The 48385-nt window shown below is 38.7% G+C and carries 44 protein-coding genes, 1 pseudogene and 1 other annotated feature (1 of these 46 running past the window's edge); of the genes and pseudogenes, 21 read left to right on the plus strand and 24 right to left on the minus strand.

Annotated elements, in window-relative coordinates:
- Positions 1 to 132 carry the final stretch of a 6-phospho-beta-glucosidase gene (locus P3R27_RS06450; RefSeq protein ID WP_034689670.1) on the plus strand. It extends 1308 nt beyond the left edge of the window, so only the last 132 of its 1440 coding nucleotides appear in the window; the start codon falls outside the window, past its left edge; the stop codon is at positions 130 to 132.
- A 52-nt stretch (positions 133 to 184) separates the two neighbouring features.
- Here the strand turns inward: P3R27_RS06450 and P3R27_RS06455 are convergent, their stop codons facing one another.
- On the minus strand, positions 185 to 1213 hold the full coding sequence (locus tag P3R27_RS06455; protein WP_034689673.1) for an FUSC family protein: 1029 nt from the start codon (positions 1211 to 1213) through the stop codon (positions 185 to 187).
- Positions 1214 to 1684: 471 nt separating this feature from the next.
- Between P3R27_RS06455 and P3R27_RS06460 the strand changes: the two genes are divergently transcribed.
- Positions 1685 to 2134 (plus strand): hypothetical protein, encoded by a 450-nt coding sequence (locus P3R27_RS06460; protein WP_034689676.1) that lies wholly within the window; start codon positions 1685 to 1687, stop codon positions 2132 to 2134.
- 638 nt (positions 2135 to 2772) lie between these two features.
- Here P3R27_RS06460 and P3R27_RS06465 read toward each other — a convergent pair.
- Entirely contained in the window at positions 2773 to 3351 is a 579-nt protein-coding gene (locus P3R27_RS06465) for a TMEM175 family protein (RefSeq protein ID WP_034689679.1), read from the minus strand.
- Between the two features lie 194 nt (positions 3352 to 3545).
- Here P3R27_RS06465 and P3R27_RS06470 point away from each other — a divergent pair, with 194 nt between their 5' ends.
- Positions 3546 to 3743 (plus strand): hypothetical protein, encoded by a 198-nt coding sequence (locus P3R27_RS06470; protein WP_034689681.1) that lies wholly within the window; start codon positions 3546 to 3548, stop codon positions 3741 to 3743.
- 79 nt (positions 3744 to 3822) lie between these two features.
- On the opposite strand, the gene P3R27_RS06475 is transcribed toward P3R27_RS06470, so the two are convergent.
- Both P3R27_RS06475 and P3R27_RS06480 read right to left on the minus strand, forming a co-directional pair.
- A complete protein-coding gene (locus tag P3R27_RS06475) occupies positions 3823 to 4641 on the minus strand; it encodes a ZIP family metal transporter (RefSeq protein ID WP_034689684.1) in 819 nt (272 codons plus the stop codon).
- A 97-nt stretch (positions 4642 to 4738) separates the two neighbouring features.
- A complete protein-coding gene (locus P3R27_RS06480; RefSeq protein WP_034689687.1) occupies positions 4739 to 5716 on the minus strand; it encodes a Gfo/Idh/MocA family protein in 978 nt (325 codons plus the stop codon).
- A 159-nt stretch (positions 5717 to 5875) separates the two neighbouring features.
- Here P3R27_RS06480 and spxB point away from each other — a divergent pair, with 159 nt between their 5' ends.
- Positions 5876 to 7618: a pyruvate oxidase gene (spxB, locus tag P3R27_RS06485; protein WP_284592275.1), complete on the plus strand. Its 1743-nt coding sequence runs from the start codon at positions 5876 to 5878 to the stop codon at positions 7616 to 7618.
- 169 nt (positions 7619 to 7787) lie between these two features.
- Here the strand turns inward: spxB and P3R27_RS06490 are convergent, their stop codons facing one another.
- The gene (locus P3R27_RS06490; RefSeq protein ID WP_301356794.1) at positions 7788 to 8291 is read right to left on the minus strand and encodes an HdeD family acid-resistance protein; all 504 of its coding nucleotides are present in this window, start codon (positions 8289 to 8291) and stop codon (positions 7788 to 7790) included.
- A gap of 231 nt (positions 8292 to 8522) precedes the next feature.
- Here P3R27_RS06490 and P3R27_RS06495 point away from each other — a divergent pair, with 231 nt between their 5' ends.
- Positions 8523 to 10145, plus strand: a complete 1623-nt coding sequence (locus P3R27_RS06495; protein WP_029594258.1) for an ABC-F family ATP-binding cassette domain-containing protein — start codon at positions 8523 to 8525, stop codon at positions 10143 to 10145.
- A 72-nt stretch (positions 10146 to 10217) separates the two neighbouring features.
- Here the strand turns inward: P3R27_RS06495 and P3R27_RS06500 are convergent, their stop codons facing one another.
- From P3R27_RS06500 to dnaA, 14 genes are all read right to left on the minus strand, one after another.
- The gene (locus P3R27_RS06500) at positions 10218 to 11081 is read right to left on the minus strand and encodes a DegV family protein (RefSeq protein ID WP_034689724.1); all 864 of its coding nucleotides are present in this window, start codon (positions 11079 to 11081) and stop codon (positions 10218 to 10220) included.
- 342 nt (positions 11082 to 11423) lie between these two features.
- A complete protein-coding gene (locus P3R27_RS06505; protein ID WP_034689693.1) occupies positions 11424 to 12716 on the minus strand; it encodes an adenylosuccinate synthase in 1293 nt (430 codons plus the stop codon).
- 376 nt (positions 12717 to 13092) lie between these two features.
- Positions 13093 to 14460 carry a replicative DNA helicase gene (gene dnaB / locus P3R27_RS06510; protein WP_010734552.1) on the minus strand — a complete coding sequence of 456 codons (1368 nt, stop codon included), beginning with the start codon at positions 14458 to 14460 and terminating at the stop codon, positions 13093 to 13095.
- Between the two features lie 189 nt (positions 14461 to 14649).
- Positions 14650 to 15102, minus strand: a complete 453-nt coding sequence (gene rplI / locus P3R27_RS06515; protein WP_010734553.1) for a 50S ribosomal protein L9 — start codon at positions 15100 to 15102, stop codon at positions 14650 to 14652.
- 5 nt (positions 15103 to 15107) lie between these two features.
- On the minus strand, positions 15108 to 17081 hold the full coding sequence (locus tag P3R27_RS06520) for a DHH family phosphoesterase (RefSeq protein WP_034689694.1): 1974 nt from the start codon (positions 17079 to 17081) through the stop codon (positions 15108 to 15110).
- A gap of 166 nt (positions 17082 to 17247) precedes the next feature.
- Entirely contained in the window at positions 17248 to 17484 is a 237-nt protein-coding gene (gene rpsR, locus P3R27_RS06525; RefSeq protein WP_010734555.1) for a 30S ribosomal protein S18, read from the minus strand.
- Positions 17485 to 17509: 25 nt separating this feature from the next.
- Positions 17510 to 18031: a single-stranded DNA-binding protein gene (gene ssb / locus P3R27_RS06530; protein ID WP_010734556.1), complete on the minus strand. Its 522-nt coding sequence runs from the start codon at positions 18029 to 18031 to the stop codon at positions 17510 to 17512.
- Between the two features lie 47 nt (positions 18032 to 18078).
- Positions 18079 to 18378, minus strand: coding sequence for a 30S ribosomal protein S6 (rpsF, locus tag P3R27_RS06535; protein WP_019723039.1), 300 nt, complete (start codon positions 18376 to 18378; stop codon positions 18079 to 18081).
- Between the two features lie 238 nt (positions 18379 to 18616).
- Positions 18617 to 21112: a DNA gyrase subunit A gene (gene gyrA, locus P3R27_RS06540; protein WP_034689696.1), complete on the minus strand. Its 2496-nt coding sequence runs from the start codon at positions 21110 to 21112 to the stop codon at positions 18617 to 18619.
- Positions 21113 to 21131: 19 nt separating this feature from the next.
- The gene (gene gyrB, locus P3R27_RS06545) at positions 21132 to 23078 is read right to left on the minus strand and encodes a DNA topoisomerase (ATP-hydrolyzing) subunit B (protein ID WP_034689697.1); all 1947 of its coding nucleotides are present in this window, start codon (positions 23076 to 23078) and stop codon (positions 21132 to 21134) included.
- 6 nt (positions 23079 to 23084) lie between these two features.
- Positions 23085 to 24200, minus strand: coding sequence for a DNA replication/repair protein RecF (recF, locus tag P3R27_RS06550; protein ID WP_301356791.1), 1116 nt, complete (start codon positions 24198 to 24200; stop codon positions 23085 to 23087).
- On the minus strand, positions 24187 to 24429 hold the full coding sequence (gene yaaA / locus P3R27_RS06555) for a S4 domain-containing protein YaaA (RefSeq protein WP_019723041.1): 243 nt from the start codon (positions 24427 to 24429) through the stop codon (positions 24187 to 24189). The genes recF and yaaA overlap by 14 nt, the downstream gene beginning before the upstream one ends.
- Before the next feature lie 207 nt (positions 24430 to 24636).
- Entirely contained in the window at positions 24637 to 25767 is a 1131-nt protein-coding gene (gene dnaN / locus P3R27_RS06560; protein ID WP_034689702.1) for a DNA polymerase III subunit beta, read from the minus strand.
- Positions 25768 to 25964: 197 nt separating this feature from the next.
- Entirely contained in the window at positions 25965 to 27299 is a 1335-nt protein-coding gene (gene dnaA / locus P3R27_RS06565) for a chromosomal replication initiator protein DnaA (RefSeq protein WP_034689704.1), read from the minus strand.
- 540 nt (positions 27300 to 27839) lie between these two features.
- On the opposite strand from dnaA, the gene rpmH reads away from it, so the two are divergent.
- The 4 genes from rpmH (at position 27840) to jag (ending at position 30026) form a co-directional block, all read left to right on the plus strand.
- Entirely contained in the window at positions 27840 to 27974 is a 135-nt protein-coding gene (gene rpmH, locus P3R27_RS06570; protein WP_002293121.1) for a 50S ribosomal protein L34, read from the plus strand.
- 119 nt (positions 27975 to 28093) lie between these two features.
- A complete protein-coding gene (rnpA, locus tag P3R27_RS06575; protein WP_010734564.1) occupies positions 28094 to 28450 on the plus strand; it encodes a ribonuclease P protein component in 357 nt (118 codons plus the stop codon).
- The gene (locus P3R27_RS06580) at positions 28447 to 29268 is read left to right on the plus strand and encodes a YidC/Oxa1 family membrane protein insertase (RefSeq protein WP_010734565.1); all 822 of its coding nucleotides are present in this window, start codon (positions 28447 to 28449) and stop codon (positions 29266 to 29268) included. Before rnpA ends, P3R27_RS06580 begins: the two co-directional genes overlap by 4 nt.
- A 14-nt stretch (positions 29269 to 29282) precedes the next feature.
- Positions 29283 to 30026 carry an RNA-binding cell elongation regulator Jag/EloR gene (gene jag / locus P3R27_RS06585; protein WP_034689706.1) on the plus strand — a complete coding sequence of 248 codons (744 nt, stop codon included), beginning with the start codon at positions 29283 to 29285 and terminating at the stop codon, positions 30024 to 30026.
- A 160-nt stretch (positions 30027 to 30186) separates the two neighbouring features.
- On the opposite strand, the gene P3R27_RS06590 is transcribed toward jag, so the two are convergent.
- Complete coding sequence (locus tag P3R27_RS06590) at positions 30187 to 30525, minus strand: heavy metal-binding domain-containing protein (RefSeq protein WP_010734567.1); 339 nt, start codon at positions 30523 to 30525, stop codon at positions 30187 to 30189.
- A 340-nt stretch (positions 30526 to 30865) separates the two neighbouring features.
- Between P3R27_RS06590 and mnmE the strand changes: the two genes are divergently transcribed.
- Positions 30866 to 32263, plus strand: coding sequence for a tRNA uridine-5-carboxymethylaminomethyl(34) synthesis GTPase MnmE (gene mnmE, locus P3R27_RS06595; protein ID WP_034689708.1), 1398 nt, complete (start codon positions 30866 to 30868; stop codon positions 32261 to 32263).
- A gap of 14 nt (positions 32264 to 32277) precedes the next feature.
- Complete coding sequence (gene mnmG / locus P3R27_RS06600; protein WP_126134419.1) at positions 32278 to 34179, plus strand: tRNA uridine-5-carboxymethylaminomethyl(34) synthesis enzyme MnmG; 1902 nt, start codon at positions 32278 to 32280, stop codon at positions 34177 to 34179.
- 79 nt (positions 34180 to 34258) lie between these two features.
- Here mnmG and P3R27_RS15190 read toward each other — a convergent pair whose 3' ends face one another.
- Positions 34259 to 34462 carry a VanZ family protein gene (locus P3R27_RS15190; protein ID WP_080693194.1) on the minus strand — a complete coding sequence of 68 codons (204 nt, stop codon included), beginning with the start codon at positions 34460 to 34462 and terminating at the stop codon, positions 34259 to 34261.
- Positions 34463 to 35057: 595 nt separating this feature from the next.
- On the opposite strand from P3R27_RS15190, the gene P3R27_RS06605 reads away from it, so the two are divergent.
- The 10 genes and pseudogenes from P3R27_RS06605 to guaB all read left to right on the plus strand — a co-directional run bounded on the left by P3R27_RS06605 (position 35058) and on the right by guaB (position 44010).
- Complete coding sequence (locus P3R27_RS06605) at positions 35058 to 35576, plus strand: hypothetical protein (RefSeq protein WP_034690705.1); 519 nt, start codon at positions 35058 to 35060, stop codon at positions 35574 to 35576.
- Positions 35576 to 36917 (plus strand): annotated as a pseudogene (locus tag P3R27_RS06610) (lipase family protein). The gene P3R27_RS06605 and the pseudogene P3R27_RS06610 overlap by 1 nt, the downstream one beginning before the upstream one ends.
- A gap of 286 nt (positions 36918 to 37203) precedes the next feature.
- Positions 37204 to 37917, plus strand: coding sequence for a 16S rRNA (guanine(527)-N(7))-methyltransferase RsmG (rsmG, locus tag P3R27_RS06615; protein ID WP_034690708.1), 714 nt, complete (start codon positions 37204 to 37206; stop codon positions 37915 to 37917).
- 11 nt (positions 37918 to 37928) lie between these two features.
- Positions 37929 to 38696 carry a ParA family protein gene (locus P3R27_RS06620; RefSeq protein ID WP_034690711.1) on the plus strand — a complete coding sequence of 256 codons (768 nt, stop codon included), beginning with the start codon at positions 37929 to 37931 and terminating at the stop codon, positions 38694 to 38696.
- On the plus strand, positions 38683 to 39573 hold the full coding sequence (locus P3R27_RS06625; protein WP_010734579.1) for a ParB/RepB/Spo0J family partition protein: 891 nt from the start codon (positions 38683 to 38685) through the stop codon (positions 39571 to 39573). Before P3R27_RS06620 ends, P3R27_RS06625 begins: the two co-directional genes overlap by 14 nt.
- A gap of 18 nt (positions 39574 to 39591) precedes the next feature.
- Positions 39592 to 39783: a DUF951 domain-containing protein gene (locus P3R27_RS06630; RefSeq protein WP_010734580.1), complete on the plus strand. Its 192-nt coding sequence runs from the start codon at positions 39592 to 39594 to the stop codon at positions 39781 to 39783.
- An 8-nt stretch (positions 39784 to 39791) separates the two neighbouring features.
- A complete protein-coding gene (gene ychF, locus P3R27_RS06635; RefSeq protein ID WP_301356793.1) occupies positions 39792 to 40892 on the plus strand; it encodes a redox-regulated ATPase YchF in 1101 nt (366 codons plus the stop codon).
- Between the two features lie 80 nt (positions 40893 to 40972).
- On the plus strand, positions 40973 to 41668 hold the full coding sequence (locus P3R27_RS06640; protein WP_019722878.1) for a DUF1129 domain-containing protein: 696 nt from the start codon (positions 40973 to 40975) through the stop codon (positions 41666 to 41668).
- A 252-nt stretch (positions 41669 to 41920) separates the two neighbouring features.
- The gene (locus P3R27_RS06645) at positions 41921 to 42253 is read left to right on the plus strand and encodes a hypothetical protein (RefSeq protein ID WP_301356790.1); all 333 of its coding nucleotides are present in this window, start codon (positions 41921 to 41923) and stop codon (positions 42251 to 42253) included.
- Positions 42254 to 42525: 272 nt separating this feature from the next.
- Positions 42526 to 44010 carry an IMP dehydrogenase gene (gene guaB, locus P3R27_RS06650; RefSeq protein WP_010734584.1) on the plus strand — a complete coding sequence of 495 codons (1485 nt, stop codon included), beginning with the start codon at positions 42526 to 42528 and terminating at the stop codon, positions 44008 to 44010.
- Between the two features lie 69 nt (positions 44011 to 44079).
- Here the strand turns inward: guaB and serS are convergent, their stop codons facing one another.
- From serS to croR, 3 genes are all read right to left on the minus strand, one after another.
- Positions 44080 to 45351, minus strand: a complete 1272-nt coding sequence (gene serS / locus P3R27_RS06655) for a serine--tRNA ligase (RefSeq protein ID WP_034690720.1) — start codon at positions 45349 to 45351, stop codon at positions 44080 to 44082.
- 49 nt (positions 45352 to 45400) lie between these two features.
- Positions 45401 to 45613: a binding site (T-box leader), on the minus strand.
- A 25-nt stretch (positions 45614 to 45638) separates the two neighbouring features.
- The gene (locus tag P3R27_RS06660; protein WP_200868985.1) at positions 45639 to 46844 is read right to left on the minus strand and encodes a sensor histidine kinase; all 1206 of its coding nucleotides are present in this window, start codon (positions 46842 to 46844) and stop codon (positions 45639 to 45641) included.
- Positions 46831 to 47520 (minus strand): response regulator transcription factor CroR, encoded by a 690-nt coding sequence (gene croR / locus P3R27_RS06665; protein WP_034690727.1) that lies wholly within the window; start codon positions 47518 to 47520, stop codon positions 46831 to 46833. Before croR ends, P3R27_RS06660 begins: the two co-directional genes overlap by 14 nt.
- Positions 47521 to 48385: the final 865 nt, after the last annotated feature.

Genomic DNA, 48385 nt, shown 5'->3' on the forward strand with positions numbered 1-48385 from the left:
GAAATGGAAAAACGCTATGGCATGATCTATGTCGATAAAGATAATACCGGTAAAGGAACCTTACAACGTTTGAAAAAAGATTCCTTTGCTTGGTACCAACAAGTGATTGAAACAAATGGTGAACAGCTTTAGTAACGAACAAAGAAAGGCGATCCGACTTCATTGTCGTGATCGCCTTTCTTTGTTATGTTTCATATTTTTCTTTAACAACTGCTAAGTAATGTTGCAGACCAATATTCATTACCCAGGCTACGCCTAGACCAATGAAACTACCGATGACGATACCAATAAAACGATACTCAATCAATGAGATCAAGTACGTGTTCCTAACCAATGTCGAAAGCATTAATGCCATGGGGTTCAAGAAAATATTCGCCACTGCATAATTTCGGGCAACTAAAAACTGAGAAATACCATAGAGAAACGTAATTAAAAAAATCGTTTCAAGCTGGGAAAAAGGAATCAGTGATAAGACAGCCGATAGACACAACCCTAACATCGAACCAATCAAATATTGCACTTGCCGATGTTTCATCGCATCTAAATTCTCAGCCAATAAAATCGAGGCACAAGACAGTGTCAGCCAATAAGGATTTTTCATGTTCAAGCCATGGCTCACATAAACGGAAAGGAATAATGCAGCGCTGTAAAAAATCGAATCAATGATTACTAAAGGTTCTTGGTGAAAACGCTCCTTCAAGGATACCTTTATCACATCCTGTTCCGGACGTGAATCCATTTTTTTCGTTAGAAATGCAGCAATCAAAGCAAACACAACACCCATAAAGAAAAAAGAAGCTACTGTTGGCAAATGGGAAAATGGAACGGACATACTCGTTCCCATAGCCGCTAACATCGCAAAGAATAAGCCCCCTGGTTTAGAAATATGGAACAAACGCAAAATAAATCGACTGAAAAAAGCAACTGCTCCAACAGCAAATGGTTCAAGCCAGATGACATACGTCGACAATAGTCCTAATGTAAAGGCCAGTAATAGACCGCAACCAATCAAAAATAGGCGCTTTAGTAATTGCTTCATTGGAATGTTCTGGTAGTAAAAGAAGGTAAAGATACCTAGAGAAGAGAAACTTGAAATCAAAAAATTATGATTGATGTAACCGATCCATAAAACGAGAAAGATCAGCACCATCAGATTCATGATACGAAATGGATTTTCTTGAATTTTGTTAAATGTAAAATAAGATTTAACCATAAAAAACCTCCTTATTTTGAAATGTATATAAAAATCGTTTTCGCCTTAAGGATGTCTTGTCTATTTATATGAAGTATCAAAGAAATCAACTATTAGAAGTAAAAGGAGAGTTTTCCAGAGAAAAATTTAAACGAATTTACTTTATCTAGTATAACACCAATTTTCATCACTTAAACAAACAGAAATTCCCATCAAACATTAAATAACTAATTAAATATTATAATTGATTAATAATAACCACCATTATTTGTAATAATATAGATAGTTTTAGCTATCTAAAATTAAAAGCTTTTCATCTAGTCAAAGAATTTATGAAATCTACTTTATTTTTTTGTATTTTAAATTTATACTATGAAAGAAATCATTTTTAATAACAAAAAAAAATAAAAATTTATTGTTAAATAAAGTTTTTTTAATTTTAACATCAGGCATATACGTTGGAGAACACAGAAAGGACAAAAAGTAAGGAAAATGAAGAAAATTATTTTAATGATCAGTAGCTTGTTTGCATGTGTCGGTTTATTTTCTTTTATTCATTTTTTGAATTCTCCTGTTCGAGATGTTACCTCCAAAGCTGAAATGATCCAAACAGACGAAATTAAAATGGAATATGTTCCTACAAAAAATCAATTATTGAAAAGCATTGGTGACTCGGTCGATTTTTTAGGCATTTACGAAGTAACAGAAATCAATTTTAATGATACACCCCATATCGTGCTAACAAAAGAAGATGAAAATGAACTATCGTTTGAAATCAGAGTAACTGATCCAAAAGAGCAATCGTTCTCGATTCCAGCAATAAAATTCTCTCCACAAAATATTCATGTTTCTGATACATTTGGTATTGCGAAAAAAGATGATCGCTACTTTGCCTATAAAAACAATGTATCCATTGAAGGAGAACCTTACAACACACACTGATATACCCCGCAGGGGTAAATATAAATTTATATTTAGACTACAAAAAAGCAAACTGAAACGAAGGAATTCCTCTTCCTTTCAGTTTGCTTTTTTTTTGAGATCCAATGAATATCTGTCCATCCTCTAGTATCAGTTTATCTATGTTATTTAAAATAACAACAACAAGCAAATGCGATTGTTATCTAAATTCTTGATCTAATAATGAGTTATCCACTGTGGATAACTCATTGACTCTTCTATTTGTCCACAAAATCCGTCATCTTTGACCTTGTGACTGATCGAGCTTAGGTTTTTTTACTTCTTTGTATCGTCTATCCTTTAATCGTGACGATGACAGTAAGTAAAACTGACAACAGGAGAACGAGCAAATTACACCTCGATTGCTCTACATAAATAAGTACGGTAATAAAACTTGTAATGATTGCTGGATAAAATTTTTTCGTTTTCTCATATGCATCCCTCTTTAACTATCATTGTGCCTAAAAAATTCGATTGTTTTTTTATTTTTTACTTATGTTTCTGTTAAATTTTTTTATAATCGTTAAACGAGTCGAGAACATACAAGAAAAAACACAGAACAGGAAAGGAATGTTCCCTAACTATTCTGTGTCTTTTGATTGACTATTTTATTCAAGTATTTAGCGATAGTACGCTTCAATTTTACGACTTGGGATCAACCAAGTAACCAAAATCAAGATATTGACAATTAACACGGAGATGGGCGCGATCAAATATCCGAGAATCAATCCCACGACATTCAAACCAACAGATACGTAGGATTTACGATAATTGCCAAACAACTCTTTGATAGATACATTCTCGTCTTCCTCTGAGGCAACTAATGTCCTTGCTAACAAATAATACGTGAGATTAGCTCCTAATATCACTATACCATAGGTCATTTCGGGGACAAAGCTGTTACTGTATTCGCTGATCCATGAGGTAACGAAAGGAAGCAGTGACAGGAAAAAAATAAAAAAGCTATTCACCCAGAGCACTCGCCCATTCACTTTGTGGACGGCTTGAAACAAATGATGATGGTTATTCCAATAAATGCATAGGGTAAAGAAACTAATGATATAAATAAAAAAACGTGGCGCAAGTGCAACTAGCGCTTCTAGGGTATCTGAGTGTGGTTCATGTAGCTCCAAAACTAAAATCGTCATAATAATAGCGATCACGGCGTCTGTAAAGGCTTCTAATCGATTTTTCGGCATGACTTTCCGCTCCTTTCGCTTCATTTTATTCGTAACAAGGGCAAAAAAGCAACCTTTTCACACCAAAGTAGCAAGTAGAAATCGGGCTCTGGGTGGAGGCTAAGTCAAGCAATCCTTGCTATACTTACTATATAGAAAACAGCAAGCGTAACTTCTATTGAGAAGTTTATCAAACGAGAAAAGAGGCGATCATCATGCAAAAAAGAAATACGTTTCAAACAATCATTCTATTAGTGATAGGTTTCGTCGTAGCTAGCTTTGTCCTTAATCTATTCGTTGGCGTGATCAGTGGTTTATTATGGTTAGGTATTAAATTATTGATTCCAGCAGCAATTGCGATTTGGTTAGTCCGTTGGATCACTCGCACCACGCAACAAAGAAAATACTACTAATAGTAAATTCCTATATGAAAAGCAAAAAGAGACAGAAATTTTCTGCCTCTTTTTTTATATCTTTCAAATGATATATCATTTATCCTAATGCAACATCTAAGATCATCATGATAATAAAACCAGTCATAACACCAAAAACTGCATAGTGTCGTTTACTTGAAAGTGTTTGTTGCGCTTCAGGAATCAATTCCTCCACGACGACGTAAATCATTGCACCTGCAGCAAAAGCCAAAGCATAAGGTAGTAAGACTGCAACTTTTGTCACTAAGATTGCCCCGATGACTCCAGCAATCGGTTCGACCACTCCTGAAGCTTGCCCATAGACAAAGGCTTTTGTTCGACTTAATCCTTCTTGTCGAAGAGGAATCGAAACAGCCGCACCTTCTGGAAAGTTTTGAATACCAATCCCTAAAGCAACGGAGATCGCTGCTAGCACCGCAGTCGTTGGATTATCTGCAGTGGCCGCTGCACCAAATGCTACACCTACTGCTAATCCTTCTGGAATATTATGCAAGGTAATGGAAAAGACAAGCAAAATCGTGCGTTTTAAATGTGTCGGTAAGCCTTCTTTTTCGTGTGCTGGACCAAAATGCATGTGTGGTAAGGTTTTGTCGGCAATGTATAAAAATAATCCTCCTAGCCCAAAACCAATACTCACCACAAGCCAAGCAATATCACCATTTTCTTCTGCTTTTGTGATTGCCGGATCTAATAAAGACCAAAAACTGGCGGCGATCATCACTCCCGAAGCGAAACCTAACATCAAATTGAGTACATCTTTTTTGATTTCTTTAAAGAAAAAAACTAAGCCAGCCCCAAGCGCAGTCATAAAATAAGTAAACGCCGTACCCATCAACGCTTGCTGCCAAGGTTCTAGCTTCAGTAACCAATCAACCATACCATTCCCCTTTCACCTTTTTATTCTTACTCTAGCATATTGCCAAAAATGTGACTACTATTCTACTATTAATCTGATGATCCTTTATTCTAAGCGGTTATCCCCTCACGCTTTTCCAATCATCTCCAAACCACTTATAGTAAAGATCATCAACGACTTGAACATTTGTAATAGTCATGTTTGGATCGACCACCGTATCTTGCTTCTTACCTGAGGAAAGTAAATCGGCGACATGACGGATCTCAAAGACAAATTCACTATCCATTGGAAAATCTTTTGTTAACACTTCTCCGTTGTTCATCTGGATCGTATAATGGTCTGTTTTCCAATAGTTAGGGATGATGATCGTGCCTTTTTCTCCAACGATGGTATACGTACTAGTAAAATCCATTTTTGTCGTAAGGAATAAACTGATTAAAAGGTCTTTCTTCTTCAGGTTGACCATACACTCTTCGTCGGTCAGACCTTCTCCATGGTCTACACATAAGCCGTTATATTCATCAAATCCTGTACCAAATAAATATTGACTGACACTTAATGGGTAAGAGGCGTTGGAAATCAATACGCCACCTCCTTGTTCCATCTTCCAAAACCAAGGAATCTTCTCCGATCCTGGTCTTGCATCACGGATCTCCACCAATTGTACTTTACCGATTTTTCCTGATCCAATAGTTTTTTTTACGTCTTCGATCGCAGGTAGAAATAGGGCTTTTTGCGCTTCCATGAGAAAAACCTTGTGTTCCTTAGCCAAGGCATAGAGTTCTTGTGCTTGCTCCGAATGTAGCGTAAAAGGCTTCTCTAAAAGCACATGTTTTTTCGCTTGGATCGCGGCTTTCGCGGCTGAAAAATGCAAGTGATTGATCAATGGAATATAAATCAGTGCTATCTCGTTATCAGAAAGTAACGCTTCGTAACTGCCATACGCTTTTGGAATACCTAACTCTGTGGCTAACTGTTGCGCCTTTTCTAAGCGACGTGTCGCAATTGCGACAGCTTGTGCCACGCCACTTTCATTGATCCCCTCCACAACACGTGGCACGATCGAAGCACCGCTCATAATACCGATTTTCAGCATACTCTTCCTCCTAACATTTTGAATCCACTATAACATAGTTTCACACATTACTGGCAATTCACTCTACTTAGTTGAAAGTCGCTTTAGTTGGGCTTTTGATAAGGAAGATTTATACTTTAGACAATAAATATAATTTGTTTTTTTAAGGAGTGGATCAAAATGTCAACGATAAATGCCGGTATTGCCATGGTAAAAGTGCTTGAAAGCTGGGAAGTTGATCATATTTATGGGATTCCGGGTGGTTCGTTCAATTCCATTATGGATGCGTTGTACCATGAAAAAGACCAAATCGATTATATCCAAGTACGTCACGAAGAAGTGGGCGCGTTAGCTGCCGCAGCGGATGCCAAATTAACAGGAAAAGTCGGAGCTGTCTTTGGCTCAGCTGGTCCTGGAGCCACTCATTTGATCAACGGGCTTTACGATGCCCAAATGGATCACGTCCCAGTTGTCGCCCTTTTAGGACAAGTGGCTTCGACTTCTATGAATTATACTGCCTTTCAAGAATTAAATGAAAATCCAATTTTCGCTGATGTTAGTGTTTATAATCGGACAGTCATGACACCAGAAAGTTTACCTTATGTCGTTGATGAAGCTATCAAGGCAGCTTATGCACATCAAGGAGTCGCTGTTGTGACGATCCCAGTTGATTTTGGTTTTGAAGAAATCGAGTGGCAGGATGTTTCTAATGCTTCCACGTACAAAACAGGGGTGATCCTCCCTGAGATTGAAGACGTGAAAGCAGCCCTTCCTTATCTCGAACAAGCTCAAAAACCTGTCTTGTTCATCGGTCAAGGTGTTCGTCATGGCTATGATCAGATCAAGAAATTTACCGAATATTTCAAAATGCCAGTGGTTGCTTCTGTTTTAGCAAAAGGAATCGTGCCAGATGAAGACAAAAATTTTCTTGGATTTGCAGGTCGGGTAGCGACAAAACCTGCGAATGAAGCATTGGCAGAAGCCGATTTGATTTTATTTGTAGGAAGTGATTTCCCTTTTGGGCGAACCTTTTTCAATCCAGAATCAGCCTTTATCCAAGTCGATATTGATGCCGCTAAATTCGGCCGCCGCCACCACACCGATTTAGCGATCTTAGGTGATGGAAAAACAACGTTAGAAAACCTAGTTGAATTGGGGAAAGAACGCTTAGAAGATGCTTGGTATCTAGCCAATCAAGAAAATCTTCGCAATTGGCGGCGTTGGTTAACGTCGTTTGAAGAACCCACGGAGCCATCGATTCGACCAGAAACGGTCTATAAAGAAATCAACCGAATTGCCGAACGTGATGCTATTTTTGTGACAGATGTTGGAAATACGACTATTCATTCGATTCGTTTACTGAACATGACTGGTGAGCAGTTACACACTACTTCTGGTTGGTTTGCGACGATGGGCAACGGTGTACCAGGAGGAATTGCTGCTAAATTAAGCTTTCCGGAGAAACAAGTCTTTACTTTAAGCGGAGACGGCGGTTTTGCAATGGTGATGCAAGATATCTTGACCCAAGTCAGCTATCAGTTGCCAATCATCAATGTCGTTTTCTCAAATGATTCATTCGGATTTATCGAAGCAGAACAAGAAGACACTGAACAACAAAAATTTGGTGTTTCTCTTGAACAAGCTGATTTTGGGAAAGCCTGCGAAGCCTTAGGTGCCGATGGCTTCACGATCACGCACTACGAGCAATTACGCCCTGCCTTCGATGCTGCGGCGAAATCTGATCGACCAGTAGTGATCGACGTCAAGATCCCCAATAAACGGCCCTTACCTGTCGAAGACTTACACTTAGACCCAAGAAAGTATAGCGAAGACGAAATCGAACGCTTCAAAGAAAAATACGAAGTACATGGTATGCCGGTGCTTCATGAAATATATACGCAACTTTTGTCTAATCAGTTGTAAAAGCCCTTCGAAAGGGCACACCCCAATGAAAAAAGAGCCACTCCCGATTCTATGTATTGATAGAATCGAGAGTGGCTCTTTTTCAAATACCATATACTTACTTTATTACTAATCTGCTAATGTTTTACAAAACCTACCATTAAAAAACGTAGATATTTTCTTTTATCGGTTAGCTAAGTGCATACACGATCTGATTGATCCCAACGACCATAAAGTAAAATCCAACTAAGAAACTTAGCGTCAACGCAGAGGATAAAGGATTGAATAATAACATGATACCTAGTAAGATACCCAATACATTAATGACCACCGTAAACCAATAATGTCCTTCACTTATTCCTCTGAATAAATCAGCAGTAAATAAAGCCAAAACAGAATCAATAATAAACCAAACAGCGAATACATAAGGTAGTGCAACTACCCCAGCACCAATATTGAAAATGAAAAAGATCCCAATCAATAAATCGATAATCCCAATCACCATCGGCATCTTACCTTTATATCCTGTCAGTTCTTTTACTCGACTACGTAGAAATAACTCAAATAATCCTTTTAGGATCGCAAAAATAGCAAATACAATAACGATAGCAACTAAGTTACCTACTGGATCGCGAAAAGAAATCAAGGAAACTAAAACAAATAATATCCCTAAAACGAGTGAACCCCAATCAATTTTTCTACTTTCTTCTAATCTATTTCTATCTTACGCTCCTATTTAAATAACTTCAAAAATTTAGCATTTATGAAAATGCTTTAGTTGTAAAAAAACGGTTTATCCCTTTTATTCTTTTGCTTGTTTCACGTGAAACGTAAAGAATTACTGATTTCCTTGAAACTTTCAACATTCCCCTATATAATTCTAGAAGACTTGGCAAATATTATAAACATAAAGTGAGGAAAAAAATTGATTACTGTAAATGATGTAAGTTTGCACTTTTCAGATCGCAAACTATTTGATGATGTTAATATAAAATTCACTCCCGGCAATTGTTATGGCTTAATTGGAGCAAATGGCGCAGGTAAATCAACATTCCTTAAAGTATTATCAGGTGACTTGCAACCTTCAACAGGCTCTGTCACATTAGGACCAGATGAACGTATGGCTGTTTTGAAACAAAACCACTATGACTATGAAGAATATACTGTGATGGAAACAGTGATCATGGGCCATAAACGTTTATATGAAGTAATGAAAGAAAAAGATGCCATCTATATGAAAGAAGATTTCACAGATGAAGATGGGATTCGCGCCGCAGAACTAGAAGGCGAATTCGCAGAATTAAACGGATGGGAAGCAGAGCCAGAAGCAGCGGTTCTACTTCAAGGATTGAACATTCCTGAAGAATTACATCATCAATTGATGAGCGAACTAACTGGTGGACAAAAAGTAAAAGTGTTGCTTGCGCAAACGCTATTCGGTAAACCAGATGTTTTACTTTTAGATGAGCCGACAAACGGACTAGATATCCAATCGATCAACTGGTTAGAAGAATTTTTGATTGAATTTGAGAATACAGTGATCGTTGTTTCCCATGACCGTCACTTCTTAAATAAAGTATGTACCCACATGGCAGATTTAGACTTTGGAAAAATCAAGCTTTATGTAGGAAACTACGATTTCTGGTTAGAATCAAGCCAATTAGCGACTAAGTTACAAGCGAACGCCAATGCGAAAAAAGAAGAACAAATCAAAGAATTACAAGACTTTATCGCACGTTTCAGTGCAAATGCGTCAAAATCAAAACAAGCAACATCCCGTAAAAAAATGTTAGAAAAAATCACATTGGATGATATCCAACCTTCTTCACGTCGCTATCCCTTCGTTGGATTCAAACCAGAGCGTGAAATTGGAAATGACTTACTACAAGTAGAAAACGTTAGTGTCACAATAGATGGTAAAAAGATTTTAAATGATATATCATTTACATTAAACAAAGAAGACAAGGTAGCATTCGTTGCCGAAAACGATATAACAACCACAACGCTATTTAAAGTCATCATGGGTGATTTAACACCTGATACTGGTACTGTCCGTTGGGGTGTAACAACAAGCAATGCTTATCTACCAAAGGATACAACGAAGGAATTCGATACGGACTTAACGATTCTTGATTGGTTACGTCAATATGCAAGTAAAGAAGAAGACGACAATACGTTCTTACGTAGCTTCTTAGGCCGTATGTTGTTTTCTGGTGAGGAAGTACTAAAACCAGTGAATGTTCTTTCTGGGGGCGAAAAAGTTCGTTGCATGCTTTCTAAATTGATGCTTTCAAAAGCAAACGTCCTTGTCTTAGACGACCCAACGAATCATTTAGATTTAGAATCAATTACTGCATTGAATGATGGTTTGATGGCATTTTCAGGTTCGATCCTGTTTGCTTCTCATGACCACCAATTCATCCAAACGTTAGCAAATCGTATCATTGCTGTTTCTGATAAAGGCGTGATCGATCGTGCAGATACGACATATGATGAATTCTTAGAGAACAAAGACATCCAAAAACAATTAGAACAATTGTGGAACTAAATATTCCAAAAATAACTATAAAAACAGCTGTACAACGTGAGTACTCTTACGTTGTACAGCTGTTTTTCTTTTTTATCGACTCACACCCATTGAAAAGATGGCGATACACCCGTAGCCTGTATGACTGGCGATCGTTGGTCCTAAGGGATAGAGTTTGATTTCTTTTGTTTTGATATTTTCTTCTAATAATTTTTTGGCTTTCTCAGCACTTTCTAGGTCTCCGGCATAAGCGATATACACCGTTTGTTCCAATGGTGCTACGATCGTTTTGACCGTTTCCTCCACGATTTTTTGAATGGATTTGTTTCTGCCACGCACTTTATCGACATTCTTTAAATGACCACTTGGTTCAACGGTAATGATCGGTTTCACGCTTAACAGACTACCAATAGCAGCACTTGCTCTAGAGATGCGTCCTCCTCGTTCTAAATGCTTTAAATCATCAACGGTTACCCAAGAATGAACTTTGAGATAATTATTTTGTAACCAAGCCAATGTTTCTTCCAAAGAATAACCCGATTCTTTCAAACGAACAGCTTCTAATACAAGTAATCCTTCCCCGATACTTGCGGCTTTCGTATCAAACACATGAACTTGTGGGTCTTCATAGGTTTCTTTCAATAATTCGACTGCTTGTAAGGCACTGCTGTAAGAACCACTCATGCCACTCGAAAAAGCAACGTACAAAACTGGGATACCTTTCTCCACATAACTACGGAAGAACTCCAAATAGCGACCCACATTGATTTGTGAGGTCGTAGGCATTGCTCCTTCACGTAACTGTTGGATGTACCCTTCATAATCAAATGTTTTTCCCAGATCATCGATTCGTATTTCCTCACCAATCTGGATCTCCATGGATAAAAAATCAACATTTGCATTTGCTAACACTTGATAGGGCAGATCGCAACATGAATCTGTGACTATTTGATACATTCGTTCCAACTCCTTTTTTTCTCCACTTTTCATCGCAGTCTATTATAGCAAACTCCTTTAATTTTAAATAACTTCAGCTCTTATATTCGTTGTACTTGGTACAAGTAAATCAAGCGAACGCTTAAATGAACACGATAAGTCTAAAACAAAAGTCACATTCATTTTTGTGTGTCACCCTAAAACCGATAAATAGTGGTAACAGGAGTAATCTCTTGGGAAATAAAGCGACAACCACAAAAATTAGAAAAACAATTTTCGTGGTTGTCGCTTTATTTCTCGTGATTTCAGTGGTCCACTCATTCTTAAAAGAATGTTCCTGTTAGCGAATCATCACTGAAAGGCCTAGATTTGCGCCCACACGCTTTCTAGGATATTTGTTTGGTTTCGGTCTGGACCTACTGAAAATGTTGAAATACGCACGCCTACAAGCTCTGAGATACGTCTTACATAGTTACGTGCATTTTCTGGTAATTCAGCTAGTGTACGACAAGCAGTAATGTCTTCTGACCAACCTGGCAATTCTTCGTAGATTGGTTTGCAACGGTTCAATTCTTTCAAACTCGCTGGATAATGATAGATTCGTTCACCGTCTAATTCGTATGCTGTACAGATTTTCACTGTTTCTAAACCGCTCAAGACATCGATCGAATTCAATGATAGATTCGTGATACCTGACACACGTTTTGAGTGACGCATCACGACTGTATCAAACCAGCCGACACGACGTGGACGTCCAGTTGTTGTACCGTATTCGCGACCAACTTCACGAATTTGTTGACCTGTTTCATCAAACAATTCAGTAGGGAATGGGCCATCTCCCACACGTGAAGTGTAAGCTTTACATACACCGACCACTTTATTGATTTTTGAAGGTCCGACACCACTACCGATCGTCACACCACCAGCCACTGGATTCGATGAGGTAACAAACGGATACGTTCCTTGATCGATATCCAACATCACACCTTGTGCGCCTTCAAATAAAACACGTTTTCCTGCATCTAACGCATCATTTAAGATAACTGATGTATCCGTTACGTATTGTTTGATTTGTTGGCCATATTCGTAGTATTCTTCAAAGATTTCTTCAAAGTCGATTGGCTCAGAATCGAACATTTTCACAAATTGACGGTTTTTATCGTCTAGATTCACTCGTAAACGCTCTTCAAAAATTTCTTTATCTAATAAATCGGCTACACGGATACCGATACGAGCGGCTTTATCCATATAAGCAGGTCCGATCCCTTTGATGGTCGTACCGATTTTATTGTCTCCTTTTGCATCTTCTTGCAATTGGTCTAATTTGATATGATACGGTAAAATCACATGCGCACGATCAGAAATACGTAAATTATCTGTCGTCACATTTTTTTCATGTAAATAAGCCAATTCTTTGACTAAAGACTTCGGATTGACTACCACACCATTCCCGATCACGCTGATTTTATCTTTGTAAAAAATCCCCGAAGGAATCAAATGCAGTTTATACGTAACACCATCGAATTTAATTGTGTGTCCCGCATTGTCGCCACCTTGGTACCGTGCGATCACTTCAGCATTTTCACTAAGAAAGTCAGTAATTTTTCCTTTCCCTTCGTCGCCCCATTGTGTACCCACTACTACTACAGATGACATTTGAACACCTCATTTAATATTATTTAATCCTGAATTATTGTAACAATACTTCAAAGTTTATTCAACTAAAATCGAATGATATTTAATATATTTTAGAGAAAACGTTTAAAAGGCGAACATTATGATTTGCTATGTTCCATTAGTTACTAACAAGTAGGAGCCTGACCTGACTGAGTTTGAAAAAAACATGTCCGGAGATTCGTCCTCTCGCACCACCTAAAATCGAATAAACTTTGGGAATAGAAGTAACCTCTTCGAAAAATAAGGTGCCAGCCACAAAAATTTGAAGAACAATTTTCGTGGCTGGCACCTTATTTTTCGAGGCTAAACACTTCTGTCCCGACCTCGATGTTTGATTTATTCAGATTTATTCATTCTAATATTCTTCTCGCGGAGAAAGCGAGGAAAATTTATTGTATTCTTTGATAAAGAGCAATTCGACCGTTCCCCTTGCTCCACTCCGGTTTTTTTCAATGATGACTTCGATCACATTATCGTTTTGTGGTTCTGGCGCATCACCATCTTCGCCACCTTCACGTTCGTAGTAATCATCACGATATAAGAATGCCACGATATCCGCATCCTGCTCGATCGAACCAGACTCACGGATATCACTTAAGACAGGTCGTTTATCTTGGCGTTGTTCCACTCCACGAGAAAGCTGGGAAAGAGCAATGACGGGAACTTTTAATTCTTTCGCTAGTTTTTTCAATTGACGTGAGATATCGGATACTTCTTGTTGACGGTTTTCTTTCCCATTTCCTTCGATCAACTGCAAGTAATCGATGAGTATCAAGCCTAGATTTCCTTTTTCTTGTGCAAGTTTCCGACATTTTGCTCGTATCTCAGAGATTTTGATCCCTGGTGTATCATCAATAAAGATATTTGCTTTAGATAAACTACCCATCGCAACAATCAAATTGGACCATTCTTCTTCGGACAGCTGTCCCGTACGTAAGTGACTCGCTTCAATCGAACCTTCTGCACAAAGCATCCGGTTGACCAGTGATTCTGCCCCCATTTCCAAACTGAAGATCGCTACAGAACGATCCGTTTTTGTGCCAACATTTTGGGCAATATTCAAGGCAAAGGCTGTTTTTCCTACTGCCGGACGTGCAGCCAAAATAATCAGCTCTTCTGCTTGGAAGCCAGCAGTCATTTTATCTAATCCTTGGTAACCAGTTGGCAAACCTGTGATCTCTTCATTGTTTTGCGCGAGTTGGTCAATATTTTCAATCGTAGAATTCAAGACTTCCGCAATGGATAAGAACCCGCTACGGTTACGTTTTTCTGATACTTCAAGAATGCTACGTTCCGCATCATCTAAGATGGATTGGACTTCTTCTCCTTGTTCAAATCCTCTAGTAACGATCCCTGTTGCTGTTTGGATCAAATTACGGAGCAATGATTTTTCTTCCACGATTTTTGCGTAGTAGACAATGTTTGCTGCCGTTGGTACAGCTAAAGCTAAATCAGATAAGTAACTGACTCCACCAGCATCTTCCAAGAGATTTCGTTGCTCCAAACGATCTTTGACGGTCACGACATCAATCGCTTCACTACGGTCATTCAATTCGATCATGATTTCAAAAATGATTTGATGTCCCCGACGATAAAAATCTTTCGGTTCTATGTACTCCATGGCATCGATGATCGTTTCAGCGTCTAGAAAAACAGAACCTAGAACCGCTTGCTCAGCTTCAATATTTTGCGGTGGAATTCGATCCTGCCACACTTCACTCATATTCTATCGCTCCTTGCTTTCAATTGCTTCATTTTACAAGAAAATGGCAGAAAAGTCATCCCTAAAATGAACATCTGTTCCAAAAGCTCTTCCTTCGAAAATAGGCCGCAAAAGTCAAAAATAATCGAAAGCGATTTTTGTCCTCTGCGGCTGATTTATCGAAGTGATTTCGTCACATGTTCTTTTCGTTTATTCAGAGACAACGTGTACCTTGATCGTTGCAGTTACTTCATGGTGTAGTTTCACAGGTACGTTGGTATAACCTAACGTACGAATTGGGTTATTCAACTCGATTTTACGTTTGTCTAATTTTACTTTGTATTGCTTATTCAAGCCTTCAGCGATTTGTTTTGATGGAATCGAGCCAAATAAACGGCTATCTTCTCCCGCTTTGGCTTTTAATTCTACGACTGTTTCTTCTTTTTCAAGAAATTCTTTTAATTTTTTGGCTTCTTCAAGAATTTCTGCTTCTTGTTTTTCTTGGGCTTTTTTCTGTCCTTCTAACTGACTGATGCTACTTTTATTTGCTTCTTTTGCCAGATTGTTTTTGATTAAATAATTTTGCGCATAGCCTGTAGGAACTTCCTTGACATCGCCTTTTTTGCCTTTGCCTTTAACATCTTGTAAGAAAATGACTTTCATCTCATCTACTCCTTTTTATATAATTGATTCATATTTTCTTGGATAGCAGCGAGCAGTTGTTGTTTTGCTTCTTCTACAGTCACATTTTCCAGTTGTGTTGCCGCGTTGGTGAAATGTCCGCCACCGCCTAAGGATTCCATGATCAATTGGACATTGATCGTTCCTGTGCTGCGGGCACTGATACCAACTAAGCCATCCGTCCGTTTCGTAATGACGAAAGCGCCGTTGATATTGACCATTGAGAGCAATGTATCTGCTGTTTTTGCTGCGATAACACTATTATACTCTTTTTCATCCGTCCCTGCTGCCACCACAATATCCTCCGTCACTTGTTCATTGTGGGCGATCAAGTGGCTGATTTCTAAATAAGTGGCTAAATCAGAGCTCAATAAATATTGTACTAAGGATGCGTCCGCACTACAAGTCTTTAAATAGCTTGCAACATCAAACGTACGTGCTGTCGTTCGCACATTGAAGTTATTCGTATCAACGGTCATGCCAGCTAACAACAACGTCGCTTCTAAACGGCTGATCCGATTGGTTCGGCTACTTTGGTATTGGATCAATTCTGTGACTAATTCAGAGGCAGAAGACGCAGAAGATTCAATATACGTTAAGAGCGGTTTGCTTGGAAACTCTTCGCCTCGACGATGATGGTCAATGATCACGATTTTATCAAATTGCTCGTAAAGGCTCTGAGAGATCGATAGCGATGGTTTATGGTAATCGACCATTACAAGTAGATCCTTGGCTTTCTTAAGCTCCATTGCACGTTCTGGCGTAATCAATTGCATCTCCAACTCTGGTTCTTTATGGATTTCTGTTAAACAGCGTTCCACATCTGGAATGATTTCTTTTTCATCGATGACGATATAGGCTTTTTTCTGATTGAAGCGCGCCAGACAACTGACTCCAACGGCTGAACCGATAGCGTCCATATCAGGGAAGCGATGCCCCATAATAAATACATCGCCTGTTTCATCAAAGATTTTGCGTAAAGCAGTACTCATCGCCCGTGAACGAACGCGCGTACGCTTGATTGTTGTCGCTGATTTCCCCCCATAATAAGTGGGTTTTGCACCTTCGCGAACTTCTTTCACCACAACTTGATCCCCCCCACGAACTAAGGCAATATCTAAGTTGTTTTGAGCTTCACTGCCGATTTCTTCTAGCGACTGTTGCCCATAGGCGATCCCCATGCTAAGTGTCAACGGATGATTTTGTCTTTCAGCTTCAGCTCGTAAGCGATCTAAGAGATCAAATTTCTTATCCATCATTTTCTTTAAGTCGCTCATCTGTCCAAAAAAGAAAAAGCGCTCTGAATTGATTCGTTTAAAAAACACATGATATTCATTCATCCAATCAGAAATCAGTGTCGTAATGAAGGAGTTCAAATAAGAAACTTCTTTTTCATCCAATTTATCGACCGTATCTGCATAGTTATCGATTGAAAGAATACCGATGATTGGCTGGCTATTCACTTGATGAATCTTCAGTAATTGGTTCTGGGTCACGTCAATAAAGTAAACGACCCCTTTCACCGTATCCAATTCAAATTGAAACGTTTTGTCAGCTAAATAGACTTGATTTTTCTTTTTTTCTTTTGCTGAAAAAAAAGTTTCTAACAAGTCTGTTTCCAATAAAGAGCTTTGGTCTTTCACATTCAATGCGAAAGGATTCAGCCAATCAATGGTTTGTGTCGCTGGTTGGTAAGAAATGATTCCGACAGGCATGATCTCAGAAACATAATTCAAATTGGATTCCGCAACTGTGGAAGCTTGTTGGATCTTGTCACGATTCCTTAGAGTCAACCACCGTTTCATCTTTAAACCATAACGAATACAAAATAGATTCACGATCAGGATGAATAACGCACTGATCAATCGAAATGGCATCAATAATACAACCAAAACTTCTGCAAGGATCAATAAAAGAATGAGCAGAGGGCTCGGGCTTACTTTTATTTTTTCTTTATCCATGTCTTTCCTCCCGTAACTGATTAGCCTAATTTTACCATAACTCATGTCATGTAAGCGACTAAACACCTAAATGGAACAAAAAGAGGAAGTCACGACAGTAGTCATAACTTCCTCTGTAATGGTTTGAAACGATTGGGTATTCCTACAGAATCATTTCTAAAGCGAATTATTCTTCGCCAACGAATGGTAGTAATCCCATGATACGTGCTCGTTTGATTGCAATCGTAATTTTACGTTGGTTTTTAGCGCCTGTACCTGTTACACGACGTGGCAAAATTTTACCGCGTTCTGAGATAAATCTTTTTAGTAATTCGATATCTTTATAATCGATATATTCAATATGGTTAGCAGCGATGTAGTCTACTTTACGACGTTTACGTCCGCCTCTTCTTTGTTGTGCCATTCTATTTCCCTCCTATCAAATTCGTTTAGAATGGTAAATCATCGTCTGAAATGTCGATCGTTGAGCTTGATCCGAATGGATCAGAAGAATCACGATCAAAATCAGGCATACCGTTGGATGATTGAGATGTTTGATTATAGTTATTGTTTCCGCCGTTTCCGCCAAAATTATTTGTCGATTGACCAGTGTCTTGGTAGCCACCGCTTTGTTGACGGTTTTCAGATGCTGCACGACTTTCCAATAATTGGAAGTTTTCAGCAACTACTTCTGTTACGTACACACGTTGTCCTTGTTGATTATCATAAGAACGCGTTTGAATACGACCAGTTACACCTAAAAGAGTTCCTTTATGTGCATAGTTTGCTAGTGTTTCTGCTGATTTTCGCCAAATCACACAATTAATAAAATCCGCCTCACGGTTGCCGTTTTGGCTCGTGAAGTTACGATTAACAGCTAAAGTGAACGTTGCTACAGCAGTGCCACTTGATGTATATCGTAAATCCGGATCTTTTGTCAGACGTCCAACTAGTACAACGTTATTAATCAAAATGGTCATCTCCTCTCATCGTTTGATTGTTCCATGTGAAACAATAATTAAGCTTCTTCTTTTACGATCATATGACGAACGATATCGTCATTGATTTTAGCAAGACGATCAAACTCGTTGATTGCATCTGCTGATGATGGAGAAGATACTTTAACGATGTGATAGATACCTTCACGGTAACCGTTCATTTCGTATGCTAAACGGCGTTTTTCCCAATCTTTTGATTCGATAACTTCAGCTCCGTTATCTTTCAAGATTGAATCGAAACGTTCGATTAAAGCAGTTTTTGCTTCTTCATCAATGTTTGGACGAATAATATACATGATTTCATATTTCGTGTTTTCCATTGATTTTTCACCTCCCTATGGACTTTCGGCTCTCAGCTTTCCCAAGAGCAAGGAGAGTTTTCTAATAAATTAGACTACTCACAATCCTCGATTATACACGCAACGCACTAAAAAAGCAAGCTGCTGTTCTTTGTTTTCCAAATTTTTCTTTTAAGACGACCAAAAACTCCCAAAGATAGTTTTACCTATTCTTGGAAGTTTTGATTTTAGACCTTCACTTTTGTTTTACGCCTATTTTCTATTCTTCTGTATGACCTGTTTCCACATCAACTGTCTCTGCTTCGACAGTCGTTTCTTCCGCAGGTTCTGGTTCTACTGCTGCCATGGTCACCACTTTCGTTTCTGCTTCCATCTTGATCAAGCGTACGCCTAGCGTTGCCCGACCTGTCTGAGAAACCGTTGAAACGTTGAAGCGGATGATGACACCTTTGTCTGTGATCAACATAATATCTTCTTCGCCTGTTACCGTGGTCAATCCAGCTAATGGACCATTTTTCTCAGTGATATTCGCAGTTTTGATCCCTTTACCCCCACGTCCTTTGACAGGATACTCAGAAACCTTGGTACGTTTTCCATAACCTTTTTCTGTGATGATCAAGACTTCATGATCCTCGTTCATCAAGGCTGCTCCAACGACATAATCGTCTTCTCTCAAACGAACCCCACGAACCCCAGAGGCTGTACGTCCCATATCACGAACGGCATCTTCTGCAAAAGTCACAGAATATCCATCGTGTGTACCAATGATGATGTTTGATTTGCCATCAGTCAATAAGACGTTGACCAATTCATCATTTTCTTTCAAACCAATCGCAATCAACCCATTGCTACGGATATTGGCAAAAGCAGTGACAGTCGTACGTTTGACTGTTCCTTGTCGCGTAGTAAAGAACAAGTAATGTCCTTCCTCTGCTTCACCAGTTACTGCGATGATTGCTTGGATCTTCTCACTTGAATCAATGCCAAGTAAGTTGATGATCGGAATCCCTTTTGCTGTACGTCCGTACTCTGGGATCTCGTATCCTTTCGCACGATACACTTTTCCGTTATTGGTAAAGAAAAGCAATGTATCATGTGTTGAGCAAGAAACAAGATTTTTCACGAAATCATCGTTATGAACACCCATTCCTTGGATGCCTCGGCCCCCACGACGTTGTGCGCGGAATTCGTTGTTGGCTAAACGTTTGATATAGCCATTATTCGTCAATGTGATCACGATTTCTTCTTCTTCGATTAAATCTTCGTCTTCTAAACTCAAGACTTCACCGACCAGTAATTCTGTACGACGTTTGTCGCCAAATCGTTGACTCAATTCAGCAAGTTCAGTTTGGATGATTTCTGTTACGCGTTCAGGGCGAGCAAGAATATCAGCTAGATCTTCAATGAGTTTCAATAATTCTTGGTATTCATTTTCGATTTTTTCTCTTTCCAAACCAGTCAAACGGCGTAAACGCATATCTAAGATTGCTTGCGACTGACGGTCAGAAAGTTCGAAGCGTTCGATCATCGTGTTTTTCGCTTCTTCATCTGATTTGGACCCACGAATGATCGCGATGATTTCATCAATATGATCTAAGGCGATGCGTAGTCCTTCTAAGATATGTGCTCTTGCTTCTGCTTTATCCTTTTCAAAGACCGTACGACGTGTAATAACTTCGCGTTGGTGTTCGATATAATTTTCAAGGATCTGCTTCAAGCTTAGAACTTTCGGTACGCCTTTTTCGATTGCTAACATATTGAAACCAAATGAGTTTTGTAAGGATGTCAATTTGTAGAGATTGTTCAAAATGACAGAGGCACTCGCGTCACGACGCACATCGATCACGATACGCATTCCTTCACGAGAAGATTCATCTCTTAGATCCGTGATACCTTCAATTCGTTTGTCACGGTGCAATTCTGAAATTCGCTCAATCAATTTCGCTTTATTGACCATATATGGCAATTCAGTGACTAAGATCCGCTCTTTTCCATTTGGCATTTCCGTGATTTCTACTTTTGCTCGAACAGTGATCGAACCTTTTCCTGTTTCATACGCTCGACGAATACCAGATTTCCCCATGACTAATCCGCCTGTAGGAAAATCAGGACCAGGTAAGACTTCCATCAATTCATTGGTTGTCACATCTGGATTTTCCATCAATAGATCAATCGCTGCTACAACTTCTGTCAGATTATGTGGTGGGATATTCGTCGCCATCCCAACCGCGATCCCTGTCGTACCATTGACTAATAAGTTAGGAAAACGTGCCGGTAAGACAACTGGTTCTTTTTCCGTATCATCATAGTTGCTTTGGAAATCGACCGTATTTTTATTGATATCACGTAACATTTCTGTCGCGATCTTACTCATTCTGGCTTCAGTATAACGCATCGCTGCTGCGCCATCTCCATCAACTGACCCAAAGTTTCCATGACCATCTACTAACATGTAGCGATAGCTAAAAGGCTGCGCCATCCGAACCATTGACTCATAGATCGCACTATCACCATGGGGATGGTATTTACCCATGACGTCCCCCACGATTCTGGCTGATTTCTTGTGTGCTTTGTCTGGTGTGACACCTAGTTCATTCATCCCATATAAAATACGGCGGTGAACTGGTTTTAATCCATCTCTAACATCTGGTAGAGCCCGAGCGACAATGACACTCATGGCGTAATCTATGAAGGAGTCTTTCATTTCGCTAGTTAGATTGACATCATGGATGTTTTCTCTGATTTCTTCACTCATTTTTCTTCCTCCTTCATGATTAAATATCTAGATTTTTAACATAGTGAGCATTTTCTTCAATGAATGCACGACGAGGTTCCACTCGATCGCCCATCAACATTTCAAATACTTCATCGGCAGCAATTGCATCATCGACACTGACACGAGCCATCATACGTTTGCTTGGGTCCATCGTCGTTTCCCATAGTTGATGATCATCCATCTCACCAAGCCCTTTGTATCGTTGAACGCTTGGTTTTGGTGTTGCTGGTAATGATTCGATGACTTTTCTCAACTCTTCTTCGGCATTTTTCCCTGGTTGGACATACGTGATTTTCTTTCCTTGTTTAACGCCATATAGCGGTGGTTGCGCGATATAAACATAGCCAGCTTCCACGATTGGGCGCATATAACGATAAAAAAGCGTCAATAGCAATGTACGAATGTGGGCACCATCGACATCGGCATCGGTCATGATGACTAATTTATGGTAACGTGCTTTGGACACGTCGAAATCTTCACCAAACCCTGTCCCCATCGCTGTAAACAATGAGCGAATTTCTTCGTTCGCTAAAATTTTATCCATACTCGCTTTTTCTACGTTCAAGATTTTCCCACGAATCGGTAAAATTGCTTGGAATTCGCGACTTCGTCCTTGTTTCGCTGAGCCGCCGGCAGAATCTCCTTCGACGATGAATAATTCGCATTTTTCAGGATCATTACTTGAACAATCGGCTAATTTACCTGGTAAATTACTGATTTCCAATGCCCCTTTTCTCCGCGTCACTTCGCGCGCGCGTTTAGCCGCTAAGCGGGCTCTAGAGGCAAGTAGTCCTTTTTCGACGATCTGACGGCCCACACTTGGGTTTTCCAATAAGAATTTCATGAAATGCTCACTGAACAAACGATCAGTGACCGTACGTACTTCTGAGTTTCCTAATTTTGTTTTCGTTTGTCCTTCAAACTGAGGATCTGGATGCTTGATCGAAATGACTGCTGTCAATCCTTCACGCACATCTTCACCTGTCAAATTATCATCATTTTCTTTCATCAATTTTTGCTTACGTGCATAATCATTGATGACCCTTGTCAAAGCTGTCTTAAATCCTGATTCATGTGTTCCGCCTTCGTACGTATGGATATTGTTGGCAAAACTCATGATATTGGAATGATAACCGTCTGTATATTGCATCGAAACTTCGACAGTGATTTCTTGTTGCTCCCCTTCTAAATAAACAGGTTCTGGGAAAATCACTGTTTTGCTCGCATTTAAATATTCGACGTAGCTTTTGATTCCACCATCATAATGGTATTCTTTCACGACAGGCTTTTCTTCGCGACGATCTTCAATTGAGATTTTCATCCCACGATTCAAGAAAGCCAGCTCACGAATACGAGTCGCCAATTTATTAAAGTCGAAAGTTGTCGTTTCTGTAAAGATTTCTGGGTCTGGAATGAAGTGAACGGTCGTTCCACTTAAATCAGTGTCACCGATGACTTTCAAATCATCGACTACCGCTCCACGACGATATTCTTGGTAATAGATCTTGCCATCTTTGTACACTTTGACATCTAATAGTGTCGATAGTGCATTCACAACGGACGAACCAACCCCATGAAGACCACCGGATACTTTGTAGCCGCCTCCGCCAAATTTACCACCCGCATGCAAGACAGTAAAAACTGTTTCTACAGCTGGACGACCGGTCTTCGCTTGGATATCGACCGGAATCCCACGACCATCATCAATGACAGTGATACTGTTGTCTTCCTCAATGATGACTTGGATCTTTGTCGCAAATCCTGCCAAGACTTCATCGATCGAATTATCGACGATTTCCCATACTAAGTGGTGAAGTCCTTCTGAACTTGTTGAACCAATGTACATCCCCGGACGTTTCCGAACGGCTTCAAGACCTTCAAGCACTTGAATCTGACTGGCATCATATTCTTTTGCGCGCTCGACTAAACTTCTTTCTTCTGTCATGTATGTTTATTCTCCTTTTATTTCTCCCTGCTGAACATAAAAAATCTCAGGTTCAACAGTCATTTTATTTTTAACGTGATCCAGGGAAGTAGTAGTTAAGAATGTCTGTACTTTCCCTTCGATCGTTTCAAGTAAATGGAGTTGACGCTGGTCGTCTAACTCACTCATTACATCATCCAGTAATAGGATCGGATACTCGCCTGTTTCTTCTTTGATCAAATCGATTTCTGCTAATTTGACACTTAATGCCGTTGTTCGCTGTTGACCTTGAGAACCAAAATTTTGCACGTTTTTTTCATTGACAAAAAAAGAAAGGTCATCTCGATGGGGACCCACAGTCGTTGTCCCTCGAAAGAGATCTTTCTTTTTGTTTTGTTCGAGCAACGTTAAAAATTGTGACTGGATCTCTTGAACTGTCATAGTGTCTAAAGAAGAGAGGGTGGTCACATATTCGATTGCCAACTGTTCTCTTTGATGCGTGATTTGTTGATGTAAAGAATTTGCCCAATATTCTAAACGTTTGATAAACTGCGCTCTTGCCTTTAGTACTTTGCTACCAAATTCTGCTAGTTGTTCAGATAAAATATCAAGATAAAGTAAATCCGTTTGTTTTTTCTCATTCAATTGCTTCAAATATTGATTTCTCTGCTTTAGGATTGCTTGATATTGGACAAGATCGTAAAGATAGATTGGATTGATTTGACCTAATTCCATATCTAAAAATTTGCGTCGGATCTGTGGGCTTCCTTTCACTAAAGAAAGATCTTCAGGAGCAAATAAAATGACATTCAATTGTCCAACATAACTACTCAACTTCTTTTGTTCGATATGATTGATCTTTGTTCTTCGTCCTTTTTTAGACAGTTGGATCTCTAATGGGATCTTAGTGGTTCCTCTTGTAATCTCCCCTTGGATCATCGACTGCTCATCGTTCCATCCAATCAACTCTTGTTCACTATTTGTACGATGACTTCTTGTCATTGCAAGCACATAAATACTTTCCAAAAGATTCGTTTTTCCTTGGGCATTTTCTCCTAAAAAAATCACGAGGTTTTTGGAAAAATCAATTTGCAATTCTTGATAGTTTCGATAATTTTTGAGGTGTAGCTTATTCAGCCTCATTATCGTTATTCCCTTTTTTTACCATAAAAAAAGTTCCTGCTTCTGGAACTTCGATCATCATACCGGGATAAAGCTTTCGTCCACGACGATTTTCTGGCTCGCCATCAACCAAAACCGTGTTTTCTGCTAAATACCATTTTGCTTGTCCACCACTGCCGATGACGGTGACTTCTTTCAGCATTTGACCCAACGTCATAAACTCAGTTTTTAGAATGACTTGTTGTTTCACTCTTCATCCCTCATTTTCATTATTAAAAGTATACTTTATTATACCCTTTTTTTCGCAAGAAAACAAATTTATCCATATATTTTTCCATATGAGCGGATTTAAATGAAAAAAGGTGATTTGGACAAAAAGAAACAGAAAGCCTTAAAATTGATTTTAGGGCCTTCTGTTTAAAATGGTTTATTTTTCAGTTTATTTTCAATTAGTATTTTAGTTTGTACGTACTGGAGTGATCAATTGGATGAATTGTACCCCATCTTCCGTTGGTTCTAACGTAAATGGACGAATGGCAGAAATAAATTTTACTTTGATACTCATGTCACCAAATGCACGCAAGGCAGCTTTCATATAGTCTGGGTTGAATGAAATATCTAATGGATCACCCGTGCTAGTCGTAAAGTTCAAGCTCTCCTCAACTTTCCCGATTTCAGGAGAATTACCGTATAGAACAACAGAATCAGGCTGGATCGACAAACGAACGATATTGTTGCGTCCTTCATGTGAGAGCAAGGAGGCACGCTCAATCGCTGCTAAAAAGCTTGGGACAGAAAATTCAACTTCGGTATTGAAACTTGAAGGAATCAAACGATTCGTATCGGGATAATTCCCTTCTAACAAGCGTGAATAAAAATACATATTTTCAGTTTTGAACAATACTTGGTTTTCCATAATACTGATTTCTACGATATCTTCTTCATTTGTCAATGAACGTGATAATTCAGTCAAACTTTTTCCAGGAATCACGATATCGAATTGATCAGCTGATTGTTCGATCGGGATTACTCGTTGACTCAAACGATGTGAGTCAGTTGCTACTGCTAATAACGAGTTGTCTTTCAAAATGAAATGGACACCTGTAAGAATTGGGCGACTTTCATGTTGAGAAACAGCAAACACTGTTTCATTGATCAATTTTGTCAATACATGTACAGGCAATTTCATCTGGTTGTGACTCTCTACAACAGGAAGATGAGGGTAATTATCTGCATCTAACCCATTCACTAAGAAATTCGCTTTCCCTGAAGTAATGGCCACTTGTTTGTTCTCTAACACTTCTAGCGTAAAGATTTCTTCGGGTAATCGACGAATGATTTCACTGAAGAAGCGAGCTTGTAGCACAATGGCTCCTGTTGCTTCAATTTGCATTTGTGCTTTTTCATTTTCAACAGATAGAAATGTTTCAATTGAAATATCTGCATTACTACCTGTTAAAGTCAGTCCTTCTTGATTGAGGGTGATTTTAACCCCTGTCAAAATAGGGATTGTCGTTTTACTTGAAATCGCACGCTGAACAGTTTGCAATTCTTGCATAAATGTTGCGCGGTTTAAGGTTACTTTCATTGTAGATCTCCTTTGCCATATATTTATTTTATTATTAGTAAATAAAGTAATAAAAGTATTAGGTACTGTTGATACTGTGGAAAACTATAAAAATGCTAGAAGAGAAAAGAAAAAACGGTTGTGGAAAATATGTGTATAACTTTTGAATAATTTCTACTTTTATCCACAAGGTGTTTTTCTTCCTATCAATCATCTTTTTAGTTTAATAGGAAATTTTTGATTTCTGATACTTCATTTTGCATGCTGACACTTGAATCGATCAGCTGCTGGATTTTTTCGTGCGCATGGATGACAGTTGTATGATCTTTTCCACCAAATTCAGCGCCGATTTTAGGAAGAGAGCTATCGGTTAATTCCCGAGCCAAGTACATAGCGATTTGCCGAGGAACAACGATCGATTTGACGCGTTTCTTTCCTTTTAGATCCTTTAATTGAATATGGTAATACTTTGCAACTTCTTCTTGGATCTGCAAAATCGAGAGTTGCGGGTGACCTTTGCCAGATTTCAATGTTTTTAAGGCATCAGCAGCTAAACTAGTTGATATATCTTCACTGTTCATCGTAGCAAATGCTTGAACACGTACAAGAGCGCCTTCTAGTTCACGAATGTTGGAATCGATTTGTCCCGCAATATAACTTAAAGTATCATCAGGGATTTCTAAGCGTTCTGCTGCGGCTTTTTTTCTCAAAATAGCTGTTCTTGTTTCAAGGTCAGGTGGCGTGATATCTACTGAAAGTCCCCAAGCAAAGCGAGAAACGAGACGTTCCTGCAATTTTGGGATTTCGTTTGGTAAACGATCACTCGTTAGGACGATTTGTTTTCCTTCATTGTAGAGCGCATTGAAGGTATGGAAAAATTCTTCTTGAGTTGCTTCTTTTTCAGCAAAAAATTGAATATCATCGACTAATAATAAGTCGACATTTCGATATTCTTGGCGAAATTCTTCGGCCGTTTTATTTTGGATCGAATTGATAAAATCATTGGCAAACGTCTCACTGCTTACATATTTGACCTTCGCATTTGGCTGACTTAACAACATTTGATGACCAATCGCGTGCATCAAGTGAGTCTTACCAAGTCCGACACCACCATAGAAGAACAATGGATTATAAATCGAACCAGGATCTTCAGCAACGACCAAGGCAGCGGCATGAGCCATCTGGTTACCTTTTCCGATCACAAAGGTATCGAAGGTATACTTAGGATTCAACATCGCTTTTTTGATTGGTGTGATTGGGAGAACTTTCATTGTTTTGATTTCTTCTACTTCTTCTTGTTCCGCTTCTTCACCGGTCACAAAACGTGGAATGATTTCTTTTCCCGTTAACATGTAGCCGACCTCAACAATCTTTGTTGCGAGATTTTTTTCCCAATATTCCTTATGGATCTTGCTTGGAACAGTTACCACTAATTGGCTTTGTTCTAAGGATTTAGGTTGTGCTGTCTCAATCCAAGTATTGTAACTTGCTGGAGACAGTTCTTTTTGATAAGTCGTTTTTAATTCAGTCCATAAAGCATCGAGGGATACCATACAAGGCCTCCTCCTTCATTAAAAGTAAATAGCTAGTACTAATTTAGCATTTTTTACAAAAGTTTTCCACAGAAAGAAAAGAAAAAAATTTTTTATAACAATTATCCACAGTATCCAGAAGAAAAAAAAAGAAGAAAAACACAGAGAGGAAAAAAAGATATACACAAGAGTAATCAACAGGTGGATAAGTGGTGTAAAACTAGAGATTTACCCAGTGGGCTGTGGATAAAAAAATTAATAATGACAGTACTTACAGAAATCAATGCACAAGAAATTATGAAATTGTGGATTACTTATTTTCAGGTGTTTATTCTGTGTAAAAACTGAGGGTAAAACACTGTGGAAAACTTCTGTGCATAACTTTATCCACATTGTAAACACAGCGTGAAAAATACTGTTGTGGATAAAATGAGAGGATTATTTTCGAAATAAAAGCTTTTTTTTATATTGACAAATCACCTAAGTACTCGTTATACTATCAAAGTATGTCTGTGTTTAATTCATGTACATGTAGATAAGAATTTCTGGAGGTGGAACAAGATGAAAAGAACATACCAACCAAATAAACGTAAACGTCAAAAAGTTCACGGATTCCGTAAACGTATGAGTACTAAAAATGGACGTCGTGTTTTAGCTAGCCGTCGTCGTAAAGGAAGAAAAGTTCTTTCAGCTTAGACCACTGGGGTTACAGTGGTTTTTTTTTATGCCCTTTTTTAGAGGAAAAGGTGAAAGACTTATAGGAAATATGGTATGATTGGGAGCGTAAGTGAGAGATAGAAAAGGAAAGAAAACGAATGAAAAAAGCGTATCGAGTGAAAAAAGAACGAGAGTTCCAAGCGGTGTTTCAAACCGGCGCTTCCTTTGCTAACCGTAAGTTTGTCGTGTACCGTTTAGAAAAGAAGGAACAACCGCATTTTCGTGTTGGCTTATCTGTAGGTAAGAAAGTCGGAAACGCTGTATGTCGCAATGAAGTAAAACGAAAAATCCGTGCGGCGATCTATTCATTGAAAGAAGAGATCGAGCCGGAATTAGATTTTATTGTGATTGCTAGACCAAGCATCAAAGGACTGACTTACGATGAGATTCGCTCCAACTTAGTCCATGTCTTAAAGCTTGCAAAAATAATCGACAGAGAGGAAAAGAGTAAGTGAAGAAATACAAACGTTTACTTTTGATGGCCGGACTTGTCGGTCTGATCATCGTCTTATCCGGTTGTGGAACTGGAGAAGTCAGCGCACAAAGTACAGGAATTTGGGATCGCTACATTGTTTATTATTTTGCAGAAGCGATTAAAGCATTGTCATTTGGAAATGTTGGGATCGGGATCATTTTATTCACGATCATCATTCGCGTAATTTTATTACCATTAATGCATTTCCAAACAAAAAGTATGCGTAAGACCCAAGAACTTCAACCAAAACTAAAAGCGATCCAACAAGAATATAGTTCAAAAGATCCTGAAACACAAAGTAAGTTAAGAGAAGCACAACAACGGTTATATGCTGAAAATGGTGTAAATCCATATGCAGGTTGTTTGCCTTTATTAGTACAAATGCCAATCTTAATGGCTTTATGGCAATCAATTTCTCGTGTTCCTGCGTTGAGTCAAGGTCACTTTTTATGGTTGAACTTAGGGAACGCTGACCCAACCTTTATTTTACCAGTGTTGGCTGCCATCTTTACATTTGCAAGTACGTATTTATCAAGCATGAGCCAAGTGGAATCGAATGCTTCATTGAAAGTCATGAATTTTGCGATGCCAGTGATGATCTTGGTTATGGGGGTCAATTTAGCCAGTGGACTTTCACTATACTGGGTAGTGTCAAATGCTTTCCAAGTGTTCCAAACACTATTGATCAATAATCCATTTAAAATCAAACGTGAGCGTGAAGAAGAAGCACAACGTATCCGTGAAAAAGAACGTGCTTTGCGTAAGGCACAAAGTCCTAAGAAAAAACGTAAAAAATAAGGGAGGGAATGCAAATGCCGATTTATGAAGCTGCAACCGTAGATGAAGCTGTTGAAATTGGATTGAATGAGTTAGGACTAGCAAAAGAGCAAGTCGCTATTGAGATACTTGATGAAGGAAAAAAAGGATTTCTCGGAATGGGAAAAAGAAATGCCAAACTTTCAATCGAACCGAATATCAGCGAAGTTGTCTCTGAAACGATCGAAGAAACCGTAGAAGAAGTGTTGGAAGAAACATCTATTCAAACAGAAAATACGGATGAAATCGAACCTGAGGACTTGATTGAAGAAAAAAGTGAATTAGGTGACGAAGCAGCTTTATCGGAATTAGCAACCTATCTCACTGAGATCTCCCAGCAACTAAATGCACCAGCTGTAGTAAAAATGACACGAGAAGCGAATTTGATCGTCTTCCATTTAGAAACGGATAAACAAGGTCTATTGATCGGCAAACATGGAAAAACGTTAAATGCTTTGCAATATTTGGCGCAGGTGTTCATCCATCGAGTAGTCGGTAATAAACTCTCTATCGTGGTAAACGTAGGCAACTATCGTGAAAAACGACAAGAGATCATCCAACGTTTAGCTGAGCGCACCGCAGAAAAAGTCTTGCGTACAGGGCAGCCTGTATTTTTAGAACCGATGCCTGCGTTTGAACGCAAACAAATCCACGCGACCTTAAGTAAACATGAGGGGGTACAAACCCATTCAGAAGGTGATGAACCATATCGTTACTTAGTTGTCGAACCAGCTAGATAGCGATTACGAAGAGAAGAACCAAAATCTTGCGATCAGATTGACAAACTTTTCCAAACAAAGTATATTTTATTAGAAATCATTCTTATCGGAGTATACGATGGTAGTCTTTACTTTGGTAGAAAAAACGTGCAGAGCGAAAGCTCTGCACGTTTTTTTGTGATCAACCAATCGTTGTCTGGACAAATTGGATCACGGTACCGTAAGCAAAAAGTTCGATGATCTGTTTGCCATCTCGGGGTTTTTGTTGATATTCAAAGTGACAATTGATGACTGCATTTGCGCCATAATCTAACACTTTCTTTTTTAATTTTTGTTTTGTTGTCAAGAACATGTCATCACTATTGAATGTAGGGTCGAATAAGTCCCCTTCAATACATTCTGCGACAAATACGATATCTCTGACGATATATTTTTGATTGATATTTCCCGTAGATAACACCACTTCATTGATTCGTGGATCATCTACTCCGTCCACTGCACTAGGCTTAAATTGGGCCATAATTTTTGCTCCTTTCGGTAAAGAAAAAGTATGTAGATACCGTTACCATTTAAGTGTAACGTTTTTTGGAACAAAGATAAAGATATAAAAGTATATTTACTTCTATAGAGAGTGATCTAATGATAGTTTCAGTCAAAAGAATCCTGTGCAGACAAAGTTTAAGATTGATTAGTGACTTTCATAAAAATAAACAAAAAAGCTTGATTACTAGAAGTAGATATGATAGTCTATGACCAGAATTTAAACAGAACAAGCAGTCAAAGTGCGAAGTTCACCATTTATTGCAAAGGGTGAAGTGGGCACTTTTTTTTGTGCGTAAAATGAAAAAGGAAGTGAAAAAATGGCTGAAATAACCTTAGAATTTGATACGATTGCAGCAATCTCTACGCCACCGGGTGAAGGGGCGATAAGTATTGTGCGTTTAAGCGGTGATCAAGCGTTGACCATTGCCAATAAAGTCTATCAAAGTGGCAATAAACAGTTGTTGGATGTTCCTAGTCATACGATTCATTATGGGCATATCGTCGATCCCAAAAGTGAACAATTAATCGATGAAGTCATGGTATCCGTCATGCGCGCACCACGAACATTTACCCGAGAAGATGTTGTAGAAATCAATTGCCATGGGGGCATCGTTGTCGTCAATCAAATTTTACAGCTTCTATTAAGAGAAGGCGCACGTTTAGCAGAGCCAGGAGAATTTACAAAGCGTGCCTTTTTAAATGGACGAGTTGATTTATCCCAAGCTGAAGCAGTCATGGACCTGATCCGTGCAAAAACAGATAAGGCGATGGGTGTCGCGTTGAACCAATTAGATGGAAATCTGTCTGCATTGATCCGTTCCCTTCGACAAGAAATTTTAGAGACATTAGCACAAGTCGAAGTGAATATCGATTACCCTGAATATGATGATGTGGAAGAATTGACGACAAAACTTCTATTAGAAAAAGCGCAGATGATCCAACAACGTATCGAAGTTCTTTTAGCAACATCACAACAAGGCAAGGTCTTACGAGAAGGATTAAGTACGGCCATCATCGGTCGTCCAAACGTTGGTAAGTCAAGCTTACTGAACCATTTATTACGAGAAGAAAAAGCCATCGTGACAGATATTGCGGGAACGACAAGAGATGTGATTGAAGAATACGTCAATGTTCGTGGCGTACCGTTGAAACTGATCGACACAGCAGGTATTCGGGAAACAGAAGATATCGTGGAACAAATCGGTGTTGCTCGTAGTCGTAAAGCTTTGGCAGAATCTGAATTGATCTTACTTGTCTTGAATCAAAGCGAGCCGTTGACGATTGAAGATGAACAGTTGTTGGAAGCAACAAAAGGATTGAAGCGGATCATTCTATTGAATAAAACTGATTTACCGAAACAATTAGAGGAAGACAAGCTTTTATCATTGATCGAGGATGAACCAGTATTCGCTGTTTCGGTTGCCAATAATGAAGGGTTAGACCGATTAGAAACGGCCATCTCTGAGTTGTTCTTTGGCGGGCAAACTGGCGAAAGAGATGCAACTTATGTATCCAATACCCGTCATATTGCTTTGCTCGAAAAAGCGGCCATCTCTTTACAAGAAGTGATCGCAGGAATCGATGCAGGTATGCCTGTTGACCTAGTTCAAATGGATATGACTCGCTGTTGGGATTACCTTGGTGAAGTCGTAGGAGATAGTGTCCAAGATGAATTGATCACACAATTGTTTAGTCAATTTTGTCTTGGAAAATAAAGGAGGAACAGTTCTTGAATCATTATCAAGCAGAAGAATATGATGTGATCGTTGTCGGTGCAGGACATGCTGGTTCAGAAGCCGCTTTGGCTGCTGCACGTATGGGGTCAAAAACGTTACTATTAACGATCAATTTAGATATGGTGGCATTTATGCCATGTAACCCTTCCGTCGGCGGTCCAGCCAAAGGCGTTGTCGTACGCGAGATTGATGCACTAGGCGGCGAAATGGGTAAGAACATTGATAAGACATACATTCAAATGAGAATGTTGAACACTGGGAAAGGACCTGCTGTCCGAGCATTACGTGCACAAGCAGACAAGCATGCCTATGCCAGTGAAATGAAACATACAATTGAAAAAGAAGAGGATTTGACACTAAGACAAGGAATCGTTGAAGAATTGATCGTTGAAGATGGGGTTTGTCGTGGTGTAGTCACTTCAACAGGTGCAAGCTATCGTTCAAAAGCAGTCGTTATCACTGCAGGTACCGCATTACGTGGTGAGATTATTATCGGTGAATTAAAATATTCGTCTGGTCCGAATAACTCACAACCATCAATTGGTTTAGCCAATCATTTAAAAGAATTAGGTTTTGCCATTGATCGTTTTAAAACCGGAACGCCTCCACGTGTGAAATCAAGTACGATCGATTACTCTGTCACAGAAGAACAACCGGGAGACAAGGAGCCAAATCATTTTAGCTTTGCCACACCGGACAGTGCCTATAACTTAGAACAAGAACCTTGTTGGTTGACTTATACAGGTGAAACGACCCATCAAATCATTCGTGACAATCTACACCGCGCACCAATGTTTACAGGAATCGTTGAAGGCGTCGGCGCACGTTACTGTCCTTCAATTGAAGACAAAATCGTCCGTTTTGCAGACAAACCACGTCATCAACTCTTTTTAGAACCAGAAGGATTGAATACAGAAGAAGTGTATGTTCAAGGACTTTCAACTTCACTTCCAGAAGACGTCCAAGTGGATATGTTGCATTCGATTGCTGGATTAGAAAAAGCAGAGATGATGCGTACGGGCTATGCCATTGAGTACGATGTAGTCGAACCACACCAGTTGCGTCCAACATTAGAAACGAAAGTCGTAGAAAATCTTTATACGGCCGGTCAAACCAATGGGACAAGTGGATATGAAGAAGCAGCGGGACAAGGGCTGATTGCAGGAATCAATGCAGCATTGAAAGTTCAAGGAAAAGAGCCATTAGTCATCAAACGTAGTGACGGCTATATCGGTGTCATGATCGATGATTTAGTCACAAAAGGAACGAATGAACCTTATCGCTTACTGACATCCCGGGCAGAATATCGTTTACTTCTTCGTCATGATAATGCTGATCTACGCCTAACAGAAATGGGTCACCAGATCGGTCTAGTAAAAGAAGAACAGTATACTGCTTATTTGAAAAAGAAAGCAGCAGTTGAACAAGAAATCAAACGTTTGATGAACGTTCGTATCAAACCGACAGCAGAAGTCCAAGCCTTTTTAGCAGAATTAAATGCTGCACCATTAAAAGATGGTGTGCTAGCAAGTGATTTCTTGCGTCGCCCAGAAATCACCTATGCCGATCTATTACGATTTATTCCAGAAAATGCGGAGTTAACACGTAAAGAAATCGAGCAAGTTGAAATTCAACTAAAATATGAAGGATACATCAAAAAAGCATTAGAAAAAGTAGAAAAACTAAAACGAATGGAAGCCAAACGCATCCCAGAAAACATTGACTACGCTGCGATCAACGGATTAGCAACGGAAGCAAAACAAAAGCTTCAAAAAATCCGTCCAGAAACCATCGCACAAGCAAGCCGCATCAGCGGTGTCAATCCAGCGGACCTAAGCATCTTGATGGTCTACATCGAACAAGGGAAGATTGCGAAAGTGGAAACATCTGCTTAAATAAAGCACTAAACAAAAAAAGAGCCGACGAATGATTGATTCGTCGGCTCTTTTTTTGTTAGCAAGAACATAGAGTAAATCACTTATGTAAAAAAGAAGAAACCTGAATATCCCATCGACTGATCAGCCACCTATTTATACATGCACCAATAAGAAACCCACAAGTATTTACAAAAACATCCCCTAAATCAAAAATACCTAGGTAAAAGAAATATTGGATCCATTCAACGCCTAAGACAGCTGAAAGGACTAAGATAGTATTCTTCCAACTTACTGGTAAAATCTAGCCTAAAGGTAGAAACAGTAAAATATTAAACAGCACAATCATTGGATCACCATAAATCAAATCCTTCACCCACGAAAATAGCTGAAATTCTACGCCTCGTATCCCGATATTTTTTAAGAAAAGTAAATAAATGAGAAAGGTGATGTACAGCAAAGAAAAAAAGACCAGCCATTCCCGATAGATGTTTCTTGTGAAAGCACAGTGAAGACTGACATAAAGGAATAACGTAATGATTATCACTAAGAAGAAAGGAACCCAAAAATCGACAGGGCCAGATGGTGGAAAAAGCGTAATAGAATAATAATAGAGATAACGCATGAAAAAACATCGAGAAAAAAGCAGGCAAGAAAGTAGCATTAAAAATTTTAAAAATAACAATTTTATTTTTGTTTCGATCTAAAAAACCTCCTTATTTTTGTTATAATCAATTGAGATTAACTTTATAAAAAATATACGTCACAACACTTGTCTTTCTCTCTATAAGTATACATAAAATAACTTAATATTGAAATGTGATCGCAGAATAAAATGAACTATACGTATCTTATTGTGAAGCATTGACAAAAATAGTAGCTAACTGAAAGGAGGATCTATGAACAAACGGCTTTGGTTAGTTGTATTAGTGATCATTATCTTAGGAGGAATCGGAGGAAAGATCTACATGGATAAAAGAGAAGAAGATCTTCAAGAATTGCTGGAAATACAGAAGGATCTGGCGAATTATGTGTATAACAATTATCGTCTCTATGTAAACAATCGGGAGAAAGAAGAAGAAATTTTCAGAAAGTATGACTGCGGACAAGGTGAAATGACTACGGAAGAATATTTGAAAGCATTGTTAGAGGTCAGAGAATATGAGGAGATAACTAAAATTGAATTCACTGGATATTCAGTGAGTCCGATGAATTTTTTGACCATTTATTTCACTGTTAATGGAGTATATGAGGAGGAAGTAAGTTTAAGTACTATTTCCGCAGAAACAAATAAACCTATATACATGATTTCTGATAGCACTGGAACTGGTCCTTATTATATTACAAAAAGAAAAGAAAAAATTAATTCGATTATGGCAGATGAACAAATTATCTATTACGAAGGAGGGATAGATTGATGGATCAAAATAGGTGGCTATCTGATTCTGTGTATAAAGTTGAAGATGGATTGATAAAAGTAAATCATCTAGTAAAAGAAATCCCTTATATAGTCATAAAAACAGTAGATACAAATAAAGACAAAATCGGTAATGAATCTAAGCCAAAGAAAAATAGTATGCAAGCAATGGTAGTTGCTAAAATAAAAGAGGAATATCTTGGGTACAATGAAGAGCAATTAAGAAAATTACCTGGCTTCCCCGACTCCGTCATCACCAAAAACCTTACGATTGCTTACGCTGGCACGACTTCGCTCAAAGATTGGCATACTAACCTCGTGGAGATTTGGGAGAGCAACAAACACTCAAATGGTGCATTTGCTTCTGCCTTGAACTATGCCCGTGAAATTGAAAAGCAGTATCCCAAATCAGATGGCTATACGATCTCAACGACAGGGCACTCATTAGGTGGCGCTAAAGCACTTTTTGTCGCAGCAATCAATGGCTGTGACGTACGGCGCGGCAGGACCAGGGCTTGCATAAGCCTTATTCGATAATCATAACGGTACCCTGATCAATATCTACGACACTTCGGATGTCGTCACGAGTGGGCTTTTCACTGGTGGGAAAGGGATGCTTCCAATCAATAGTTTTGGAATCGATAATTCGGGCTGGGAAACATTTGGCCATTCGCTGGATCAATTCAGAACAGATGAAGAAGAAAATTATATCGATAAGCATGGTCAAATCATCGTATACGTCGATGGCAAGGGGGGGATCTTGTTAGCCGCAACTTTGTGGCAACAAACACTTTTGGAAAACGAAGCAATGATCAAACTACTAGCAGTCAGTGGCGAGCATACGCTAGATGAAATCAAGCGTGTGAAAGAAGAAAATGAGTGGCTCAAGGTTCAAGTCAAAGAATTCTTGACCTTAAAAGAGTTAGGTAAGAAGCTGACTGCAAGTGGCGGCGGACTTTCTCAATCAGAAAAAATTTATTTAGAAGATAGCCAAGCATTAGCTGTCGTACGGACCGCAGCAAGTAAATTTGATGAGGCGATGAGCAATGTTCGCGTGATTTACCAAAGCGGGATCACGGAGTTGGAAGAGTTAGGGAATGACTGGTTGGGAAGAATACGCAATTATACGCCACATTTGACGTACAACGAGGTAATTGAAACATTAGCCGAAGTTAATTGTACAAAATGAGAGATTGTCGATGAGCCAACACAGGAATTTAGAGATAAGATCTGCCAGATCGATCAGATGTCGGAACAGTTTCAAACGCTCGCCGATGAAATCACCCAAAAAATCAATGAAATGGTGGCACGTGACAAAGAATTAGCGAATCAATTGTTCTAACCCTTGCTACAAAAGTGAACGATCGATAAAAGCACTATTGAGAAGTGATTGTTGTCTAACTAAATAATAGAAAATAAAGGAGTGTGAGCAATGGGCAGCACACTCTTTTTGTGTTGTCCGAGGGCGGATTATTTTTTTATTGTAGAACAAGAATTTACCTACTTCCGAATTTGGCATAACCTCCTTTAAATTTATATATAGAAAGATTGCAACTCGGCTCATTTTGCGTTAAAGTAGGAAGAGATTCTGTGAAACAATTAGCTGTTTCACAATGAAAGGATAAATTATGACACCAGAAGAATTTCGCCAAGTCTTGGCAGAAAAAGACATTCATTTATCGGATAAGCAAATGGCGCAGTTTGACAGTTATTTTCATTTATTAGTGGAGTGGAATGAAAAAATGAATTTGACGGCGATCACTGATCGAGAAGAAGTTTACTTAAAACACTTTTATGATTCATTGACGTTGGCATTTGATGTTGATTTTTCAACTGGCCTGACTTTATGTGACGTCGGCTCAGGGGCTGGGTTTCCAAGTATTCCTTTAAAAATTGCTTTTCCTGAGTTACAAATAACGATTGTTGATTCCTTGAATAAGCGAATCACTTTTTTAACTGAGTTAACGAATCAATTAGAAATCGATGCATCTCTTTATCATGATCGTGCAGAAACATTTGGGCAAAATTCGCAATTCCGTGCATCATTTGATTTTGTGACTGCTCGTGCAGTGGCACGTTTAAATGTATTGACGGAACTGTGTTTACCATTAGTGAAACAAGAGGGCTATTTCTATGCACTGAAAGCTGCGAAAAGCGAAGAAGAATTGGCAGAAGCGAAACCAGCGATTGCGCAATTAGGTGGTAAATTTATCGGAGAGCAAGCAATTGAACTACCTAAAGTCTCGGACAAACGCCACATTCTGATTATACAGAAGAAAAAACCAACACCGAAGAAGTATCCAAGAAAACCTGGGTTGCCGAATAAGCAACCAATCAAGTAGGAGGAGAAGAGATGGCACAAATTATATCCGTTGCAAATCAAAAAGGCGGCGTTGGTAAAACAACGACAACTGTAAATCTAGGTGCTTGTTTAGCAAGTTTAGGTAAACAAGTGTTGCTAGTAGATATGGATGCACAAGGAAATGCCACTAGCGGAGTAGGCATTCGTAAACCTGATGTGACACAAGATATTTATGATGTATTAGTCAATGAGTTACCAATTCCTGAAGCGACAATTGCTACTGAACATGAAAACTTGAGCATTGTGCCTGCCACTCTTCAATTAGCGGGAGCAGAGATTGAATTGACCTCAATGATGGCAAGAGAATCACGTTTAAAAAGTTCACTGGCTGAAGTCAACGATCAGTATGACTACATTTTAATTGATTGCCCACCATCTCTAGGTCATCTAACCATCAACTCATTTACTGCAAGTGATTCGATTTTGATCCCTGTGCAGTGTGAGTACTATGCATTAGAAGGGTTAAGTCAACTACTGAATACTGTTCGCTTGGTTCAAAAACACTTCAACCCTGAATTGGAAATCGAAGGGGTATTATTGACGATGTATGACGCTCGAACGAATCTAGGAAATGAAGTGGTGGAAGAAGTGCGGAAGTATTTCCGTGAAAAAGTGTATGAGACAGTGATTCCTCGAAACATTCGTTTGTCAGAAGCACCAAGTCATGGAAAACCTATCATTGATTATGATCCGCGTTCCAGGGGCGCTGAAGTGTATCAAGCATTAGCAAAGGAAGTGGTCGATCGTGAAGAAAAGTAAAGGACTAGGTCGGGGAATCGACGCGCTGTTTCAAGATTTGGAAAATTTAGAAACAGTTAACGTGAAAGATGAAACTGTCATTCAGTTGCCACTCAACGAATTGCGTCCTAATCCGTATCAACCACGTAAAACATTTGAAGAAGTATCATTGCAAGAATTAGCGAACTCGATCGAGTACTCCGGTGTCTTTCAACCGATCATTGTTCGTCGTTCGTCGGTGAAAGGTTATGAGATCATCGCAGGTGAACGTCGTTTCCGGGCGTCTAAGTTAGCTGGAAAAGAAACGATTCCTGCAATTGTCAGAGATTTCGACGAAGAAGCGATGATGCAAGTTGCAGTTTTAGAAAACTTACAACGTGAAGACTTAAATCCTTTAGAAGAAGCAGAAGCTTACGAGATGTTGATGAAGAACTTAAAGTTGACACAAGCTGAAGTTGCAAGTCGTTTAGGGAAAAGTCGTCCTTATATCGCAAACTATTTGCGTTTATTGACATTGCCTGATTTAGTGAAAGAAATGGTCCAAGATCAACGATTATCTATGGGACAAGCTCGTACGTTACTTGGATTAAAAAATAAACAATTGATATTAAAATTAGCCAATCGTGTCGTAACAGAAAATCTAACGGTTCGACAATTAGAGCAGATCGTTTCCGAGCTGAATCAAAATGATGGGCAAGAAAAGAAAAAAATCCCACGTTTAGCAAAGGAAAAACCGTATTATATCCGTGAGAGTGAAGATCGCTTGATGGATAAATTTGGAACAAGTGTCGCCATCCAAGAAAAGAATGGGAAAGGTAAAATCGAAATCGAATATCTTTCACAAAATGATTTAACTAGAATTCTTGATATTCTAAATATTCAATTTGATGAAGAATAAACAGAGGGAGGCTATGTTATGTACGACTTACATGATATCGTAGAAATGAAAAAACCTCATGCTTGTCAAACGAACCGTTGGGAGATTATCCGAATGGGCGCTGATATCAAAATCAAATGTATGAATTGCGGTCATATCGTGATGATGACCCGTCGAGAATTTGAGAAAAAAATGAAAAAAGTACTTGAAAAAAATGTAGAGAAAGAGTGAATGAATTTATGGCATTAACTGCTGGAATTGTGGGTTTACCCAACGTAGGAAAATCAACTTTGTTCAATGCAATTACAAAGGCGGGAGCAGAGGCTGCCAACTATCCTTTTGCGACTATTGATCCAAATATTGGAATGGTTGAAGTACCCGATTGGCGTTTACAACGTTTAACCGAATTAGTAAAACCAAAGAAAACTGTACCAACAACCTTTGAATTTACAGATATTGCTGGAATCGCTAAGGGTGCAAGTAAAGGCGAAGGATTAGGAAACCAATTTTTAAGTCATATTCGCCAAGTAGATGCAATCTGTCATGTCGTTCGTTGTTTTGACGATGACAACATCACACACGTAGAAGGACGTGTCGATCCTTTAGCAGATATTGATACGATCAATCTAGAGCTTGTCTTAGCTGATTTAGAGTCAGTGACGAAGCGATATACACGTGTGGCAAAAATTGCAAAAACAAAAGATAAAGATGCAGTTGCTGAATTAGCGGTGTTGGAGAAAATCAAACCAGTATTAGAAGATGGACGTTCAGCACGTTCGATCGAATTTACAGAAGAAGAACAAAAAATCGTTAAATCTTTATTCTTGTTAACAACAAAACCGATCTTGTATGTTGCTAATGTGGCAGAAGATGAAGTAGCCAATGCTGATGCGAATGAGTATGTTCAAGCAGTGCGTAATTTTGCTGCAGAAGAAAACGCAGAAGTTATTGTCGTTAGCGCCAGAGCAGAAGAAGAAATTGCTGAGCTGGACGACGAAGATAAAGCAGAGTTTCTTGAAGCATTAGGCATTGAAGAGTCAGGGTTGGATCAATTGATTCGTGCGGCGTATGACCTATTAGGATTAGCAACATACTTTACAGCAGGTGAACAAGAAGTTCGTGCGTGGACGTTCAAAAAAGGAATCAAAGCACCACAAGCTGCAGGAATCATTCATACCGATTTTGAACGTGGCTTTATCCGTGCAGAAACAGTCTCATTTGAAGATTTAGACCAATACGGAACGATGCATGCAGCGAAAGAAGCCGGACGTGTACGATTAGAAGGGAAAGACTATGTCGTTCAAGATGGCGACGTTATGTTATTCCGTTTTAATGTATAAAAAGGCTATCATACGGTGTATGTGATATGTTAAAATGTCTTTTGTGACAACCGTCAGCGTCTAAGGAGGACTGTAAAATAATGGAAGCAGAACAGTTACGCGAAATCGTAAAAGAAAATGCGCAGTTAGAAGAACAACTAACAAAACGTAATCAACAATATATTTTTGACTTAAAGAAGTCGCTAGAAGCAGCGAATTTATCAGAAGAAGAAAAAGTAACGGCTTTGCATGAGATGTTACCCGTTTTAGTATCCGAACAAAAAGGTGGGAAAACAGCCCGCCAATTATTTGGAACGGTATCTGAAAGAACAGAAGCAATCATCAATAAACCGGTCGAAGTGAAAACTTCTTCGACGCCAACGTTGATGTGGTTGGACAATACATTGCTCTTACTCGGATTATTGAGTGTGATGATCGCAATCACTGGATTGTTTTCACGTGAAACAACGCCTGCTTATGGAATCACCACACTTGTACTAGGTTCAGCTATTGGTGGATGGGTCTTTTACTTGATGTACAAGTATATTTACCAGTATGAGTATCCAGGTGCTGATCGCAGTAAAAAACCTGGAATGGGTAAAACCTTGTTGATTTTGGGTGGAACGACATTGATCTGGGTCATTGCTTTTTCAGCAACAACCTTGTTGCCACCAATTGTGAACCCGTTATTAGATCCAGTAGTGATCATCATCATCGGTGCAGCAGCTCTTGCGTTGCGTTACTATTTAAAGAAAAAATATGGCATCGTTGGCAGTCTTTCTGTTCCAAGAAGATAATTCATTGGATCTAGAAATTATGTGACTTACGAGACGAACAGTAAAGAAGAGAACGTGTTAGCATTACGCTGCACGTTCTCTTCTTTACTGTTTATTTCTATTGTTCTTACAGTGACGACCATGATCTCAAAACGCTCTTCTTTTATTATTATAAAAAATAATAAAAGAGTGTTATTATCAAATAATAGAGATGCTCACTGATGTTATAAAACATGTTGAGCGAGATAGTTAAACGATGAGGGGTGAATGAATATGAAAAAAGTTAAATGGATATTTTCTATTCATGTTGACGGAGTACCTCCTTTAGGATATGGAGGGATCAAAACTGGACAATTTATTCTCGGGCATGGAAGAAAGTTTCAAAAAGAAATGCGGTCTGTTTTAGGGCCAAAAATCGAACTGGAGTTCATCAGCTATAATACAAGAAAGCCGGAGACACTAGCTGCTGATTTACTTGTGTATACAGATGTCGATGAAAAGTATCTTGACGAAGAGACGAAGAAAAAAGGCTTAAGCATTCCCTATAAACTATATTATTTGAATGAGATTGAAACGATCAAAGAATTGATCGAAGCAAATGTTTAAAAAGTGAAACGCCTCTTTTCTTTCTTGAAGTGTACTAGTTTCAGCTTAATAAAAATATTGAATAAGAAAAAAACGTGCAGCACATGAAAACGCTAACTAATATTTGATTTTGATCAAACATTAGGAGACGCTTCATTATGCTGGTACGTTCTTTTTTTAGGATTCACTGAGTAGTTCCTTAGAAAAAACAAGGGATTGGTAGAAGTTGTTGACTTACAAAAGAAAATCGATTATTTTAGTAGATAAACTAAACAAGAGGAGTGGTACTAAAAATGTCCAACTGGGAAACAAAGTTCACGAAAAAAGGATTTACTTTTGATGATGTCTTATTGATACCAGCAGAAAGTCACGTGTTACCAAACGAAGTGGATATGAGTGTACAATTAGCAAAAAATATCAAATTGAATATTCCTATCATCAGTGCAAGTATGGATACAGTTACTGACAGCAAGATGGCGATTGCTATGGCAAGACAGGGTGGTCTAGGTGTCATTCATAAAAACATGACAATCAGCGAACAAGCAGACGAAGTACGTAAAGTGAAACGTTCTGAAAGTGGTGTAATCATTGACCCATTCTTCTTGACACCACAACACTTGGTCGCAGATGCTGAAGAATTAATGAGCAGATACCGTATTAGTGGAGTTCCAATCGTCGAAACATTGGAAAACCGCAAATTAGTAGGAATCATTACAAACCGTGATATGCGTTTTGTTACAGACTTTCATATCGAAATCAGCGAAGTCATGACAAAAGAAAACTTAGTAACAGCCCCAGTAGGCACTTCTCTAAAAGATGCAGAAAAAATCTTACAACAACATAAAATAGAAAAACTACCAATCGTTGATGATGCAGGTCGATTAAGTGGTTTGATCACGATCAAAGATATCGAAAAAGTAATCGAGTTTCCAAATGCAGCAAAAGATGAACATGGTCGTTTGTTGGTAGCTGCCGCAGTTGGTGTCACTAGCGACACATTTGAACGTGCACAAGCTTTACTTGATGCTGGCGCAGATGCCATTGTCATTGATACGGCGCATGGACATAGTGCAGGTGTAATCCGTAAAATCCAAGAAATTCGCACAACATTTAAAGATGCAACATTGATTGCTGGTAATGTAGCAACAGCAGAAGCAACAAAAGCTTTATACGATGTTGGTGTTGACGTGGTCAAAGTAGGTATCGGACCAGGTTCGATTTGTACGACACGTGTGGTTGCTGGTGTGGGTGTTCCCCAATTAACAGCCATTTACGATGCAGCATCAGTTGCGCGCCAATATGGTAAAACCATTATTGCAGATGGTGGGATTAAATATTCTGGTGATATCGTCAAAGCTTTAGCAGCGGGTGGACATGCTGTCATGTTAGGTAGTATGTTAGCAGGAACCGATGAATCTCCAGGTGAATTTGAGATCTATCAAGGGCGTCGTTTCAAGACATACCGTGGAATGGGCTCATTAGGTGCCATGGAAAAAGGATCAAAAGACCGTTACTTCCAAGGTGGCACGAATGAAGCCAATAAGTTAGTGCCAGAAGGTATTGAAGGACGTGTAGCGTACAAAGGAAGCGTGGCAGACATTCTCTTCCAAATGATTGGTGGTTTAAAATCAGGGATGGGTTATGTTGGATCAGCGAACCTAAAACAATTAAGAGATGATGCACAGTTCATTCAAATGAGTGGCAGTGGTTTGAAAGAATCTCACCCACATGATGTACAAATTACGAAAGAAGCACCAAACTATTCTGTAGAATCATAATCAAACTTCTTGATCATAAAAAAGCAGCTAAGCAATTCGTGCCAACGAATCACTTAGCTGCTTTATTGTTTACTTGATTACTTTTAGGTTCCCCATGTAAGGCACGAGTACTTCTGGAACTGTGACTGAACCATCTTCATTTTGATAGTTTTCAAGGATGGCAGCAACCGTACGGCCAACTGCTAAACCAGAACCATTCAATGTATGTGCATAATGGATTTTTCCATCTGCATCTCGGTAACGGATCATTGCACGGCGCGCTTGGAAATCTTCACAGTTTGAGCAAGAACTGATTTCACGATACGTATCTTGTGCAGGAATCCATACTTCTAAATCGTAGGTTTTCGCTGCTGAAAAGCCCATATCCCCAGTTGATAATGTCATAACACGGTAAGGTAAGTGCAGTTTCTTCAAAATGTCCTCTGCGTCAGCGGTCATTTTTTCAAGTTCTTCATATGAATGTTCTTCATCAGCAAATTTCACCATTTCTACTTTATTGAACTGATGAAGACGAATCAATCCACGAGTATCACGACCAGCACTACCTGCTTCTGAACGGAATGCTGGGCTAAGTGCAGTGAAGTAAACAGGTAAATCTTCTTTTGCTAAGATTTCATTGCTGTAGTAGTTTGTTAAAGGGACTTCAGCTGTTGGGATCAAAGTTAAATCTGTATCAGCTAATTGGAAAACATCTTCTTTAAATTTGGGGAATTGACCAGTACCAAACATGGCTTGGCTGTTTACAGCGTAAGGTGTCATCATTTCAGTATAGCCATGTTCATAGACGTGTTGATCTAACATAAAATTATAAAGGGCACGTTCTAAGCGAGCACCTAATCCTTTATAGTAAACAAAGCGGCTTCCTGATACTTTTGCCCCACGTTCAAAATCAAGAATACCTAGATTTTCAGCAATTTCCCAGTGAGGTTTTGGTTCAAAAGCAAATTGACGAGGTTCACTCCAACGACGAGCTTCCACGTTATCCTCTTCATCTTTACCCACCGGCACAGAATCATGAGGTAAATTAGGGAGACTTGTAGCGATTTGTTGTAATTTTTCATCAACTTGTGCAACTTCTTCGTCTAGTGCTTTGATTTTCCCACCGACTTCTTTCATTTCAGCGATCTTCGCAGTTGCCTCTTCTTTATTACGCTTTAATTGGGCGATTTCAGCAGATACATCATTACGGTATTTTTTCAATTCTTCACTTTCAACCAACAATTTTCTACGAGATTCATCTAACTCCACAAACTCCGCTAAGACTTTTTTTTTAACGCCACGTGACGTTAATTTTTCTTGTACATAGTCAACATTTTGACGGATCATTTTAATATCTAACATTTCTTTTCCTCCTTTTTTGTAAAAAAAAACCAGCTCATCCAAAGAAATATCTTGGGACGAACTAGTTTGAGTTTCGCGGTACCACCCAAGTTCAGTCTATCGAGACTGCACTTGTAAACAGATAACGGCTGTTACCGACCTTTCTTATTTCGAAAGGCACATCGGGTGAACTGGAACTTCGAAATTATTTTTTACTGATTTGCACCAACCATCAGCTCTCTTGAAAAAAATAAAATGTACTGGGTTCACTGTTTTCTTTTATTTGTATTCTAAGAATAGCGAAAAATTTAGTTTCCGTCAATATGTTCTGTCAGATTGCCGACTAACTTTTCATTTTTTTTAAGCGGGAAATGCATGATAAAAGACGTCCAATCTTGATCTGACTTCGCATAGATATAGCCACCGTGCAATGCTACGATACTTTGTGCAATGGCTAGACCAAGCCCTGTCCCGCCAGTTTCTTGTGAACGGGATTCTTCCACCCGGTAAAATCGATCAAATAGATTGTCAATGGCTTGTTGGGGGATCATGGCACCATTGTTTTTGACGACAACGACAACTTCCGAACCAAGCTTTTCAATTCCAATGATGATCTTTGTTGCACCTTTGCCATATTTTAAGGCATTGGTCAGTAGATTATTGAATACGCGAACTAACTTTTCAGTATCACCATCCATGATCAGTGAATTGATTGGAGATTCAACAAAAATTTGAATCTCCTTTTTAGAAGCTTCTAGTTCAAAATCAGCTGCCAATTGTTCAATCAATTGGATCAAATCAAATGCAGAAAAATTCACAGGAACCGCTGGCTGACGTACCTTGGTATACTCGAACAGATCTTCTACCAGTGATTTCATTTGTTTCGCTTTGACATAAGCAGTGTGGGTATATTTCAACAGATCTTCTTCTGTTTGATATTGACCATCTTCAATAAGACCTAAATAGCCAATAATTGATGTTAAAGGTGTGCGAATATCATGACTGACGTTTGTAATCAGTTCGTCTTTTGATTTTTCGATTTTACGTTCGTCTTCAATCGCCGCTACCGTACTGTCCACTAAACCATTGATACTTTTGACTACACGACTAAGGTCGCCACTTAATTCGAAAGGGATACGATGGTCATAATTGCCATTAGCGATATAATGTAATTCACTAATAATGTGTCGTAATTGCATTTGTCGGTAGCGACGAATCAATCGCCAGTATAATACACCAACATCTAATAAAAAGAAAACAGGAAAAATAAAGTTTCGACCATTCCAAAACAAATCACTATCTAAACGCTGGGCAAAAATATTTTTAGAATCCCAAATAGCGTTTGTCAAAGAAGGTGAACTACTGATGATCGAACTGATAATGACCAACATCGCTACATTCAATAGAAGCAGAAGGATGATCGTAATGATTCCTTCTGCTAATAATTCACTGATTTCTTTAGATGTCAGATTGATCCGGCGTCGTTTTTCGATCACTTTTTTATCTTGCATCAATTTTATAGCCCACTCCCCAAACGGTTTGAATGACTTTTTCTCCACCTGTTGCTTCTTCAATCTTGTCTCTTAAATGACTAACATGAACCATTACTGTTTTAGCAGAAACAATACTTTCTTGTTTCCAGACACGTTCAAAGATTTCATCTGCACTGAATACATGGTTAGGATGACTTGCAAGAAGATATAGAATACCAAATTCTAAGGCAGTCAGTTGGATTTCTTTTCCATCGATTGTTTTGACTTCGTGCGAGTCTTTATTGATAATCAAAGAATTTACTTCCAGTACATCTGGTTGATCCGGTGTGACTTGCATTTTTGTGCGGCGTAACAAAGATTTTACTCTAGCCATCACTTCAAGGGGATTGAATGGTTTTGTCACATAATCATCTGCGCCAGCTACTAATCCTTTGATTTTATCCATATCTGTTGTTTTCGCGGTCAACATGATGATTGGGATCTGAGATTCTTTTCTTAATTCTTTGACCACTTGCATGCCGTCCATCTCGGGCATCATGATATCTAATATAAGTAGTTCAATATCAGGAATCGTTCTTACTTTCGATAATGCTTCTTTTCCATCATAGGCTTTTACTGCTTCGTAGCCTTCATTGTGTACGTAGATACTAAGTAATTCAACAATTTCCTTGTCGTCATCTGCGATTAATATTTTCATAAGTAGATCCTCCATCGATTAATGTGTTTACTCTTAATATTTTAGCAAAAAAATAGATAAATAGATAAAAGCAGCGCTTTGTTAAGGAAAATTTTAGAAGAAGAGGGGAGAAGGGTGGAAATCTAAGATAAAAGAGGAAACAAAAATAGAAAGTGATTTAAATCAAGGAGAAACACCAATTAAACGAAATAATGAATTGAGAACACTTACACAACAATAGCAAGAAAAAAAGAAATTTGATCAAACAAATTAAAAAATGAACATTGTCATGGTGAAACTAGTTTAAATAGGAGGAAAAGCACGTTAAAAACGAATGATTTTGTGCTTCCCGTTTTTAATGATCGACTCTCTTAAAAATGTTGATAAATCAGTCTTTTTTTAGTTGACTTTCAAAATTGATGTTGGTATATTATTATTTGTTCGAAAGAACGGAAAACAAACAAATCGATTCTTAAAATTAGTGATTGACATGTTTGTTAACACATGATAAGATAACGAAGTTGCTTTTGAGTGATTCACTGATTGAAGTTAGTTTCGCAAAGAAAAAAACAAAAAAAGTGATTGACAAATAACAAGTAACAAGTTATTATGAGTGAGTTGCTAAAACGACCTCGTGAAAAACGAGTTGAAAAAACTTTTTAAAAATAGTTGACAATCATCCGAGAGTTTGCTAAGATATAAAAGTTGCTACGGCAATCACAAATGATGAATTGAGGCAGTTGTGTTTCATTTATCATGTAGACCTTTGAAAACTGAACAAAGTAAGACAAACCAAATGTGTAGGGCGTCTTGATTCAATTCAAGACAACAAACATTTTTAACAAGCAAGCAATATGCTAGCAAACAAATTGAGCTTAACAATCGC

Source organism: Enterococcus spodopteracolus (genome assembly GCF_030441955.1).
GTDB lineage: Bacteria > Bacillota > Bacilli > Lactobacillales > Enterococcaceae > Enterococcus_B > Enterococcus_B spodopteracolus.

Bases quoted from the DNA above. Each gene is read 5' to 3' on its own strand.
- P3R27_RS06465 (WP_034689679.1), bottom strand. From the start codon at position 3,351: ATGCCGAAAAATCGATTAGAAGCCTTTACAGACGCCGTGATCGCTATT.
- gyrA (WP_034689696.1), bottom strand. From the start codon at position 21,112: ATGAGTGAAGAAATCAGAGAAAACATCCATGATGTCAATCTAACTAGC.
- P3R27_RS06645 (WP_301356790.1), top strand. From the start codon at position 41,921: ATGAAAAAAGTTAAATGGATATTTTCTATTCATGTTGACGGAGTACCT.
- P3R27_RS06505 (WP_034689693.1), bottom strand. From the start codon at position 12,716: ATGTCATCTGTAGTAGTAGTGGGTACACAATGGGGCGACGAAGGGAAA.
- P3R27_RS06620 (WP_034690711.1), top strand. From the start codon at position 37,929: ATGGCACAAATTATATCCGTTGCAAATCAAAAAGGCGGCGTTGGTAAA.
- jag (WP_034689706.1), top strand. From the start codon at position 29,283: ATGCCGATTTATGAAGCTGCAACCGTAGATGAAGCTGTTGAAATTGGA.
- rpmH (WP_002293121.1), top strand. From the start codon at position 27,840: ATGAAAAGAACATACCAACCAAATAAACGTAAACGTCAAAAAGTTCAC.
- P3R27_RS06475 (WP_034689684.1), bottom strand. From the start codon at position 4,641: ATGGTTGATTGGTTACTGAAGCTAGAACCTTGGCAGCAAGCGTTGATG.
- ychF (WP_301356793.1), top strand. From the start codon at position 39,792: ATGGCATTAACTGCTGGAATTGTGGGTTTACCCAACGTAGGAAAATCA.
- dnaN (WP_034689702.1), bottom strand. From the start codon at position 25,767: ATGAAAGTAACCTTAAACCGCGCAACATTTATGCAAGAATTGCAAACT.
- rplI (WP_010734553.1), bottom strand. From the start codon at position 15,102: ATGAAAGTCATTTTCTTACAAGATGTTAAAGGCAAAGGCAAAAAAGGC.
- dnaB (WP_010734552.1), bottom strand. From the start codon at position 14,460: ATGAGTGAAGTGTGGCAGGATCGAATTCCACCGCAAAATATTGAAGCT.
- recF (WP_301356791.1), bottom strand. From the start codon at position 24,200: ATGAGGCTGAATAAGCTACACCTCAAAAATTATCGAAACTATCAAGAA.
- rsmG (WP_034690708.1), top strand. From the start codon at position 37,204: ATGACACCAGAAGAATTTCGCCAAGTCTTGGCAGAAAAAGACATTCAT.
- P3R27_RS06460 (WP_034689676.1), top strand. From the start codon at position 1,685: ATGAAGAAAATTATTTTAATGATCAGTAGCTTGTTTGCATGTGTCGGT.
- P3R27_RS06480 (WP_034689687.1), bottom strand. From the start codon at position 5,716: ATGCTGAAAATCGGTATTATGAGCGGTGCTTCGATCGTGCCACGTGTT.
- serS (WP_034690720.1), bottom strand. From the start codon at position 45,351: ATGTTAGATATTAAAATGATCCGTCAAAATGTTGACTATGTACAAGAA.
- P3R27_RS06500 (WP_034689724.1), bottom strand. From the start codon at position 11,081: ATGTATCAAATAGTCACAGATTCATGTTGCGATCTGCCCTATCAAGTG.
- P3R27_RS06605 (WP_034690705.1), top strand. From the start codon at position 35,058: ATGAACAAACGGCTTTGGTTAGTTGTATTAGTGATCATTATCTTAGGA.
- gyrB (WP_034689697.1), bottom strand. From the start codon at position 23,078: ATGACAGAAGAAAGAAGTTTAGTCGAGCGCGCAAAAGAATATGATGCC.
- P3R27_RS06640 (WP_019722878.1), top strand. From the start codon at position 40,973: ATGGAAGCAGAACAGTTACGCGAAATCGTAAAAGAAAATGCGCAGTTA.
- P3R27_RS06470 (WP_034689681.1), top strand. From the start codon at position 3,546: ATGCAAAAAAGAAATACGTTTCAAACAATCATTCTATTAGTGATAGGT.
- croR (WP_034690727.1), bottom strand. From the start codon at position 47,520: ATGAAAATATTAATCGCAGATGACGACAAGGAAATTGTTGAATTACTT.
- P3R27_RS06455 (WP_034689673.1), bottom strand. From the start codon at position 1,213: ATGGTTAAATCTTATTTTACATTTAACAAAATTCAAGAAAATCCATTT.
- rnpA (WP_010734564.1), top strand. From the start codon at position 28,094: ATGAAAAAAGCGTATCGAGTGAAAAAAGAACGAGAGTTCCAAGCGGTG.
- P3R27_RS06520 (WP_034689694.1), bottom strand. From the start codon at position 17,081: ATGGATAAAGAAAAAATAAAAGTAAGCCCGAGCCCTCTGCTCATTCTT.
- P3R27_RS06630 (WP_010734580.1), top strand. From the start codon at position 39,592: ATGTACGACTTACATGATATCGTAGAAATGAAAAAACCTCATGCTTGT.
- rpsF (WP_019723039.1), bottom strand. From the start codon at position 18,378: ATGGAAAACACGAAATATGAAATCATGTATATTATTCGTCCAAACATT.
- mnmE (WP_034689708.1), top strand. From the start codon at position 30,866: ATGGCTGAAATAACCTTAGAATTTGATACGATTGCAGCAATCTCTACG.
- dnaA (WP_034689704.1), bottom strand. From the start codon at position 27,299: ATGGTATCCCTCGATGCTTTATGGACTGAATTAAAAACGACTTATCAA.
- spxB (WP_284592275.1), top strand. From the start codon at position 5,876: ATGTCAACGATAAATGCCGGTATTGCCATGGTAAAAGTGCTTGAAAGC.
- P3R27_RS06590 (WP_010734567.1), bottom strand. From the start codon at position 30,525: ATGGCCCAATTTAAGCCTAGTGCAGTGGACGGAGTAGATGATCCACGA.
- rpsR (WP_010734555.1), bottom strand. From the start codon at position 17,484: ATGGCACAACAAAGAAGAGGCGGACGTAAACGTCGTAAAGTAGACTAC.
- guaB (WP_010734584.1), top strand. From the start codon at position 42,526: ATGTCCAACTGGGAAACAAAGTTCACGAAAAAAGGATTTACTTTTGAT.